Origin of the sequence: Amycolatopsis sp. cg9 (genome assembly GCF_041346945.1) — a bacterium.
Taxonomy (GTDB): domain Bacteria; phylum Actinomycetota; class Actinomycetes; order Mycobacteriales; family Pseudonocardiaceae; genus Amycolatopsis.
On sequence record NZ_CP166850.1, the window covers coordinates 6,523,601 to 6,581,271 of the forward strand.

The 57,671-nt window shown below is 73.2% G+C and carries 47 protein-coding genes (2 of these 47 running past the window's edge); 29 read left to right on the forward strand and 18 right to left on the reverse strand.

Going from position 1 to position 57,671, the window contains the following annotated elements; translation table 11 throughout:
• Positions 1 to 110, forward strand: the 3' portion of a protein-coding gene (locus AB5J73_RS30350; RefSeq protein ID WP_370973385.1) for a helix-turn-helix domain-containing protein. The gene continues 751 nt to the left of window position 1, outside the view; the window shows 110 of its 861 coding nt (coding positions 752–861); its start codon lies off the left edge, out of view; it ends in the stop codon at positions 108 to 110.
• Here the strand turns inward: AB5J73_RS30350 and AB5J73_RS30355 are convergent.
• Positions 107 to 997 carry a hypothetical protein gene (locus tag AB5J73_RS30355; RefSeq protein WP_370962087.1) on the reverse strand — a complete coding sequence of 297 codons (891 nt, stop codon included), beginning with the start codon at positions 995 to 997 and terminating at the stop codon, positions 107 to 109. The genes AB5J73_RS30350 and AB5J73_RS30355 overlap by 4 nt on opposite strands.
• Before the next feature lie 151 nt (positions 998 to 1,148).
• Here AB5J73_RS30355 and AB5J73_RS30360 point away from each other — a divergent pair, with 151 nt between their 5' ends.
• From AB5J73_RS30360 to AB5J73_RS30375, 4 genes are all read left to right on the forward strand, one after another.
• On the forward strand, positions 1,149 to 1,619 hold the full coding sequence (locus AB5J73_RS30360) for a (2Fe-2S)-binding protein (protein ID WP_370962088.1): 471 nt from the start codon (positions 1,149 to 1,151) through the stop codon (positions 1,617 to 1,619).
• Positions 1,619 to 2,617, forward strand: a complete 999-nt coding sequence (locus AB5J73_RS30365) for a xanthine dehydrogenase family protein subunit M (protein WP_370962089.1) — start codon at positions 1,619 to 1,621, stop codon at positions 2,615 to 2,617. Before AB5J73_RS30360 ends, AB5J73_RS30365 begins: the two co-directional genes overlap by 1 nt.
• Positions 2,614 to 4,785, forward strand: coding sequence for a xanthine dehydrogenase family protein molybdopterin-binding subunit (locus AB5J73_RS30370; protein WP_370962090.1), 2,172 nt, complete (start codon positions 2,614 to 2,616; stop codon positions 4,783 to 4,785). The genes AB5J73_RS30365 and AB5J73_RS30370 overlap by 4 nt, the downstream gene beginning before the upstream one ends.
• A gap of 68 nt (positions 4,786 to 4,853) precedes the next feature.
• Complete coding sequence (locus AB5J73_RS30375) at positions 4,854 to 5,765, forward strand: hypothetical protein (RefSeq protein ID WP_370962091.1); 912 nt, start codon at positions 4,854 to 4,856, stop codon at positions 5,763 to 5,765.
• 95 nt (positions 5,766 to 5,860) lie between these two features.
• Here the strand turns inward: AB5J73_RS30375 and AB5J73_RS30380 are convergent, their stop codons facing one another.
• The 3 genes from AB5J73_RS30380 to AB5J73_RS30390 all read right to left on the reverse strand — a co-directional run bounded on the left by AB5J73_RS30380 (position 5,861) and on the right by AB5J73_RS30390 (position 10,238).
• Positions 5,861 to 6,205 (reverse strand): hypothetical protein, encoded by a 345-nt coding sequence (locus AB5J73_RS30380; protein WP_370962092.1) that lies wholly within the window; start codon positions 6,203 to 6,205, stop codon positions 5,861 to 5,863.
• A gap of 111 nt (positions 6,206 to 6,316) precedes the next feature.
• Positions 6,317 to 9,442 carry a family 43 glycosylhydrolase gene (locus tag AB5J73_RS30385; RefSeq protein ID WP_370962093.1) on the reverse strand — a complete coding sequence of 1,042 codons (3,126 nt, stop codon included), beginning with the start codon at positions 9,440 to 9,442 and terminating at the stop codon, positions 6,317 to 6,319.
• Between the two features lie 235 nt (positions 9,443 to 9,677).
• Complete coding sequence (locus AB5J73_RS30390) at positions 9,678 to 10,238, reverse strand: TetR/AcrR family transcriptional regulator (protein WP_370962094.1); 561 nt, start codon at positions 10,236 to 10,238, stop codon at positions 9,678 to 9,680.
• A gap of 102 nt (positions 10,239 to 10,340) precedes the next feature.
• Here AB5J73_RS30390 and AB5J73_RS30395 point away from each other — a divergent pair, with 102 nt between their 5' ends.
• Positions 10,341 to 11,894, forward strand: coding sequence for a GMC oxidoreductase (locus AB5J73_RS30395; protein WP_370962095.1), 1,554 nt, complete (start codon positions 10,341 to 10,343; stop codon positions 11,892 to 11,894).
• A 30-nt stretch (positions 11,895 to 11,924) separates the two neighbouring features.
• Entirely contained in the window at positions 11,925 to 13,094 is a 1,170-nt protein-coding gene (locus AB5J73_RS30400; protein ID WP_370962096.1) for a lipase family protein, read from the forward strand.
• 10 nt (positions 13,095 to 13,104) lie between these two features.
• On the opposite strand, the gene AB5J73_RS30405 is transcribed toward AB5J73_RS30400, so the two are convergent.
• The gene (locus tag AB5J73_RS30405; RefSeq protein ID WP_370962097.1) at positions 13,105 to 13,692 is read right to left on the reverse strand and encodes a TetR/AcrR family transcriptional regulator; all 588 of its coding nucleotides are present in this window, start codon (positions 13,690 to 13,692) and stop codon (positions 13,105 to 13,107) included.
• Between the two features lie 66 nt (positions 13,693 to 13,758).
• Here AB5J73_RS30405 and AB5J73_RS30410 point away from each other — a divergent pair, with 66 nt between their 5' ends.
• Positions 13,759 to 14,760, forward strand: a complete 1,002-nt coding sequence (locus AB5J73_RS30410) for a hypothetical protein (protein ID WP_370962098.1) — start codon at positions 13,759 to 13,761, stop codon at positions 14,758 to 14,760.
• Between the two features lie 85 nt (positions 14,761 to 14,845).
• Here the strand turns inward: AB5J73_RS30410 and AB5J73_RS30415 are convergent, their stop codons facing one another.
• Positions 14,846 to 17,659, reverse strand: a complete 2,814-nt coding sequence (locus tag AB5J73_RS30415; protein WP_370962099.1) for an AbfB domain-containing protein — start codon at positions 17,657 to 17,659, stop codon at positions 14,846 to 14,848.
• A 299-nt stretch (positions 17,660 to 17,958) separates the two neighbouring features.
• On the opposite strand from AB5J73_RS30415, the gene AB5J73_RS30420 reads away from it, so the two are divergent.
• The 6 genes from AB5J73_RS30420 to AB5J73_RS30445 all read left to right on the forward strand — a co-directional run bounded on the left by AB5J73_RS30420 (position 17,959) and on the right by AB5J73_RS30445 (position 25,877).
• Positions 17,959 to 18,810 (forward strand): phosphatase PAP2 family protein, encoded by an 852-nt coding sequence (locus AB5J73_RS30420; RefSeq protein WP_370962100.1) that lies wholly within the window; start codon positions 17,959 to 17,961, stop codon positions 18,808 to 18,810.
• Positions 18,807 to 19,817, forward strand: a complete 1,011-nt coding sequence (locus tag AB5J73_RS30425; protein WP_370962101.1) for a YdcF family protein — start codon at positions 18,807 to 18,809, stop codon at positions 19,815 to 19,817. Before AB5J73_RS30420 ends, AB5J73_RS30425 begins: the two co-directional genes overlap by 4 nt.
• A gap of 30 nt (positions 19,818 to 19,847) precedes the next feature.
• A complete protein-coding gene (locus AB5J73_RS30430; RefSeq protein ID WP_370962102.1) occupies positions 19,848 to 20,507 on the forward strand; it encodes an SAVMC3_10250 family protein in 660 nt (219 codons plus the stop codon).
• On the forward strand, positions 20,508 to 23,729 hold the full coding sequence (locus AB5J73_RS30435; RefSeq protein WP_370962103.1) for a protein kinase: 3,222 nt from the start codon (positions 20,508 to 20,510) through the stop codon (positions 23,727 to 23,729).
• Positions 23,730 to 23,822: 93 nt separating this feature from the next.
• On the forward strand, positions 23,823 to 24,596 hold the full coding sequence (locus tag AB5J73_RS30440; protein WP_370962104.1) for a hypothetical protein: 774 nt from the start codon (positions 23,823 to 23,825) through the stop codon (positions 24,594 to 24,596).
• A 39-nt stretch (positions 24,597 to 24,635) separates the two neighbouring features.
• Positions 24,636 to 25,877, forward strand: coding sequence for an alpha/beta hydrolase fold domain-containing protein (locus tag AB5J73_RS30445; RefSeq protein WP_370962105.1), 1,242 nt, complete (start codon positions 24,636 to 24,638; stop codon positions 25,875 to 25,877).
• A 141-nt stretch (positions 25,878 to 26,018) separates the two neighbouring features.
• Here the strand turns inward: AB5J73_RS30445 and AB5J73_RS30450 are convergent, their stop codons facing one another.
• Entirely contained in the window at positions 26,019 to 26,732 is a 714-nt protein-coding gene (locus AB5J73_RS30450) for a GntR family transcriptional regulator (RefSeq protein ID WP_370962106.1), read from the reverse strand.
• Between the two features lie 56 nt (positions 26,733 to 26,788).
• Between AB5J73_RS30450 and manD the strand changes: the two genes are divergently transcribed.
• From manD to AB5J73_RS30495, 9 genes are all read left to right on the forward strand, one after another.
• On the forward strand, positions 26,789 to 27,997 hold the full coding sequence (manD, locus tag AB5J73_RS30455) for a D-mannonate dehydratase ManD (RefSeq protein ID WP_370962107.1): 1,209 nt from the start codon (positions 26,789 to 26,791) through the stop codon (positions 27,995 to 27,997).
• Positions 27,998 to 28,002: 5 nt separating this feature from the next.
• The gene (locus AB5J73_RS30460) at positions 28,003 to 29,253 is read left to right on the forward strand and encodes a mannitol dehydrogenase family protein (protein WP_370962108.1); all 1,251 of its coding nucleotides are present in this window, start codon (positions 28,003 to 28,005) and stop codon (positions 29,251 to 29,253) included.
• Between the two features lie 31 nt (positions 29,254 to 29,284).
• On the forward strand, positions 29,285 to 30,571 hold the full coding sequence (locus AB5J73_RS30465; protein WP_370962109.1) for an MFS transporter: 1,287 nt from the start codon (positions 29,285 to 29,287) through the stop codon (positions 30,569 to 30,571).
• A complete protein-coding gene (locus AB5J73_RS30470) occupies positions 30,568 to 31,557 on the forward strand; it encodes an L-idonate 5-dehydrogenase (protein WP_370962110.1) in 990 nt (329 codons plus the stop codon). Before AB5J73_RS30465 ends, AB5J73_RS30470 begins: the two co-directional genes overlap by 4 nt.
• Complete coding sequence (locus AB5J73_RS30475; RefSeq protein ID WP_370962111.1) at positions 31,554 to 32,522, forward strand: sugar kinase; 969 nt, start codon at positions 31,554 to 31,556, stop codon at positions 32,520 to 32,522. Before AB5J73_RS30470 ends, AB5J73_RS30475 begins: the two co-directional genes overlap by 4 nt.
• 115 nt (positions 32,523 to 32,637) lie before the next feature.
• Complete coding sequence (locus AB5J73_RS30480; RefSeq protein ID WP_370962112.1) at positions 32,638 to 33,759, forward strand: adenosylhomocysteinase; 1,122 nt, start codon at positions 32,638 to 32,640, stop codon at positions 33,757 to 33,759.
• 67 nt (positions 33,760 to 33,826) lie between these two features.
• Entirely contained in the window at positions 33,827 to 34,702 is an 876-nt protein-coding gene (locus AB5J73_RS30485) for an LLM class F420-dependent oxidoreductase (RefSeq protein ID WP_370962113.1), read from the forward strand.
• Positions 34,703 to 34,800: 98 nt separating this feature from the next.
• Positions 34,801 to 35,919 (forward strand): hypothetical protein, encoded by a 1,119-nt coding sequence (locus AB5J73_RS30490; RefSeq protein WP_370962114.1) that lies wholly within the window; start codon positions 34,801 to 34,803, stop codon positions 35,917 to 35,919.
• Positions 35,920 to 36,093: 174 nt separating this feature from the next.
• Positions 36,094 to 36,747, forward strand: coding sequence for a GTP pyrophosphokinase family protein (locus AB5J73_RS30495; RefSeq protein WP_247024296.1), 654 nt, complete (start codon positions 36,094 to 36,096; stop codon positions 36,745 to 36,747).
• Here AB5J73_RS30495 and AB5J73_RS30500 read toward each other — a convergent pair.
• A complete protein-coding gene (locus tag AB5J73_RS30500) occupies positions 36,744 to 37,394 on the reverse strand; it encodes a TetR/AcrR family transcriptional regulator C-terminal domain-containing protein (RefSeq protein WP_370962115.1) in 651 nt (216 codons plus the stop codon). The two genes, AB5J73_RS30495 and AB5J73_RS30500, sit on opposite strands and share 4 nt — an antisense overlap.
• A complete protein-coding gene (locus AB5J73_RS30505; protein ID WP_370962116.1) occupies positions 37,391 to 38,695 on the reverse strand; it encodes a cytochrome P450 in 1,305 nt (434 codons plus the stop codon). The genes AB5J73_RS30500 and AB5J73_RS30505 overlap by 4 nt, the downstream gene beginning before the upstream one ends.
• Before the next feature lie 75 nt (positions 38,696 to 38,770).
• Here AB5J73_RS30505 and AB5J73_RS30510 point away from each other — a divergent pair, with 75 nt between their 5' ends.
• Positions 38,771 to 39,322, forward strand: a complete 552-nt coding sequence (locus AB5J73_RS30510; RefSeq protein ID WP_370962117.1) for an ester cyclase — start codon at positions 38,771 to 38,773, stop codon at positions 39,320 to 39,322.
• Here the strand turns inward: AB5J73_RS30510 and AB5J73_RS30515 are convergent.
• A complete protein-coding gene (locus tag AB5J73_RS30515) occupies positions 39,319 to 39,972 on the reverse strand; it encodes a DUF998 domain-containing protein (RefSeq protein ID WP_370962118.1) in 654 nt (217 codons plus the stop codon). The genes AB5J73_RS30510 and AB5J73_RS30515 overlap by 4 nt on opposite strands.
• Positions 39,973 to 40,173: 201 nt before the next feature.
• Between AB5J73_RS30515 and AB5J73_RS30520 the strand changes: the two genes are divergently transcribed.
• The gene (locus AB5J73_RS30520) at positions 40,174 to 42,645 is read left to right on the forward strand and encodes a M14 family zinc carboxypeptidase (RefSeq protein WP_370973387.1); all 2,472 of its coding nucleotides are present in this window, start codon (positions 40,174 to 40,176) and stop codon (positions 42,643 to 42,645) included.
• Positions 42,646 to 42,691: 46 nt separating this feature from the next.
• Here AB5J73_RS30520 and AB5J73_RS30525 read toward each other — a convergent pair whose 3' ends face one another.
• The 8 genes from AB5J73_RS30525 to AB5J73_RS30560 form a co-directional block, all read right to left on the reverse strand.
• Positions 42,692 to 43,297 carry a LysE family translocator gene (locus AB5J73_RS30525; RefSeq protein ID WP_370962119.1) on the reverse strand — a complete coding sequence of 202 codons (606 nt, stop codon included), beginning with the start codon at positions 43,295 to 43,297 and terminating at the stop codon, positions 42,692 to 42,694.
• Between the two features lie 55 nt (positions 43,298 to 43,352).
• Positions 43,353 to 44,447: a DnaJ domain-containing protein gene (locus AB5J73_RS30530; RefSeq protein WP_370962120.1), complete on the reverse strand. Its 1,095-nt coding sequence runs from the start codon at positions 44,445 to 44,447 to the stop codon at positions 43,353 to 43,355.
• A gap of 425 nt (positions 44,448 to 44,872) precedes the next feature.
• Complete coding sequence (locus AB5J73_RS30535) at positions 44,873 to 46,456, reverse strand: AMP-binding protein (RefSeq protein ID WP_370962121.1); 1,584 nt, start codon at positions 46,454 to 46,456, stop codon at positions 44,873 to 44,875.
• A gap of 123 nt (positions 46,457 to 46,579) precedes the next feature.
• Positions 46,580 to 46,720, reverse strand: a complete 141-nt coding sequence (locus tag AB5J73_RS30540; RefSeq protein WP_370962122.1) for a hypothetical protein — start codon at positions 46,718 to 46,720, stop codon at positions 46,580 to 46,582.
• Between the two features lie 278 nt (positions 46,721 to 46,998).
• A complete protein-coding gene (locus AB5J73_RS30545; RefSeq protein ID WP_370962123.1) occupies positions 46,999 to 47,703 on the reverse strand; it encodes a transporter substrate-binding domain-containing protein in 705 nt (234 codons plus the stop codon).
• A gap of 229 nt (positions 47,704 to 47,932) precedes the next feature.
• Positions 47,933 to 48,801 (reverse strand): IS5 family transposase gene (locus AB5J73_RS30550; RefSeq protein WP_370973389.1). Its coding sequence is split into 2 segments (ribosomal slippage): positions 47,933 to 48,285 and positions 48,285 to 48,801, totalling 870 coding nucleotides; the frame shifts between segments, so codons are not numbered across the junction.
• A gap of 144 nt (positions 48,802 to 48,945) precedes the next feature.
• The gene (locus tag AB5J73_RS30555) at positions 48,946 to 49,995 is read right to left on the reverse strand and encodes an aldose epimerase family protein (protein WP_370962124.1); all 1,050 of its coding nucleotides are present in this window, start codon (positions 49,993 to 49,995) and stop codon (positions 48,946 to 48,948) included.
• Between the two features lie 52 nt (positions 49,996 to 50,047).
• The gene (locus AB5J73_RS30560; RefSeq protein ID WP_370962125.1) at positions 50,048 to 51,283 is read right to left on the reverse strand and encodes a helix-turn-helix domain-containing protein; all 1,236 of its coding nucleotides are present in this window, start codon (positions 51,281 to 51,283) and stop codon (positions 50,048 to 50,050) included.
• 250 nt (positions 51,284 to 51,533) lie between these two features.
• Between AB5J73_RS30560 and AB5J73_RS30565 the strand changes: the two genes are divergently transcribed.
• The 4 genes from AB5J73_RS30565 to AB5J73_RS30580 all read left to right on the forward strand — a co-directional run.
• Positions 51,534 to 53,525, forward strand: coding sequence for an MMPL family transporter (locus AB5J73_RS30565; protein ID WP_370962126.1), 1,992 nt, complete (start codon positions 51,534 to 51,536; stop codon positions 53,523 to 53,525).
• On the forward strand, positions 53,522 to 54,910 hold the full coding sequence (locus AB5J73_RS30570) for an MFS transporter (RefSeq protein WP_370962127.1): 1,389 nt from the start codon (positions 53,522 to 53,524) through the stop codon (positions 54,908 to 54,910). Before AB5J73_RS30565 ends, AB5J73_RS30570 begins: the two co-directional genes overlap by 4 nt.
• A gap of 92 nt (positions 54,911 to 55,002) precedes the next feature.
• Complete coding sequence (locus AB5J73_RS30575) at positions 55,003 to 56,727, forward strand: fatty acyl-AMP ligase (protein ID WP_370962128.1); 1,725 nt, start codon at positions 55,003 to 55,005, stop codon at positions 56,725 to 56,727.
• Positions 56,724 to 57,671 carry the start of a beta-ketoacyl synthase N-terminal-like domain-containing protein gene (locus AB5J73_RS30580; protein WP_370962129.1) on the forward strand. It continues 5,325 nt past the right edge of the window, so only the first 948 of its 6,273 coding nucleotides appear in the window; its start codon is at positions 56,724 to 56,726; the stop codon falls past the right edge of the window. The genes AB5J73_RS30575 and AB5J73_RS30580 overlap by 4 nt, the downstream gene beginning before the upstream one ends.

The window sequence follows — 57,671 nt, forward strand, 5'->3', positions numbered from 1 at the left end:
CGGAGATCGCGCAGGCGTGCGGGTTCGCGACGCCGTCGCGGTTCGCTTCGGCGTTCCGGGCGCAGATCGGGCAGCCGCCGTCGGCGTACCGGACCGCGGTGCGGAGCTAGCAGCCGGCCGCGACCGGCTGATCGGTGCCGGTGTAGAGGTACGAGTCCGGGACGTAGCCGGTGCCGACGAAGTTCCACAGCGAGCTCGTCCCGTACGGGCCCTCGACCGCGAACCAGGTGAGGGTGCAGTCGATCCGCACCAGCGCGCCGGGCGCGAGCGTGCCGACCGGCCGGTTGCCCGCGTCGACGACCTTGACCGGCTGATCGGTGAGGACGACTCCCCACCCGGCCGTCTGCGGCCGCAAGCTCGCCACGGCGTCGGGGCAGAACGCGGTGTAGGCGAGGTAGCTCAGCACGGCCTGGTCGTCGGGGTTCCGGGGATCGAGGTCGCGCAGGACGCTGAAGTACTCGGTGGCGACCCGGAACGCCTCGCCGACGGAATCGGCGTCCGTCTGCTCCCCGTGCAGGTACAGGGCCACTTCGGCGGCGTACCACCGAGAGCCGAGCGGGGTGCCGTCGGCGAGCATGGTGCCCACTTCGTCGCAGGCGGCCCGGCGGAACGCGCTGCGGATCTCCTTCTTGGCTTCGTCCTCGAGCTCGGCGCGGAAGTCGTCGATCCAGCTCGTCCGGTTCTCGCGCTCGGCGCTCCGGTAGCTGGTGGTGGCCTTCCGGGCCGATTCCCGCGCGGCGGCGGTTCCTTCGGTCGCCGCCGCGCTGTGCGCCGACTTCGAAATCCCCTCGAGTTCGGTGACCCCGGCCTTCGCGGTGGGACCGTCGAGCGCGCTCACCGCGTTGTGCACCAGCACCTGCTTTTCGGCCGCCCGCGCTTCCCATTCCGCCGCGGTCGCCGCGGCTTTGGCGACCTTCCCGCAGCCGGTGAGCGCGCAGGCGGCGCACAGGACCACCACCAGGGCCGCGAAGGGAAACCGGGCTCGCGAATACGACATCGGGCACCTCCCGGGACGGGCAGGGCGAATCCTCGCCGAAGAGTCGCTCGCCCGGGGCGGCGCGTTACGGCACTGCCACCCGCAATAAACGGCCGCTCCGGCAGCAATCACGGGAAGGCGGCTCCGGGGGCCGCGGGGCTAGCGTCGCCGGGTGTCCACTCCAGAAATCGAAGCGAGCGTCAACGGGGAGGCCGTGCGGTTGCGGCTCGACCCGCGGGAGTCGCTGCTCGACGTCCTGCGGGAACGCCTCGGGCTGACCGGTACCAAGAAGGGCTGCGACCAGGGCCACTGCGGGGCCTGCACGGTCCACCTCGACGGGCGGCGCGTGGTGTCCTGCCTGACGCCCGCCGTGCAGGTCGACGGGCAGGAGGTGACCACCATCGAGGGGGTCGCCGGGCCGGGGGGCGGGCTGCACCCGCTGCAGCAGGCCTTCGTCGACCACGACGCCCTCCAGTGCGGCTACTGCACGCCCGGCCAGATCATGTCCGGGCTCGCCTGCATCGCCGAGGGGCACGCCGGTGACGACGAGCAGGTGCGCGAGTACCTGAGCGGCAACCTGTGCCGGTGCGGGGCCTACGCCGGGATCGTCGCCGCCGTGCGGCAAATCGCCGGGGAGGGCTGATGCGGCCCTTCGCCCACGTCGTTCCGGACAGCGTCGGCTCCGCCGTCGAGGCGCTGCGCGACGCCGTGCCCGGTACCCGGATCCTGGCCGGCGGCACCACGCTGTACGACCTGATGAAGCTCGGCATCGAGACGCCGCCCGCCGTCGTCGACGTGCACCGGCTGCCCGAGCTGACCGCCGTCGACGCCGGTGGGCGCGAACTCGTCTTCGGTGCCGGGGCGCGGATGGCCGACGTCGCCGACCACCCCGCCGTGCGCGCCGGGTACCCCGCGCTGTCGGAGTCGCTGTGGCGCGCGGCCTCCCAGCAGCTGCGGAACATGGCCACCGTCGGCGGCAACCTGTTGCAGCGCACGCGGTGCGGCTACTTCCGCGGCGGCCCCGAGTTCCCCTGCAACAAACGCGAACCCGGCAGTGGCTGCGCCGCGCGCGGAGGGCACGACCGCACCCTCGCGCTGCTCGGCACCAGCGACGCCTGCATCGCGACCTACCCCGGCGACTGGGCCGTCGCGCTGCTCGCCTTCGACGCGGTCGTCGACGTCGCCGGCCCCGGCGGCGAACGCACGGTCCCGCTGGCGGAGCTGCACGTCGAACCGGGCGACGACCCGGCCCGCGAACACGTCCTCGACGCCCGCGAGCTGATCCTGCGCATCCGCGTCCCGGTGACGCCCGCCGGCCGCGGGTCGGTCTACCTGAAGATCCGCGACCGCGAGTCCTACGCCTTCGCCCTCGCCTCGGCCGCGGTCGCGCTCACCGTGGACGACGGCGTCGTCGGCGACTGCCGGATCGCGCTCGGCGGCGTGGCCACCCGGCCGTGGCGGGCGGCGGAAGCCGAACGCGCCCTGCGCGGTGCGCCGCTGACCGCCGAGAACGCCCGGCGCGCCGGCGAGATCGCGTTCGCCGGCGCGCGGCCCGGCACCCACAACGGGTTCCGGGTCGAACTGGGCATCCGCACGGTCGCCGACGCCGTGCTGACGGCCGGGGAGCGGGCGGCCCGATGACCGACACGCGCCGCGTGGACGCCCACGAAAAAGTCACCGGCACGGCCGCCTACGGCACCGACCGCGTCCCGGACGGCGTCGTCCACGCGGCCCTCGCCCCGGCCCGGATCGGTCGCGGCCGGGTGTCCGATGTGGACACCAGTGCGGCCGAGGCCGTGCCCGGCGTGCTCCTCGTCGTGACCCGCTTCGACGCCGGCGAGCTGCGCGGCCCGGGGTTCATCATGGGCGGCGGGTTCGCGTTCCAGAGCCTGCAGCCGCTGCTGGACGACCGGATCGCCTACCGCGGCCAGCCGATCGCACTGGTCGTGGCCGAAACCCCGGTCGCCGCCACCGAAGCGGCTTCGCTCGTCACCGCCGGGTACGAACCCGAGCCGGTCGCCGTCCACCTCGGCGCCGACGGCGCGACCACCCTGGTGCAGGAAGAGGCGATCCCGCTGCCGTTCCTCGCCGACATCAAGGTCGGCGACGCCGACGCAGGCGTCGACGCCAGCCCGGTGCGGATCGACCGCACCTACGAGCACGCGGCGCAGCACGCCGTGCCGATGGAGCTGAACGGCGCCGTCGTCGAGTGGCGCGACGGCACGCTCGTCGTGCACGAGGGCACCCAGAACGCGGCCGCGGTCCGGCACGGGCTCGCCCAGCAGCTCGGCCTCGACGCGGCGCACATCGAGGTGCGGTCGCCGTACGTCGGCGGCGGGTTCGGCCAGAAGAACTCGCTCCAGCCGCACCTCGCGCCGCTCGCGCTGGTGAGCCGCCGCCTCGGCCGCCCGGTCAAGCTCGTGCTGACGCGCGCGCAGACCTTCCACAACGGCAGCTTCCGCCCGGCCACCCGCCACCGCGTCCGCCTCGGCGCCGACGCGTCCGGCAAGATCCTCGCCGCCGTGCACGAGGTCGACCAGCAGACCTCCCGCCACGACCTGTTCCCGGCCATGCACACCGAAGTCACTTCGCGGCTGTACGGCTTCGAAGCGTTCCGCGGCCGGCACCGGCTCGTGCGGACCGACGTGCAGACCCCCGGGTACGTGCGGGCGCCGTTCGAGAGCTCGGCGATGTTCGCGTTCGAGTCGGCGGTCGACGAGCTGGCCCACGCCACCGGCCAGGACCCGGTCGCGCTGCGGCTGGCCAACGACACGATGACCGACCCGGTCAGCGGGCGGCCGTTCTCCACGCGGTTCCTCGCCGAATGCCTCCGCCGCGGCGCGGACCGGTTCGGCTGGGCGGACCGCGACCCCGAACCCGGCTCGATGCGGGCCGGCGACGGCTCGCTGCTCGGCTGGGGCGTCGCCGTGGGCACCTACCCGGGTCACGTCGCGCCCGCCGTCGCGCACCTGACCGCGGGTGCCGACGGCCGCGTGGCGGTCGCCGTCGACGGCCACGAAATGGGCCAGGGCATCCGGTCGGCGATCGCGCTGCTCGTCGCGGACGACCTCGGCATCGCCGTGCGGGACGTCGAAGTCCGGGTCGGCGACACCCGCGTCGCGCCGCAGCACCTCACGGCGGGTTCGTGGGGCACGGCGACGGCCCTGCCCGCGGTGCACGCCGGGCTGCGGGAGCTGCGCAAGCACCTGAACACCGCCGACACCGGGCCCGTGGACGTCGCCGCGGCCGTCGGCCGCGCCGGGCACCCGGTCGAGGTCGAGGTGGCGACGGTCGGCGCCGGGCAGGGACCCGAGGTGGTGGACCAGTCGAAGGCGGGGCACCTGGCCATCGCCGGCCCGGTCTACCCGGAGTTCAGCACGTTCAGCTGGGTCGCCCACTTCGTCGAGGTCCGGGTGGAGCCCACGACGTGCCGGATCCGCGTGCCGCGCGTGGTCAGCGTCGTCGACTGCGGCCGGGTGGCGAGCCCGGTGACCGCGGCGAGCCAGGTGCGCGGAGGCGTGCTCTGGGGCGTCGGTGGGGCGCTGCGCGAGGAGAGCCTGGCCGACCCGCGGTTCGGCGGGTTCCTCAATGCCACGCTCGAGGAGTACCCGGTCGTGGTCAACGCCGACGCCCCGCGCGTCGACGTCGACTTCGTGGACCGGCCCGACCTGCTGTTCAACCCGGTCGGGGTGAAGGGGCTCGGCGAGGTTGCGATGGTCGGGGTCGCGGCGGCCGTGGCCAACGCCGTCCACCACGCCACCGGGCGGCGGCACCTCCGCCTGCCGATCCGCGTCGATGACGTCCTCTAGCCAGGCCGTGGACGGAGCGGCCGGCGGTCTGCCGGCCGGACGCGCTGAGCCCGGCCGCGCTCGCCGAAGTGCGCCGGGCCCAGCCCCGGCGGGGGCTGCTCGGCCTGGCCTTCGTGCTGCCGGTGACGGCACTGCTCGCCGCGGGCGCGGGCGGCCCCGCGCGGACGGCGGAGCTGCTCGGGCCGGTCGTCACGTTCGCGCTGCCGGTCGTCGCGGTGATCGCGTTCTGGTGGGTGGACTGGCCCGGCAGCCTGCTGCGCGGCGGCTGGACGGGTGTCTCCGACACCGCGCTCGTGACGGCCGGGGGAGCCGGCCTGGCGCTGCTCGCCCGTGCGGTGACCGGGGCGGCGGCCGTGCCGCTGGCGGCCGGCATCTTCACGCTCGTCCTGCAGCTGACGCTGGTCGGCGAAGGCCGGCCGCTGCGGGGCCGGGGCACGCGCTGGCCTGGCGTGGCGGCGCTCGCGCTGTGCTGGGTGGCCGGGCTGGCGCTCTACCTGGGCCTGGTCCGGACGGGCCTGGTGCGGGGTGAGGACTACGGCGCCTGGTTCGCGGTGCTGGGCGCGTGGCAGATGGTGTGCTACGTGGCGTTGCGAGGCTGGCCGTTCGCCCGGATCCGGCGGCCGGCGGTCCGCCTGGCGACCGCGCACGGCGCCGTCGTCGCCGGCACCTGGACCACCTGGGCGTGGGTGACACCCCCGGTCGCCGGCGCGGTCGTCGCGTCCGTGCTCGTGGTGGCGATGCTCTTCGAGGCCTGGCCCGCGATCCGGTTCACCCCGCTCGCGGGCCGGGCCCTCGTCCTGGCGCTGGTGGCGCTGCTGACCGCGGCCCTGTCGTGGACGTTGCCGCGGGTCGCGCGCTGGGCGGCGGTGCCGGACCACCTCGTCGGCGGCTGGGTCACGCACACGACGTTGAACGCGCTCAGCCTGGCGGTGATCCTGCACGTCGCGGTCTGGCGCCGCTGGCCCGCGTCAGCGCCGTGAGTCGGCGGCCGCCAGCTGCTCGGTGATCTGGTCGAGCAGCTCGGTCGCGGCCTGGTCCAACGCGGCCAGGTCGGCCAGGGTCGTCTCGGCGGTCGTCACGGGCACGGTTCCTCCTCCAGCGCCTCGTGGCGGGCGACGACGGCTTCGGCGAACGCGGTGTGCACGCGGACGTACTCGTCGCGGCCGACCGCCGAGTCGGCCCATTCGTGCCAGCGGATGTGCGCTTCGGCGACGTCGATCCGGGCGGCGGCCGCGACCTCGGCGGGCGAGGTGCCGGCGAGGACCGCGTGGTGCATGAGGGACGGCGAGGAGCGCCGGGCGAGCTCGGCCAGCGCGGCCAGGCGGGCCAGCTCGGCGAGCGTGTCGGACGTGACCGGACGGGGACGCGGCCGGGGGACCGGACGGGAGTTTTCGAGTCCGTCGGTCAGCACGCTGGTCATCAAACGACTCCTGGTCGGAGGCAACCTGAACGGCGGACGTTTACCCCGCCTCACCGGGGTTAAACGCGCCGCCAGGTGACCTCCATCTCACCGGTTCGCGTGACATCGGTCTCAGGTCGCGCGGACCGCACCGCAGTGCCACGGGATCCGCTGCGGCCGCACGCTTTCCAGCGTCGGTTTCACCGGCTCGATCGTGCCGTCGCGGCGGAAGGTGACCTTGTCGATCGTCGTCTCGCGGTGGGTGCCGTCGCCGCCGGGGATGCCGAAGCGGTGGTAGGCCAGGTACCAGTCGTCGGTGCCCGGGACCCGCAGCATCGAGCTGTGCCCGGTGCCGAGGACACCGAGGTGGGCGTCCTTGCTCAGGAGCAGGCCGCGGTTGGTGAACGGCCCGGCCGGGCTCGGCGCCGTCGCGTAGCCGACGCGGTAGTCCTCGCTGCGCGTGTCGTCGATCGACCAGCTCAGGTAGTACGTGCCGTTCCGCTCCGCCGTGAACAGGCCCTCGCGGAAGCCGTCCAGGCCGGTCAGGCGGGTGATCTTCGCCGGGTCGTAGGACACCATGTCGTCGTTCAGCGGGACGACGTAGGCGTTGCCGTTGCCCCAGTAGAGGTACGGCTGCCCGGTGTGGTCGACGAAGACCGCCGGGTCGATCGCCTGCCCGCCGTCGGGGTTGGCCGCGATGAGCGGCTTGCCGGAGTCGGTGAACGGGCCGGTCGGCGAGTCGCTCACCGCCACGCCGATCTTGGCTTCGGCGCAGAAGTAGAAGTAGTACTTGCCGCCGCGCTCGGCGATCGTCGGTGCCCAGGCGTTCTTGTCGGCCCAGCCCACGTCGGGGCCGAGGTCGAGGATGACGCCGTCGTCCGTCCAGTGCACCAGGTCCTTCGACGACCACGCCGAGAACTTCGTCCCGCTCCAGCCGTCGAAGCCGTCCGTGGTCGGGTACAGGTAGTACGTGTCGCCGAACGCGACGATGTTCGGGTCGGCCTGGTAGCCGGGCAGGACCGGGCTCCGCACCTCGTGCGCCTCGACGGTCCACACGCGACGGTCGCCGCCCGCGCCGACGACCGTGACCCGCTTGGGCGTGCTGAGGTCGAGCGGTTTCCCGTTGCCGGGCTTGGTGGTCGCGCCCGGCGCGAGCCCGAACGACGGGGCCAGCCCGCGCAGGTCGGTGCCCGGCCGGACGGGGAGCACGACCGTCCCGGCGCCGGAGTCGATGACCGCCGGCGTCTTGAGCGAGGCGAGTTCCACCGACCGGATGGCGGTGCTGTTCGAGGGCAGCGCGGAGACTTCGAGCCCGGACAGCGCCCGGTCGTACAGCCGCACGTCCTTCATCTTGCCGGTCAACGTCTTGTCGCTCGCGTACACCGACCGGCCGAGGTAGTTGGCCGCCGTGACGCCGCCGCCGAGGTCCGACGGCTTGATCGTGGCGTTCGCGTTGCGGGCGACCTCGACGCCGTCGAGGTAGAGCACCGCCACGCCGTCGCCGACCGTCAGCGTCACGTTCTTCCACACCCCGCGCGGCAGCCCGCCGCCGGAAGCCACTTGCTGTTCGGTGGTCCAGTTCCCGGTGGCGATGGCGCCGCGCAGCCCGCCGCTCGCGGTGCCGCCGGTGGTGAACAGGTAGCCGTTGCCGGTCCCGTCCCTGGCCGTGTTGCCCAGGCCCCACAGGAAGTACGGCGTCTGCTGGGCCGGGTCGACCAGGACGTCGGCCGAGACGGTGGCCGCGGCGGCGCCGGTGAGCAGGTTGTTCGGCAGCTGGACGTGCCCGTTCTTGCCGCCGAACGAGAGCGCGCCGTCGCTCCAGGCGACGTCACCGGCGAGGGCGCCGTCGTAGCCGTGCCCGGTGGTGTCGGTCGCGACCGTGCCGGACTTCGCGTCGAGCGGCCAGTGCGCGACGAGCCCGTTCGCGTCGGCCTTCACCGGCGCCGGGGGAGCGCTCAGCCGGTTCATCTCCGTCTGCGTGACGGGCAGGACGGTGCCGTGACGCGGCGACGACGGCAGGTGCGCGCCCGCGGACATCGTCCACTTGCCGGAGGCGAGGTCGGTGGTCTCGAACGGGACGTAGCCGCGGCCGCCGAACTCGTCGATGAACAGGTACCACTTGTTCTCGGTGTTGGACTTGAAGCCGGTGGGCCCTTCGCCCGCGGAGAGCCCGGGGCTGGTCGCGGTCGCCTTGCCGATGCAGTCGGCGACGAAGCCGTAGTGCGGGTCGAGCAGGTCGGTGGACTTCTCTTCGGTGATGAACTTGCTGCACGGCGTCGAGGACGTGGTGTTGCGCTCGTCCTTGGTGAAGCGGTAGTAGGTGTCCTGGTCCTTGATGACCGTCGAGTCGATCACCGAGTAGCCCGGGTCGATCCACACCTGCGGCGCGCTGAAGCTGACGAAGTCGCGGGTGGTCGCGTACATCATGCGGTTGTAGCTGTCGCCGGTGTGGTCCGGGTCGTTCTCGGCGTAGAGCTTGGACGCCCAGTAGACGACGTACGTGCCGCGTTTGGCGTCCCAGAAGGCTTCCGGCGCCCAGGTGTTCCCGGCGGTGGGCGGGGAGACCTGCACGCTGCGCTGGCGCGACCAGTGCGCGAGGTCGGTCGACTCCCACACCATGATCGACCGGCTCCCGGTCCGCTGGGCGGCGTCCCAGCCCCGGCCGGCGTAGATCCGCAGGTCGGTGGCGAGCAGGTAGAACTTGTCGCCGTCGGGGGAGCGCAGGATGAACGGGTCGCGCACACCGAGCTCGCCGAGGCTCGACTTGAGGACCGGCCGTCCGTTGTTGAGCTCGGTGAAGTTCAGCGGGTCGTTGCCGCGGCTGAGCGCGGAGTAGATCTGCTCGCCGTCGGACGTGCCTTCGCCGGTGAAGTAGAAGAAGCTGTACCCGGCCAAGGGTTCCTGGACCGGCTTGGGGACGACGGTGGCGGTGAACCGCCGGGTGGCGCTTTCCCCTCCCGCGGTCACTTTCGCGGTGAGGCCGACGCGCACGGGCGCGCTCCCCGCCGGCGGCCGGGTCACTTCCCCGGTCGGGGTGATGACGGCGGGCGCGCTGGACGTCCAGCTGACACTCGTGCCGCCCGGCCCGGCGGCCGGGAGCGTGAGGTTGCCGCGGACGTCGTCGATGCCGGGCACGGAAAGGCTTTCGGCGGCGGCCCTCACGGCGGGCGAAGGCGCCGCGCTCGCACCGGGGACGGGGACGAGCGCGGCCGCGACGGCCAGGACGACGCCGAAATGGCGCGGGGAGAACAACTTCATCGTTGTACCCTTCGGGCGCGGCGGGATGTTAGCGTTAACATCAAGCGGGGCACGCTGACCTTATGTCCGCTTCGGGTGGTGGTCAAGAGCCGAACGGAGCGGCGGGACGCCGTCGCACCGGTGTGCCCCGGGCGGTCTCAGCGGCGCGGGCGATGTCATGAACGACTCTTTCCTGTCGTCCGGCGAGGTGAACGGGTCGTTCACGGCATCGCGGGCCGGTGCCGGGCGAAGAGCGTCAGTGGCCGGCGCCGGCGAGGCCGTCCAGGAACACGCGCACCAGCCGCTCGGCCGGTTCCGTCCGCTCCCGCGGGGCCGGCCCGGCGACCAGCGCCGCCTCGTGCATTTCGAACAGCAGGGCCAGGTCCGCCGGCTCCAGGTCGGCGCGCACGCCGCCTTCGCGCTGGGCTCGCTCGAAAGCCGGGCGCAGCAAGGCGATCAGCGCGTGCGTGTACTGCCGCTGGCTGCGTTCCGGCAGCTCCCGGAACACCCGGACGAGCGGCCGCCGCCGGGCCTGCATCGCCAGTACGCGCCGCAGCAGCTCGAGGAACGGTTCGTCGCGCACCAGGCCCTTGAGCGCGGCGAGGTGGTGCGCCGCGACGGCGAACGCCAGTGCCGTGCGGTCGGGGAAGTGCCGGTAGACCGTCGCGCGGCCGAGACCGGCCCGGCGCGCCACTTCGTCCAGGGCGACGTCGGCCTCTCCGCTGAACACCTCGTCGGCGGCGCGCAGGATCGCTTCGCGGTTGCGGCGCGCGTCGACGCGCCGGGGTACGGCCGAAGACGGTCGCCCTGCGCGCATGGGCCATCACGTTACTCGCGAGTAGTGAGACCGGCAATCCGTTCCATCTCTCGGTTCGGGTTCCTACCGTCACCCCAGGTCACGACTACGCCGGAGGAGCCCATGCCCGTCCTGAACCGCCGCACCGTCCTGAAGGGTGCCGCCGCCGTCGCCGGGGCCGCCGCCCTCGGCGCCGCCCGGGTCACCCGGGAGGATCACCGGGTCGTCGTCATCGGGTCCGGGTTCGGCGGCGGGGTGACGGCGCTGCGGCTGGCCCAGGCCGGGGTGCCGGTGCTGGTGCTCGAACGCGGGCGGCGCTGGCCGACCGGGCCCGACGCCGAGACGTTCCCGCACCCGACGTCGCCGGACAAGCGGATCTTCTGGCTCGGCTCGGCGCCTTCGCTGCCGGGACTGCCGTCGCTGCCGCCGTTCGAGCGCTACACCGGGCTGCTGGAACAGGTCGGCGGCCAGGGCATGAGCATGATGTGCGCCGCGGGCGTCGGCGGCGGCTCGCTCGTCTACCAGGGCATGACGCTGCAGCCGACGGCCGAGCTGTTCCACGCCTGCTTCCCCGAGCAGCTCGACTACGCCCGGATGGCGGCCGAGCACTACCCCCGCGTCGCCGCGATGCTGGGCGTGGAGACCGCGCCGGACGCCCTCGTCGAGAGCAAGACGTACCGGGCCGCCCGGGTCTTCGCCCGCAACGCCCGCGCCGCCGGGTACGCCGTCGAGAAGATCCCGATGCCGATCGACTGGGACTTCGCGCTGCGCGAGCTCGACGGCGAGGTGAAACCGTCCTACACCAACGGGGACTGCGCGCTCGGGGTCAACAACGGCGGCAAGCACTCGGTCGACGTCACCTACCTCGCGGCCGCCGAAGCGACCGGCCGCTGCACCGTGGCGGCCCTCCACAACGTCACCGACGTCGCGCTCGCCCCGGACGGCCGCTGGGAGATCCGCGTCGACCGCATCGACACCGCCGGGACCGTGCTCGAAAAGAAGGTCCTGACCGCGAACGCGCTCGTCATGGCGGCCGGCACGGCGAACACGACCCGGCTGCTGATGCGCGCGGGCGCGAAGGGCGACATCCCCGACCTGCCCGACGAGCTGGGCGCCGGCTGGGGCACCAACGGCGACCGCATCTACACCTGGACGAACCTCGCCGACGACTTCGGCGCGCCGCAGGGCGGGCCGGTCGTCTACGGCAGCAAGGAATGGGACGACCCGGCGACGGCCAACACCGTCATCCAGGCGTCCCTGCCACCGCTGCCGGACCTGCGCACCACGATGCTCGTCGGCTACGGCATCAGCGCCGGGCGCGGCCGGTTCGTCTATGACGCCGCGAAGGACGACGCCGTCCTGCACTGGCCGTCCGGCGCCGACGCGAAGCTGAGCGCGCGCATCCACGAGCGGATTTCCCGCATCGCCGGGCCGCTCGGCGTGCTGCTCGACACCACCGCCGTCGTGCCCAGCACGTGGCACCCGCTCGGCGGCGCCGCGATGGGCGCGGTCTGCGACCTCGAAGGCCGCGTGCTCGGGCACCGGGGCCTGTACGTCCTCGACGGCGCCCTGATGCCGGGGACGACGGCGGCCTGCAACCCCTCGATGACCATCGCCGCCGTCGCCGAACGCGCGCTGGACCACCTGATCGCCGAAGACGTCGACCGCGTCTTCTAGCCGCCCTCCCGGACTCGACGAGGAGTTCCCATGCGTCGCTTGTGGACGGTCCTGCTGACCGTCGTCCTGCTGATCACCACCGCCGGGCCGGTGGACGCGGCCACGGATCCGCCGCGCGGCCCGGACGGCGACGCGTTCTACACGCCGCCGAGCCCGCTGCCGGCCGGCGCGGACGGCGACGTCGTGTGGTGGCGGCCGCTGCCGGACCGGTCCGGGGCGAAGGGCTACCTGGTGCTCTACCGGTCGAGGTCCGCGACGGACACCCCGATCGCGGTGTCCGGCCGGGTCCTGGTCCCGTCGGCCCCGTGGACCGGCGCCGGGCCGCGGCCGATCGTCTCGGTGGCCAGCGGCACGCGCGGCATCGGAGACCGCTGCGCGCCGTCGAAGTTCCAGCCGGACTACGAGAAACCGCTGTTCGTCGACGCGATGCTGAGCCGCGGCTGGGCGGTGGCGATCACCGACTACGAGGGCCTCGGCACCCCCGGCCGGCACACCTACGTCGTCGGCCGGTCCGAGGGCCACACGGTGATCGACGCGGCCCGCGCGGCCACCCGGCTGCCGGCCGCGGGCCTGGCGCCGGGCGGCCCGGTCGCGTTCTCCGGCTACTCGCAGGGCGGCGGGGGCGCGGCCTGGGCGGGCGAGCTGGCGCCGTCGTACGCGCCCGAGCTGACCGTCGCGGGCATCACCGCCGGCGGCACACCCGCGGACCTGGACGCGGTGGCGAAGAGCCTCGACGGCGGCATTGGGTTCGGCTTCCTGCTGCTCTCGGCGCTCGGCCTGGACGCGGCCTACCCCGAGCTGGACCTGCCCGCCTACCTCAACGACCGCGGCCGCACGCTGTACGCGACCCAGCAGGACGCCTGCGTCGACGCGGTGTTCGGCTACGCCTTCGGGCACATCGCCGACTACACGACGGCGAACCCGCTGACCACGGCGAAGTGGCAGGCGCGGCTGGCCGAGAACGAGCTCGGCGCCCGGCCGCCGAAGGCCCCGGTCTTCCTGTTCCACGGCTCCGCCGACGAGATCATCCCCTTGGCACAGGCGCAAACCCTGCGCCGCGGGTACTGCGCGGCGGGCGTCCCGGTCACGTGGGGCACCTACCTCGGCGAGCACGTGACGACGCTGGCGTTCTCGGCCGGCGACGTCGTGGGCTACCTGGCCGACCGGTTCGCGGGCAAGCCGCCGCGTTCCGACTGCTGAGCCCGGTCGGTCAGGCCCGGCGGCGGACCAGCGGCAGGAAGACCTCGTCGACGATCTCGGCGAGCACGGCGTCGTCCACTGTGGTCAGCCCGCGGGTGAGGTATTCGTTGCGGAGCAGCACGAGCGCGACGGTGGCGACCCGCGGGTGCCGCGCTTCGGGGGGTGCTTCGCCGCGGGCGACGGCCTGGTCGAGGACCGTCAGCCAGGTGCTCGCGGCGCCTTCGGTGGCCTGCTCGTTCAGCCGTGCCAGTAGTTCCGGCTCGTCGCCGACGCCGGCCAGGAGGCCGCGGAGGATCCGGGCGGCGGGGGAGGACTGGCCGCAGTTGATCGCGCGCAGCAGCGTCAAGACGTCTTCGCGCAGGTCGCCTGTGTCGGGCGGGCTCAACCGGTCGCCGGCGAGGTGCCGGTAGGCGGCGACGCCGAGCGCGGCGCGGTTCGGCCAGCGGCGGTAGATCGCGTTCTTGTTGGTCCCCGCCCGCTGCGCCACGCGTTCCATGGTCAGCCCGGCGTAGCCCGCCTCGGCGAGCTCGTCCGCCGCGGCGCGCAGGATCGCGTCTTCGAGCTCCGTGCCGCGGCGCCGGGTCTTCACTTCGGCCATGGGTACCGACCGTACCGCAGCTATAAGGTACGGTACGTACCGTACCCAAACTGGAGGACCCGCGACATGCGAGCCAAGGGCATCGGCTACGACACCGGCTTCGAGCGCGGCGGGCGGTTCAACCGCCCCTTCGACCCGGACCTGGTCCGCCGCGAGCTGGCGGTCATCCGCCACGACCTGCACTGCACGGCCGTCCGGCTGATCGGCACCGACCTCGACCGGATCGACTTCGCCGCCCGTGAGGCGGCCGCGCTGGGGCTGGAGGTGTGGTTCTCGCCGTTCCCCTGGGACCGCCGGCCGGAGGAGATCCTCGACCAGTTCGCCGACGGCGCGGCCCGGGCCGAACGGCTGCGCGAAGGGGGTGCCGAGGTCGTGTTCGTCACCGGCGCCGAACTGAGCCTGTTCAACCACGGCTTCCTCCCCGGCGACGGCATCGAGGAACGCCTGGCGAACCTCCTCGCCGACCGGGCGCTCATCGCGGACCTCCCGGCGCGCGTCAACGACTTCCTCGCCCGCGCGGCCGAGGTGGTCCGCGCCCGCTTCGGCGGTCGGATCACGTACGCGTCGGTGCCCTTGGAGCGGGTGGACTGGACGCCGTTCGACATCGTCTCGGTCGACGCGCACCGCTCGAAGGAGGTGGCGCACCAGTACCGCGACGGCATCCGCACGCTGGTGGCCTCGGGCAAACCGGTGGCGATCACGGAGTTCGGCGTGACCCCGTACCGCGGCGCGGCCGACCTGGGCGCCCGCTGCGGCGAGATCGTCGAGTACGAGGGGGAGGTCCCGGTCCGGCTGAAGGGCGCGTACGTCCGCGACGAGGAGGAGCAGGCCAGGTACTTCCGCGAGCTGCTGGCGGTGTTCAGCGCGGAAGGCGTCGACGCGGCTTTCGCGTGCACGTTCGCCTGCTACGGCCTGGTGCACCGCCCGGACCCGGCCGAGGACCTGGACATGGCGAGCTGGGGCGTGGTGAAGGTGCTGGAGAACGGAACCGGCGAAACGTACCCGGACGTGCCGTGGGAACCGAAAGCGGCGTTCGGCGCGCTGGCGGAGTGCTACGCCGGGCCCTGAGCGCCCCAATGTGGCGTTGGGTGCGTCTGACGCACCGAACGCCACATTGGGTGCGTCCAACGCACCGAACGCCACATTGGGGTGCTTATGGAGCCCAGGGCGCCGCGACGGTCCAGCTGCTGTCCGCCGTCAGCGTCTGCGGGCGGTCCGAGCCCGTGCCGCCGCCCGAGGCGATGTAGACCGCCGAGTCGAAGTGGCGCAGGAACGCGCCCGGGATGTTCAGCGACTCGAACGTCACGCCGGTGCCGCTCAGGCCCGGCCGGCTGCAGAACGTCGCGTCCGCGCGCATCAGCGCCGAGCCGTCGTCCGGGGAGTTCCGGACGCGGCCGTCCTGGTGGCGCAGGAACTGGCCCGGGTAGTTCACCGACTCGAACGAGTAGCACGACGACTCGCCCAGCCCGCGCCGCACCGTGTACGTCGCGTCCTGCTTCAGCAGCGCGCTGCTGCCGCTGGTCACCACCGCCGTGTAGGCGAGGCCGCCCGAATGGCGCAGGTAGCGGTCGGTGTAGCCCCACGTCGTCACCCGCAGCGACTGGCGCGCGTTCACCGCCAGGGCTACCGAGCTGCGCCACAACGCCGGCGCCGAGACGTCCCACGTCGCGTCGGCCGCGAAGCTCGTCGCGGTGTCCCACGGGTTCGGTCCCCCGCTGAGGGCCAGGTACACGGTTTCGTTGTAGTGCCGCAAGAACCGGCCGGGGAGGTTCAGCGACTCGAACGACGTGCCGCCGGCGGCGAGACCCGGCCGGGAGCACCAGGTGGCGTCCGCGCCGAACGAGCCGCCCGTGTCGCTGTCGATGCGGACGCGGTTGTCCGCGTGGCGCAGGAACTTCCCGGGGAAGTTGACCGACTCGAACGAGAAGCAGCGCGAGTCCGCCAGCCCCGCGACCGTGCGGAACGCGGCGTCCTGGCGGGCCCCGTCCGCGCTGCCGGTGGTCAGGACGTCCGTGCGGGCGAACGAATCCGCGTGCCGCAGGTACCGGTCGGTGTACCCGGGGGTGGTCACCCGGAACGACCGGACGTGCCCGAGCGTCAGCGGCGCGGCCGCGTTCAGGTTCCTGGACGCGGCGATCAGGTCGGTGTGCGCCGCGCGGACGCGGGCGGTGTCGACCTTCTGCACCCGCCGGTCGTACGTCAGCAGCCCGTTGTACTCGCCTTCGACGTCGGTGATCTCCGTGTACACGAACGCCGACAGGCCCTTGGTGGTCATCAGCTGCCGCGCGTCCCGGACCATGCCCGTGTAGCGGTCGTTCAGCTGCGCCGCGCTCGACATCTGCTCGTAGGCGAAGAAGTTGCCGGTGGGGCTGTACTCGTGGCCGGGGTTGCGCAGGCCGAGGCCGCCGAACTCGCCGAGCACCGACACGCGGGTGCCGGACGGCCGCGGGGCGTCCGGTCCGGTGTAGACGTGCCAGTCGATGATGTCGCCGGTGCCCGGGTCACCCTTCGACGCGCAGCAGTTGAACCCGCTGTGCGCGTTCACCAGCCGGGTCGGGTCGTAGTTCTTGATGCTGGTCGTGACGCGCTTGGTCTCGTCGAGGTTCCACTCGCCCCAGCCTTCGTTGAACGGCACGTACGTGACGACGGCGGGGGAGAAGCGGTGCTCGTCGACGATCTCGCGCGCTTCGGTCTCGAACTCGGCGATCTGCGCGGGTGTCCGGCTGCTGTCCGCCGTCGGTGTCGACGGGATGTCCTGCCACACCAGCAGTCCCAGCCGGTCGGCCCAGTAGTACCAGCGCGCCGGCTCGACCTTGATGTGCTTGCGTACCATGGTGAAGCCGAGTTCCTTGTGCTTCTGCAGGTCCGAAGCCAGCGCCGCGTCGGTCGGCGCGGTGTACAGGCCGTCCGGCCAGAACCCCTGGTCCAGCGTGCCGGCCTGGAACACGAACTCGCCGTTGAGCGTCGGCCGCAGCACGCCGTTCACGTTCTTCGTGCCCACCTCGCGCATGCCGAAGTAGCTGACCACCTGGTCGACCGTCGTGCCCGAGGCGTTGCGCAGCGAGACCCGCAGGTCGTAGAGGAACGGGTCGTCGGGCGACCACCGCCGCGCGTTCGGCACCGGCACCGAGAACTCCGTGAAGCCGCCGGTCGCGCTGCCGACGACGGCGCCGCCGGTCATCGACTCGGCGAGCACGGAGTAGCCGCTGACGTTCCCGCGGCCGAACACCCGCACGCGGGCGGTGTTGTTCGCGAGGTTCGGGTAGATGTCGACCGAAAAGATCGACGACGGCGCCGTCGGCTCGAGCCAGACGGTCTGCCAGATCCCCGAAGTGGGCGTGTAGAAGATGTTCGACGGCGTGGTGGCCTGCTTGCCGACCGGCTGCTTCTCGCCGCGGCCGTCGGTCGGGTCGTAGACGCGCACGACGATTTCGTTGGTGCCGCCGGTGAGCCGCGCGGTGATGTCGGCTTCGAACCGGTCGTAGCCGCCCTTGTGCGAAGCGACCTGGACCCCGTTGACCCAGACGGTCGCTTCGTAGTCGACGGCGCCGAAGTGCAGCTGCACGTTCCGGCCGGCCCAGGCCGCCGGCACGGTGAAGGTGCGGCGGTAGAACATCAGGTCGCGGTTGTCGTTGCGCATGATGCCCGACAGGGCCGACTCGACGGGGTAGGGCACCAGGATGCGTTCGGGCAGCGTCTGCCCGAGCGGGGGCGCGGCGTAGCGGTCGACGCTGCCGCCCGCGCCGGTGGCGGGGTTGAGGAACTCCCATTCGCCGTTGAGGGACTGCCAGTCGGGCCGCTGCATCTGCGGCCGCGGGTATTCGGGCAGCGGGTTCGTGGTGCTGACCTCGGACGTCCACGGCGTGGACAGCGGCGGGGGTTTGGGGGTGACGGCGGCGTTCGCGGCGGGTGGCGCCACGACGAACGGGGACAGCAGCGCGAGGACCAGGGCGGCGAAGCGGCGCATCGAACTCCTCCGGGGACGCGCACGGAACCGCGCACCGGCCTGGCGGGGACGGCGGAGCACTCCGGGCGGGGCGGGCACGTCGAGCCCGGAGCACTACCGCGGGCTCGGCGAATCGAACGTAACACGGAACACGGACAAACGGAATGACGCAGAAAACACCAGACAATCAACACCAGACCACGCGAACACCAGGTCCACGCGCGAGCCGCCCACGCGGTTGCACCTCACCCTCGGTGTGCGTCCGATAGCAGCAGGCAACTACGCTGTTCGGAGCATTCGCGCACCGGAGGAGGTCCGGGGTGGTTCCCGCCCGTCGCTGGCTGGTCGTCGCGGCCGTGTGCGCCGTCGTCCTGGCCGCGGTCTACTTCCTCGCCGTCTGGACGGGGCCCGGCCAGGAGCTGGAGAACGCCGCCCTGCGCGGAGCCGACGAAGCCGCCGCGCGGGACCAGGCGGTCGCCGACGCGAGCCTGAGCCGGATCACCCTGGTTTCGCTGGCCGCCGCGGTGGTCGTGGTCGCGCTGGTCGGCCTGCTGCGCCGCCGCCGGGACCTCGCCTTCGCGGCGGTCGGCGTGATCGTCGCCGGTCAGCTCGTGACGCAGGTGCTCAAGCGGTTCGTGCTGCCCCGGCCGGGCCTCGTCGAGGTGACCGGGCACTACGCCGGCAACAGCCTGCCGAGCGGGCACACGACGATCGCCATGACCGTGCTGTTCGCCGCCCTGCTCGTGGTGCCCTACCGCTGGCGCGGAGTGACGCTCTTCTTCCTGCTCTCCTGGGCGGTCGGCATCGGCGCGTACACGGTGACGGCGAAGTGGCACCGGCTCTCCGACACGCTCGCCGCGGACGCGATCGCCCTCGCGCTCGCCTGCCTGGCGTCGTGGTGGCTCGCCCGGCGCGGGGCCGTGCGCCGCCACGACGGGCCGCGCCGGCTCCCGCGGGTGCTCGTCGTGACCGTCGCCGCCCTCGGGGCCGTGGTGTTCCTGGGCCTCGGCACCGTCCTCATCGGAGCGTCGCTGGCGGGCGGCGGGTACGCGGAAACGGTGCGGGACAACGCCTGGGTCGTCTACCTGGCCGCGAATTCGTTCGCCTCCTTCGGATCCGTCGCCGCGGCACTGGTGTTCCTGGCGACCTGGCGACGGCTGGAGATCGCGTGAACCCGGCCCTGCTCCCGCTCGCCGCGGCCGTCTTCTGCTTCGCCGTCTTCCTGGTCAGCTTCCTGCTCGACCGCCGCAAGCTGCGCAACGGCTTCTACCTGTTCTTCGCGCTGGCGTTCTTCGGTCTCACCCTGCTCGCGCTGCTGGCGTCGATCTCGCCGGAGGCCGCGGCCTTCGTCGCGCTCGGGCTGGTCGCCTTGATCCCGCTCACCATCGTCGTGCTGGCGGTGTTCCTGATCGGCAACGGCGTCACGATGCTGCGCCGCGAAGGCCGCCGCCCGGCCAACCTGCTGTCGCTGGCCGCCGGCGTCGGCATCGTGGCGCTCATCGTCTTCGACTTCGTGGTCGGGCAGCTGGGCTGGCCGCCGCTGGAAGCGGTCCGCGACAGCGTCGACGGCATCGTCGCCTACCTGTCGTTCCTCTTCGCCTGCTTCCTGCTGTACTCGCTGGTGTACGGGCGGATCCGCACCCGCCGCCCGCTGGACTTCGTGGTGGTGCTCGGATCCGGCCTGCTCGGCGGCAGGAACGTCCCGCCCCTGCTGGCCGCCCGCCTCGACCGCGGGCGCCGGGTGCTGGCCGCCGAAGACCGCAAGGGCCGCGAGCCGCTGCTGGTCACCTCCGGCGGGCAAGGGCCGGGCGAAGACCTGCCGGAGTCGCACGCGATGGCGGACTACCTCGCCGGCCGTGGCGTACCGCGCGAGCGGATCGTGCTCGAAGACCGTTCGCGGACGACGCGGGAGAACCTGGCGTTCAGCGCCGGCCTCATGCGGGACCGGCGGCCGGACTACCGCTGCGTCGTCGTCACCAACAACTTCCACGTCCTGCGCGCGGCCCTGCTCGCCCGCAAGACCAAGGTGAACGGCCAGGTCATCGGCGCGCCGACGGCGTGGTACTTCTGGCCGAGCGCGACGCTGCGCGAGTTCGCGGCCATCATCGTGGACCACAAGGTCCTCAACGGCGTCGTCTGCGCGGTGATCGTCCTGGCGAGCGTGCTGAAAGCGGTGTAGCCGCTATGATCCGACCAGCGTCGTCGGGGGATGGGGAGCACGTTGTCGTTCCAGTACTACCTGTACGTCAGTGACAGCAAGGTGGACATGCTGCTCGCGCAGATGGCCCCGGGCTTCACGCGCAAGCGCACCACCGAGGTGAGCGTGAACCTGAAGCTCTTCGGGGGCAAGCAGTCCTCGGAGGCGCCGGCGGGCGGTGAGCGCACGGCGAAGCTGCAGCGGGTGGTCCGCTACCTGGAGGAGCACGGCGACCTCGGCACGGTCGACGAGCCCGGCCAGTTCTTCTGGGGACTGCTGCCGATGAGCTGGGGACCGTTCCCCGCCGAGCCGACGCTCGCGTACTTCGGCGGGAGCACCGGGCGGACCGTCGTCGGGCTCGGCGGCTCCGGGCACCACATCCTCGGCGGCGGCCCCGCGCCCGCCGGCGTGCCCCGGTCGGTGCTGCCGTCGATGCTCGCCGGGCTGCGCAGCGACCCGGAGATCGGCGCCCTGACCGAAGCGATCAAGCACGAGGAGGACGGCGCGCACAAGGGTGCGCTGGCCGCGGTGCAGCGCGCCAACGAGGCCATGCCGGGGCCGGACCAGAACCTCGAGTTCGTCGCCAAGCGGCTGCTGACCGGGCCCAGTCCCACCGACGGCGGCGTGACCGTCGTGCTCGGCACCCCGCTGTACGTGGCGCAGGTGGACTAGATGTGGTCCCCGGGGGACGTCGTGCTCGGGGTGTACGAAGTCCGTGACGTCGTCACGACCGGCGGCATGGGCCTGGTGTACCGGGTGTGGCACCGCCAGTGGGGGATGGAGCTGGCGGTCAAGACCCCGCGCCAGGAGCTGGTCGCGTCCCCCGCCGACGCCGAGCGGTTCGAGGCCGAGGCGGAGACCTGGGTCGGGCTCGGCGCGCACCCGCACGTGGTGAGCTGCGCCTACGTCCGCCGCGTCGACGGCACGCCCCGGGTGTTCGCCGAATGGGCCGGCGGCGGCAGCCTCGCCGAGGCGGTCCGCGATCGCGCGCTCTACGACGGCGGCCACCGCCCGGCGGTGCGCCGGATCCTCGACCTGGCGATCCAGACCGCCTGGGGGCTCGGGCACGCGCACGCGCGCGGGGTGGTCCACCAGGACGTCAAGCCCGCCAACATCATGCTCGACACCGGCGGCGCGGCGAAGGTCACCGACTTCGGCCTGGCCAACGTCACCGGCGGCGGAGGCATGACCCCCGAGTACTGCTCGCCCGAGCAGGCCAGGGGCGAGCACCTCGGCCCGGCGACCGACGTCTGGTCGTGGGCGGTGAGCGTGCTCGAGATGTTCGCGGGCGGGCCGCCGGCGATGTTCGGGCACGCGGCGGCGGGCGTCTTCGCGCGGTTCGTCGAGGCCGGGCCCGCCGACCCGGTGCTCCCGCCGGTGCCGCCGGGCGTCGCGGACCTGCTGCGGCGGTGCTTCGCCGAGGACCCCGCGGCCCGTCCCGCCGGCTTCGGCGAACTCGCCGGCGAGCTCGCGGAGCTCTACCGCGCCACGGTCTTCGAGCCGTACCCGCGGCAGCGGCCGGACGAAGCCCCGCTGCTCGCCGACGCGTTGTCCAACCGCGCGCTGTCCCTGCTGGACCTCGGGCACGCCGAGCAGGCGGACGAGCTGTGGGACGAAGCGTTGCGGGCCGACCCGCACCACCCGCACGCGACCTACAACCGCGGCCTGCGCCGGTGGCGGGCCGGCGCGCAGACCGACCGGCAGCTGCTCGCCGAGCTCGACGCGGTGCGGCTGAGCCACGAAGGCGACCGGACCGCCGATCACCTGCTCGCCGCCGTCCACGTCGAGCGCGGGGACAAGGAATCGGCACTGCGCCTGCTGGCGGACCTGCCCGACGGCCCGGACACCGCCGCCGCCCGCGCCCTGCCGGACCGGAAGGTCACCGAGCGGCCCAGCCCGGTCTTCGTCAACCGGGCGCACCCGATCGCGCTGAGCGCCGACGGCCGGCTGGCCGCGGTGACGTTCCAGCAGCGGGAGGCCGAACTCTGGTCGCTCGCGGAAGGACGGGTGCGGTACAGCCTGACGGGCCACGAAGCCCGCCTCCGGTCGATGTCCCTGAGCGCCGACGGCCGGGTCCTGGCTTCCGCCGACGAGAGCGGGCAGGTGCGGGTCTGGGACACGACGACGGGGGAGTGCACCCGGGTCGTGGCGGTCCCGGGCGGGGTCGAGGCGGTCGCGGTCAGCCCCGGCGGGACCGTGGTGACCACCGTCGGCGGCGACGGGTCGGTGCGGGTGCTGGGCGACGCCGTGGAACTGATCCGCGCCGGGGCCGCGGAATCCGGGTACGGCCGGGGCTGGGCGATCGCGGTCACCGGGGACGACGAGCGCGTGGTCGTGTTCGACGGCTTCGATTGGACGCTGCGGGTACTGACCCGCACCGGCGAGGAGCTGTGGCGGCTCGGCGGGCTGCGGCACAACTGCGCGCTCAGCCCCACCGCCCGCTACGCGCTTTCGGCCACGCACGACGACCACGTGGTGCTGGTGGACCTGACGACCGCCGAGGTCACGGTCATCGGCAGCGCCCTGCTGTGGAACCAGGGTTTCAGCTGGCTGGCGGTCAGCGACGACGGCCGCACCGCGGTGAACAGCTTCGACCTCCTGCTCCAGCACTGGCGGCTCGACGAGGGCCGGTGCACGTTCACCACGACCGTCGAAGCCCGCGACCCGATGACCGTCGCCGCGGACGCCGGCGGGCGCACGGTGCTGGTCCTGCTCGGCAGCCGCACCCCGCAGACCGTCCACACCACCGCCGTCGTCCACCTGCCCGAGCCGGGGCCCGCCGCGCCGTGGAGCTACGCCCGCCCGCAGCCGACCGACCGGATGGCCGGGGACGCGCTCATCGCGGCGGAAAACCTCGGCCTGGCGGCGGAGTTCCTCGACACCGGCCGGCTCGCCGACGCCCGGCGGCAGCTGGACATCCTGCGCGCGATGCCCGCCTACCGGCGCCACCCGGAGCTGCGGACCCTGTGGCGGCGGGTGGGGGCGGTCAGCGAGCGGATCGCCCTCGCCGGGGTGTGGCCGTCCCGCCGGTTCGACGCCGTCCTGCACGGCCACACGGCGCTCACCCGGAACGTGCACTACGCCTTCACCGACCGCTTCAACCGGGCCGCGGCCGAGGTCGTCGACCTGCGCACCGGTGCCGTGGTGGCCGCGCCGGACCGGCACGACCTCGACTTCGAGCGCGTGACGGCCTGCGCGGACGACCGCCACGTGCTCGCGGTGGACTCGGACGGCGCCGGAGTGCTGTGGGACCTCAGGACGGCCCGCCGCGTGGGTGTCGTCGTCCGGGACCACGTCGGGAACCCCGTGCTGCAGGACGAGAACCCGGCGTTCGAGTTCGTGCGCCACGACCTCAGCATCCTGCGCAACCGGCTGACGGGCCGGCCGCTGCACGGCTGGTCGGCGCGCGCGGACGAGCGGGTGGTGGTGTCGGGCGCGGTCGCCGTCCTGGTCAAGGACGACGGCAGCGCCCGGGTGCTGGACGTCGACCAGTTCACGGTCCTGCGCGAGGCGCGCGTTTTCGCGGGCGAGACCTCGGTCGTCGCGAGCGCCGACGGCCGGGTCGTCGTCGCGACCCCGTCCGCCTTCGACAACACCGGCGAGATCGTGCTGTCCGTCGCGGGAGCGCGCGAAGCCGTGGTGCGGGTGTCCGACGACCGGGTGGTGTCCCTGGCGCTGTCCGCGGACGGCGATCTCCTGCTCACGGCGTCGCGCCGGTTGCTGCGCCTGTGGCACCTGCCCACTGACGGCCTGGTCACCGAGATCGAGTGCGAGCAGGACGTCATCGACGTCGAGCTGTCGGCCGACGGGTGCGCCGCGGTGGCCGTCCTGGGCTACCACCACCTGCAGTGCTGGGAACTGGACTGGGACTACCGGCCGCGCTTACCCTCGTAGCGCCAGACATCGGATGACCAGCCCGGACCGCGGGCCAGTCCGCCGGCCGATGTGCACCCCTGCCGATCTGTCGTCAGGAAGGACACACCGACGATGCCGAAATCCGTTCTGCACTCCCTCGCCGTGGCCGCGCTCGCCGTGTTCGGCGCGGCCGCCCCCGCCCAGGCGGCTCCGCTCTGGCACCCGGACCCCGCCACCGACGGCCTCAGGGCCTTCGAGGGCATCGAGGCCGACCGCGGCCACCACCACCCCGACCGCGAGTACGTGGCCGTCGAGGGCGACCACTACCGCTTCAGCATCTGGAAGGACGACCGCGACACCACCGGCGGCGGCGACCGCCAGCGCACCGAGTCGAAGGGCATGGTGCAGAACGGCATCGCGCTCGAGATGCACGACGGCGAGGCCTGGTCGCTCTCCTACGAGATGTTCATGCCGGCCACGCTGCACGGCACCAGCAAGTTCACGCACATCTTCCAGACGAAGACCCCGTCGACCAACGGCGGCCCGTGGGTGACGCTGGACCTGACCCGCAGCGGCGGCAAGGAAGTGCTCAGCGCCCGTGCGTACGCCAATTCGGGCTCGCCGAGCATCGCGGCCACGGACCTCGCGCCGCTGCGGGACAAGTGGATCACGATCGAATGGACGTTCACGCCGGGCTCGAAGGGCAAGGCGGCGTGCGTCGTCCGCGCCGGCACGGGGCCGGGCGCGCCGGTCGCCGCGCAGGGCAGCATGGCCGGCGTGAACATCCCCGGCCAAGGCGACTACGTCCGCCCGAAGTGGGGGATCTACCGCTCGGTCGAGAGCGCGTCGTCGGACATCCTCGACACCTACCTGCTGTTCCGGAACTACACGGCGGCCCGCAAGTAGCCGTGGCGGGCGGCGGGCGTCCGGGGTGACACTGGCGGCATGAAGGTCGTCGACGGGCAGCGGAGCGCGTACCGCCCGCCGTCGACCGTCCCGCCGCCGCTGCGGCGAGGTCCGGTGCTGGTCACGGCCGCTTTCGCGGGTCTCGGCGGCGCGCTGATCCCGGCCGCCGCGGTGCCCGCGCTCTGGCGGATCTGGCAGCTGTACGCGATGGTGTTCGGCGCGGTCGCCGCGGTCGAGGTGGTCGCCGTCGTCGCGGTGCTCGGGTGGCCGACGCGCAGGACCGCGCACTTCGGCGCGCTCTCGGCGTTCGCCGCCCTCGCCCTGTGGGTGCTCAGCCGTCCGCTGGGGCTGCTGGTCCGGCTCGATCCCTGGCAGCCGGCGGACACGGTGGTGGGCTTCACCGACTACGTGGCCGCCGGCCTGCAGCTCGTCGCGCTGCTCGGCTTCCTGGTGGTGGCCCGGCGCCGGGCGCACCCGCGGCCGTCCGCGCTGCGGCGGGTGTCGGCGTGGATCGTGCTGTTCCCGGTCCTGCTGCTGGTCGTCGCGACCGGCGCGGCGGGCGCGGTGGCGGCCGGCGACGGCATCCGCGGCACCGGCGCCTCGGCCCTGCTCGACGGCGCCACGGTCGAGTACTGCCACCCGGACGGCGTCCCGCTGGCCATGGACCTCCGCCGGCCGCCCGGCCCCGGCCCGGCGCCGGTCGTGCTGTCCCTGCACGGCGGCGGCCTGCTGCTGGGCAACCGCAAGCCGGCCGGACCGGGCGCGCTGCTGGCCGGGACGCGGCCGGACGAGCTGACCGCCCGCGGGTTCGCCGTCGCGTCGATCGACTACCGCCTGGCGCCGGCCGCCCGCTGGCCGGCCCCGCTCGAAGACGCCCGCTGCGCGGTCCGCTTCCTCGCGGCGAACGCGGCCGCGCTGGCGATCGACCCGGCCCGGATCGCGGTGTGGGGCACCGGCGCGGGCGGGACACTGGCGTCGCTCGTCGCGCTCACGCCGGGCACCCCCGTCCGCGCGGCGGCGGCGCTGTCGGCCCCGGCCGACTTCACGGACTTCCGCGGCCTGGACACCCTGACGCGGGCGTCGGTACTGCTGGCACTGGGCCGGTCCCCGGCGACCCTCCGGGCGGCGAGCCCGCTGACGTACCCGGCGGCGGGCGCACCCCCGTTCCTCGTCGCGGGCGGCCGGAAGTCGGCGGAGTTCGCCGACCACCTGCGCCAGGCGGGTGTCACGGTCACGTCGTCCCCGGACGTGGCGGCGTTCTTCACGGCGGCGCTGCGCTGAGCGGCGTCACCGAGCGGACCGCCGGTTTTCCGGGCTGAAGGGGACTTTCGTCGCATCTGATGAGCTGAAGGGGACTTTCCTGTCGCCACATGCCAGGAAAGTCCCCTTCAGCCCGCCGCGGCGCTGCGCTGAGCCGGCCGCTCACTCCCACACGACGACGTTGCGCCGCGTCGGGACCGACGTCGGGTCCGCGCTGAACAGCTCGGGGGACCGGGCGCGGATCCGTTCCACGTCCTCGAAGACCGCCCGCAGGTGCCGGCGCATCGCCGTGCGCGCCACCGCGATGTCGCCCGCGCGGACCGCGTCGAGGATCTCCACGTGCTGCGTCGCGAACTCCGCCGGGGACTGCGCGTCGTAGAGGCCGAGGCGGCGGGCGCGGTCGAGGTGGCCCTTGGCCGAGGCCACCGTCGTCCACGCGTTCTTGTGCCCGCTGAGCGTCAGCAGGCCCTGGTGGAACGCCTCGTCGAGGGCGAAGAACTCCTCGAGGCCGATGTCCGGGTGCCGCTGCCGCTCCAGGTTGGCCAGCAGGTCCGTGACCACAGCGTCGTCCAGCGCCGCCGGCAGGTCGTCGAGCGCCGCCAGCTCCACGGCCTCGCGCAGGAACTGCGCGTCGGCGACGCGCTGCGGGTCGACCCGCGAGACGAACGAGCCGATCTGCGGGAACACCTGGACCAGGCCCTCGTCCGACAGCAGGATCAGGCCTTCGCGGACCGGGGTCCGGCTGACGCCGAGGCTCGCCGCCAGCTCGTTCTCCGACAGCGCGGCGCCGGGCGGCAGCTCGAGCGTCAGCACTTTGCGCCGCAGCGTTTCGTACACCGCGCGGCGGTTGGTCCCGCGCTTGTTCCGTTCGGTCACCTTGACATCCTAGCCGACAGGAGCTTGTATACAAGCACTGATGAACAGGAGGCGCAGTGAGCACGATCGAACGCGCGGAGGTGCTCGTCACCTCGCCCGGCCGCAACTACGTGACGCTGCGGATCACCACGTCCGACGGCGTGACCGGCCTGGGCGACGCGACCCTCAACGGCCGCGAGCTGGCCGTCGCGAGCTACCTGCGCGACCACCTCGTCCCGCTGCTGATCGGCCGCGACCCGGCGCGCATCGAGGACACCTGGCAGTACCTCTACCGCGGCGCGTACTGGCGCCGCGGGCCGGTGACGATGACCGCGATCGCCGCCGTCGACACCGCGCTGTGGGACATCAAGGGCAAGGTCGCCGGCCTGCCCGTCTACCAGCTGCTCGGCGGCCGCGCCCGCGACGGCGTGCTCGTCTACTCCCACGCCAGCGGCGAAGACGTCCCGGCGCTGCTGGACGACGTCGCCCGCTTCCGCGACCTCGGCTACCGCGCGATCCGCGCCCAGGCCGCTGTCCCCGGCATCGCGGGCAGCTACGGCGTCCGGCACGGCAAGGTGTACGAGCCGGCCGCGACCGCGCTGCCCGACGAACAGCCGTGGAGCACCGAGGCCTACCTGGACTTCGCCCCGACCTACCTGCGCGAAGTCCGCGAGCGCTTCGGCTTCGGCTTCCACCTGCTGCACGACGTCCACCACCGGCTCAGCCCGATCGAGGCCGCCCGGTTCGGCAAGAGCGTCGAGGACTGCCGCCTGTTCTGGATGGAAGACCCGACACCGGCGGAAAACCAGGAGGCCTTCCGGCTGATCCGCGGCCACACGACGACGCCGATCGCCGTCGGCGAGGCGCTCAGCTCCATCTGGGACGTCCAGCACCTCATCACCGAGCAGCTCATCGACTACGTGCGCACGACCGTCGTGCACGCCGGCGGCATCAGCCACCTGCGCCGCATCTTCGACCTCGCCGCGCTCTACCAGGTGCGCACCGGCTCGCACGGCGCCACCGACCTCTCCCCGGTGACACTCGCCGCGGCCGTGCACGTCGACATCTCCGTGCCGAACTTCGGCATCCAGGAGTACATGGGCTACGCCGACGAGACCGCGGAGGTCTTCCGCGGCGGACCCTCCTACGCCGACGGGATGCTGCTGCCGTCCGAAGAACCCGGCCTGGGCGTCGACTACGACGACGAAGCCGCGGAGAAGTTCCCGTACGACCCGCGCTACCTCCCGGTGGCGCGCCGCCTCGACGGCTCCGTTCACGACTGGTGACGGCGATGAAGCGACTCAGATCGTCCACTGTGGACCTCCCGCGGGCGGTACGGCCCAAGATCGTCCACTTCGGACTCGGCGCGTTCCACCGCGCCCACCAGGCCGTGTACACCGAGGCGCCGTGGGGCATCGCCGCGGTGGCCCCGCGTTCCACCGACGTCGTCACCGCGCTGCGCGCCCAGGACTGCCTCTACACCGTGACCGACACGACCACCCGCGTCATCGGCTCGATCGTCGAGGCATTGCACCTCGGCTCGGACGCCCCGCGCGTCGGCGAGCTGCTCGCGTCGCCCGGCACCACGGTCGTGACGCTCACGATCACGGAGAAGGGGTACCGCGGCGGCCCGGTCATCGGCGCCCTCGCCGCCGGGCTCGCCGGGCGGTTCCGGCGCGGCGGCGCGCCGATCACCGTGATCTCGTGCGACAACATGACCGGCAACGGCCGCGTGCTGGAGCGCGCCGTTCGAGAATCCGTGACCGGGCCCGAGCGCGACGAAATGCTGGCCTGGCTGGCGGAATCGGTCGCGTTCCCGTCCACTGTGGTCGACCGGATCGTCCCGGCCACGACCCCGGAACACCGCGCGAAGGCCACCGAGGCGCTGGGTCTCGACGACGCCGTGCCGGTGTTCGCCGAGCCGTACCGCCAGTGGGTCCTCGAAGACGCGTTCGCCGCCGAGGTCCCGCCGTGGGACGGCGCCCGGTTCGTACCCGACGTGACGCCGTTCGAGCAGCAGAAACTGCGGCTGCTCAACGGAACGCATTCGGCTTTGGCCTACCTCGGGGCCGCGGCCGGGCACGAGACGATCGCCGATGTCCTCGCCTCGGACTGGGGCGAGAGGTTCGTCCGCGGCTTCGGCGCCGAAGCCGCGGCGGTGCTGCCCGGCGACCACGGGCCGTACGTCGACCAGCTCGTCGAGCGGTTCCGGAACCCGGGAATCCGGCACCGGCTGAGCCAGATCGGCTCGGACGGTTCGCTGAAGCTGCCCGAACGCTGGTTCGGCACCCTTCGCCACGCCGGAAGCCACCCCTTGCTGGAACTCGCGTTGGCTGCCTGGGCACGTGCCACCGAACCGGACGCGCGCACCGGCATGACCGACCCACTCGCGGGCGAACTGGCCGCCTGCTGGAGCGCCCCGGACGACGTCGATGCCGTCCGGCGGCTGCTGCGGCTGGTCGGTGCCCCCGGCCTCGACCCCCTCCCGAAGGCCGTCGCCGCGCACCTGCCCGCGCTGCGAGCCGGGCGTGTCGACCTCTGACCCCACCGATCACGAGCAACGGAGCACAGTGATGACCGAAACCCCGCCGGCGGTGGCCGGGCAGCAGAACCGCACCACCCGCGACCTCGTCCGGGCCGCGATGTCCGGCTGGCTGGGCACGGCCATGGAGTTCATGGACTTCCAGCTGTACTCCCTCGCCGCGGCCATCGTGTTCAACAAGATCTTCTTCCCGGACGTCAGCCCCGCCATCGGGCTGATCGCCGCGATGGCCACCTACGGCGTCGGGTACGTGGCCCGCCTCGCCGGCGCCGTCTACTTCGGCCGGATGGGCGATCGCTTGGGGCGCAAGAAGGTCCTCTTCATCACCATCTCGCTGATGGGCGTGTCGACGACGCTGATCGGCGCGCTGCCGACGTACCAGGCCGTCGGCATCCTGGCGCCGATCCTGCTCGTCGCGCTGCGCCGCCGCGGCCTGATCGCCTCCCTGGTTTCCCTGGGCACCAACTCCGGCACGCTCGCCGCGTCCGCGTTGTGGGCGCTGCTCATCGGCGTGCTTTCCGACCAGCAGCTGCTGTCCTGGGGCTGGCGGCTGCCGTTCCTGCTCAGCTTCGTGCTGATGGTCTTCGCGGTGTGGCTGCGCCGGAACCTCAAGGAGAGCCCGGTGTTCGAGGAGCGCCCGGACGTCGTGGACGGCGTGGCGCTGTCCCGGGCCGAGCTCGAGAACCACGGTGTCCTGGAAGCCGGTCTGCGCCAGCGCAAGGGCAAAGCCTTCTTCCTGGCGCTGGGCCTGCGGTTCGGACAGGCGGGCAACTCCGGCGTCGTGCAGACGTTCCTCGTCGGCTTCGTCGCGACGACCCTCGCGGTGAGCAAGTCCGTGCCCACCACCGCGATCGTCTACGGCTCCCTGCTCGGGTTCCTGACCGTGCCGCTGGTCGGCATGCTCGGCGACCGCTTCGGGCGGCGTCCCGTGTACATCGCGCTGACGCTGCTGACCGCCGTGCTCGCGTTCCCGCTGATGTTCCTGATCACCAGCGGCACCACTCTCGCGCTCGAGGTCGGCATGATCATCGCGCTCAACGTCGGCGTGCTCGGCCTGTTCTCGCTGGAAAGCGTGGCCATGGCGGAACTGTTCGGCGCCCGCACCCGGTTCACGCAGCTCGCGCTGGCCAAGGAGATCGGCGGCATCCTCGCCACCGCCATCGGGCCGGTGGTCGCCGCGACGCTCACCGCGGCGACCGGGCACTGGTGGCCGGTCGCGGCGATGCTCGTCGGGTACTCGCTGATCACGCTCGTGGCGACGCTCCTGTCGCCGGAGATGCGCGGCCGCGACCTGGTCCGGCTGGAGGACGCGGCGTGAAGGCGGTGGTCGCGCACGGCGCCGGCGACGTCCGCGTCGACGAAGTCCCGGACCCGGTGCCGGGCGAGGGGGAGGTCCTGCTCGCCGTCGAGTGGGGCGGGATCTGCGGCTCCGACCTGGCGTACTGGCGCCACGGCGCGTCCGGCACCGCGGTGCTCAAGCACCCCTTGGTGCTGGGGCACGAAGTGGCCGGGCGCGTCGACGGCCGGCCGGTCACGGTCCACCCCGCGCGGGTCGTGGGGGACGACCCGCTGCCGGCGCGGCTCGCCGGGCGCACCAACCTGCACCGGCAGGTCCGCTACTTCGGCTCGGCGGCCTTCGACCCGCACACCGACGGCGGGTTCTGCGAGTTCAAGGTGGTCCCCGCCGCGCAGGTCCGGCCGCTGCCCGACGGCGTCGGCACGCGGGAAGGCGCGCTGACCGAGCCCCTCGCGGTGGCGCTGCACGCCGTCGGCCGCGCCGGTGCGGTGCGCGGCCGGGACGTGCTGGTCAACGGCGCCGGCCCGATCGGCGCGCTGGTCGTGGCGGCCGCGAAGCACCGGGGCGCCCGCACGGTCGTCGCGGCGGACATCTCCGCCGGCGCGCTGGCCATCGCGCGGGCGATGGGCGCCGACGAGGTGCGTGACCTCGGCGCCGGCGACCGGCTCCCGGACGACGTCGAGGTCGTCTTCGAGGCCTCCGGCGCCCCGGCCGCGCTCGGCGGCGTGCTGCGGGCGACCGCGCGCGGCGGCACGCTCGTGCAGGTCGGCAACCTGCCCGGCCGCCCCGCGCCGGCCGAGCTCGGCGACCTGGTCACCCGCGAGATCACCTGGACCGGCTCCTACCGGTTCGCCGGCGAGCTCGACGACGCCCTGACCGCGCTGGGCGCCGGTCTCGACGTCGGCCCCCTGATCACCCGCACCTTCGCCATCGACCGCGCCGGGGAAGCCCTCGAAGCCGCGGCCGGGTCGAGCGGGAAGGTGCTGCTCCGGATCGGAGAACCATGACCGGCTCGGTCGTCACCCTCGGCGAAACCATGGCGCTGCTGACCACGCCCCCGGCCGGCCGGATCACCGGCGGCACGGGACTGGCCGTCGGCATCGGCGGGGCGGAGTCCAACGTCGCCATCGCGCTGGCCCGGCTCGACGTGCCGTGCACGTGGATCAGCCGCGTCGGCGACGACGCGCTCGGCGCCCTGGTGGTGAAGGAGATCCGCGGCGAAGGCGTCGACGTCGTCGTGCGGCGCGACGAGGCCGCGCCGACCGGGATGATGCTCAAGGAGTTGCGCGGCGGCCGGCCGTGGCGGGTGCGCTACTACCGCCGCGACAGCGCGGCCTCGCGGCTCTCGCCCGACGACGTCGACGAGGCGCTGATCGCGTCGGCGGCGGTGCTGCACCTGACCGGCATCACCCCGGCGCTCGGCCCCGGACCGCTGGCGGCGGTCGAGCGCGCGATCGCCGTCGCCCGCGCGCACGGCACGCTGGTGTCCTTCGACGTCAACCACCGGCGATCGCTGTGGCCCGACGACGTGGCGGCCTCCGTGCTCGCGCGGCTGGCGGCGGCCGCCGACCTCGTGTTCGCGGGACCGGCGGAAGCCACCCTGGTGCTCGAGGGCCGCTGGCCGTCTTCCGACGAGGCGACGGTCGTCGAGGGGTCCGCCTTGGCCACCCGGCTGGCCTCGCACGGACCCGCCACCGCCGTCGTCAAGCTGGGCGCGCTCGGCGCGGTGGCGCGGGACGGGGGCGAGACGATCCACGTGGGCGCGCGGGCGGTCGAGGTGGTCGACACGGTCGGCGCGGGGGACGCCTTCGTCGGCGGCTACCTGGCCGAGCTGGCTTCCGGCCGGTCCGTCCGCGAGTGCCTGGCCACCGCGACCGCCCTCGGGACGGCGGTGTGCACGGTGCCGGGCGACTGGGAGGGCATCCCGACCCGGGCCGAGCTGGCCGCTTCGGACCTCGCCGTCGTGCGGTAGCTTGGACGGCGTGGACGGACGGGCGATCTTCGGCGATCACTCGTACCGCTGTGACTTCTACGGTTGACGGTTCCCCGCCCTCGGGACCCTTTTGTCGTCAACCGTAAGGAAAACCATGTCTTCATCCGTGCGCTGGGCGCTCAAGCACATGCCGCTGACCGCCACCGCCGTCGAGGAAGCCGCGCCCCTGCTCGCCGGGCGGCGCCTGGCGATGTGCCTGCACGTCGAGCCCAAGACGGCCGCGCTGGTCACGCTGCTCGCCCGCGCCGGCGTCGAGATCACCCTGACCGGCTCGCCCGGCACCACCCACGACGACGTCGCTCTCGCGCTCCGGGAACTCGGGGTGGCCGTGCACACCCGCCGGGCCGACGACGAGGCCGACCACGCCCGCAACGTCGCCCGGGTGCTCGCGTGCGAACCCGACCTCACGCTCGACAACGGCGCCGACCTGACGCTTTCGCTGCTGCGGTCCGGCCCGCCGTCGGGCTGGCTCGGCGGCACCGAGGAGACGACGACCGGCGGCGTCCGGCTGCGGGAGGAACGCGTCGGGCACCCGGTCGTCGTGATCAACGATTCGCGGCTGAAACTGCTGGTGGAGAACGAATTCGGCGTCGGGCAGAGCGTCGTCCAGGGTTTCCTCAACGCCACCAACCTGATGGTGCCGGGGATGCGTGCGGCGGTGCTCGGCTACGGGCCGTGCGGGAAGGGCGTCGCGGACACGCTGTCCCGCCTCGGCGCGCGCGTCGCGGTGTGCGAACCGGATCCGATGCGCGCGCTGGAGGCCATTTTGGACGGTCACCGGGTCGGTCCTTCCGGTGAAGTCCTGGCTGACGCCCAAGCGGTTTTCACGGTGACGGGCGCTCCCGGCGTCGTCGGCGCGGAGGAACTCGCGGTCCTGCCCGACGGCGCGCTGATCGCGGGCGTCGGGCACTTCGCGTGGGAGATCGACGCGGCGGCGCTGCGGGCGGCCACGGTCCGCACGGTCGAGTACGGCGCGCCGGGCCGCCGCACGGGGCACGTGCTGACCGGCGGCCGCGAGATCGTCGTCCTCGACCAGGGCCGGATGCTCAACCTGACCGCGGCCACCGGCAACTCGATCCAGGCGATGGACCTGGGCCTGACCCTGCAGGTCCGGAGCCTGGCGGCGGTGGCGGGCGGACTGGCACCGGGTGTCCAGCCGGTCCCGGCCGCGGTGGAACACCGCATCGCGACGGACCTGGTGGCGCGGCTGAGCTAGCTTGACCTGGAGCGCGCTCCAGGACCTAACGTGGGGTCACTTCGACCGCACGTCAGGAGAACACCCCATGGAACTCGGCTTCCACCTGCCCATCTTCGACATCGACGGCGGGCCCGCCGCCATCGCCGGCGAGCTCGCCCGGGTGGGCGCCGCGGCGGAGGAGGCCGGTGCGACCTGGTTGTCCTTCATGGACCACTACTTCCAGATCGAACCCACCGGTCTCCCCGCCGAGTCGCACATGCTGGAGGGCTACACGACGCTCGGCTACCTGGCCGCGCACACGTCCCGCATCGAGCTCGGCCTGCTGGTCACGGGCGTGACCTACCGCCACCCGGGCCTGCTCGCGAAGATCGTCACGACCCTCGACGTCCTCTCCGGCGGCCGCGCGGCCCTCGGCATCGGCGCGGCCTGGTTCGAGCGCGAGCACCAGGGGATGGGCGTGCCGTTCCCGCCGGTCGCCGAGCGCTTCGAACGGCTGGAGGAAACGCTGCGCATCTGCGGGCAGATGTGGGACCCCGCGGCCAACGGCCCGTTCGAGGGCAAGCACTACCAGCTGGCGGAGACCCTTTGTTCGCCGCAGCCGCTCCACCGCCCGAACATCCTGATCGGCGGCTCGGGCGAGCGCAAGACGCTGCGCCTGGTCGCCCAGTACGGCGACGCGTGCAACCTGTTCGGCACCTCGCCGGAGGACGTGGCCCACAAGCTCGACGTGCTGCGCCGCCACTGCGACGACGCCGGCCGCGACTATGCCGCGATCCGCAAGACGATCCTGGCCAACAACCCGCGCCCCACCCCGGAAACCCGCGACGACTTCGTCCGCTCGATGGCGGCCTACGCGAAACTGGGCGTGCAGACGGCGATCATCACCCCGACGACGGGCGCACCGGCGGCGTGGATCGAGGCCATGGCCCCGGTGGTGCCGCAGCTGGCCTCGCTGGATTAGTCCACAAAGGACTCTCGGGTCGTTTTTCGATCGCCGTGAACCACTCGGCCGGTTCCGCCGTGTGACTGGGTGAGGTGGCGACCCGAGAGGAGGGGCTGATGCCCCACACGCGCAGTACCGGACGACACCGCAAACCGGCGACGATCGGGCTGGTAGCGCTACTGGGAGTCGCGGGGGCGACCGCGACGGCGATCGCCCTGAGCAGCCCGGCGAGCAACGCGGCGACCGAGAACTGCAGTGGTCTGGACACGGCGCTGCAGAACAACCTGACGTTCATCGCCGGCCAGCAAGCCGCCCCGGACGCCCAATCGGCGGCCCGCATCGCCAACCGCCAGGCAGTCGTCCAGCAGATCGAGCAGCGGCGCGAGGCCGCGGGATGCGAAGGCAAGGTAGCGGCCAACGCGGCCGCGGCCGAGTGCGCGGCGGTGACCGGAGCAGCGGACCAGGCCGAGGCGGCCGAGCAGAAGGGCATGGGCGGGAAGAAGGCCAAGGCCGACGAGAACGGCATGGCCGCCGACGAGAACGGCATGGCTGAGCAGCAGGGCATGGCCGGTCAGAACGGCAAGGCCAAGCAGAAGGGCAAGGCCGCCGAGAAGGGCATGGCGGCCGAGAAGGGCATGGCGGCCGACGAGCAGAACGCCGCCGACCAGAACGCCGCCGACCAGAACGCCGCCGACCAGAACGCTGCGGCCGTCCAGGCCTGCGAAGTGGTCGAGAAGTGCGTAGCCCAAGCCGCCGGTGCCGCCGGCATGGCCGAGCAGGACATGGCCGAGGAGAACGGCGCGGCCAAGCAGAACGGCATGGCCGAGCAGCAGGGCATGGCGAACGAGAATGGCATGGCCGCCCAGGACGGCATGGCTGACCAGCAGGGCATGGCGAACGAGAACGGCATGGCCAACGAGCAGGGCATGGCCAACGAGAACGGCGCGGCCCAGCAGGACGCGGCGGCCCAGAACGAGGTCTCCGACCAGGACTGCGCGGCGATCCTCGACTGCGTCGCCCAAGCCACAGCCGACCAGACCGCCGCCGCGGCCGACCAGCAGGGCATGGCCGCCGAGCAGAAGGGCAAGGCCCACCAGAAGGCCGACGCCCAGGCCGCCGAGCAGACCGCCGCGGCCGCCGAAAAGTGCGTCGCGGCCCAAGCCGCCAAGGCCGAAGCCACGGAAACCGCCACCGCCGAGGCCACGGACACAGCCACCGCGACCGCCGGCAAGTAGCAGACCCGGAGGGTGAGCACCGGTGGCGGGCCGGTGCTCACCCTCCGCCACCCGGAGCCCGCCAGGTCGCCCGAACCGGTGACCGGCGGGAACTCCGGCCCGTCGCCGATCGTTCACCAGACAGAGCGCAGTACCCTGGCGTTCGCAAGCGACCGACGACAGCACGAGGCTTCAGTGACCACCGACCCGGCGGCCGAGGACGCTTCCCTGCGTGAGGCAGCCGACGAGCTCGCCGTCGCCGGGCAGCTCCCGCGGTTCCTCCTGATGTACAAGTTCGCCATCGAAGAGCTGATGACGAAGCTGCGGATCCTCAGCGAGGAGTTCGACTTCGTCCACCAGCACGACCCGATCGAGCACATCACCAGCCGGGTCAAGCGGCCCGAAGCCATCAAGGAAAAGGTGCACCGCCGCGGCCTCGGCACCGACTGGGTGTCCGCCGCCGGCGCGCTCGACGACATCGCCGGGATCCGCGTCGTGTGCCCGTTCGTGTCCGACGTCTACGAAGTCGCCCGGATGCTCACCGCGCAGGACGACGTCGAACTGCTGCGCACCAAGGACTACATCGCCCAACCCAAGGCGAACGGCTACCGCAGCCTGCACCTCATCGTCCGCATCCCGGTGTTCCTGTCGGACCGCGTCGAGAAGGTCAAGGTCGAGGTGCAGCTGCGCACCATCGCGATGGACTTCTGGGCGGCCGTCGAGCACAAGCTGTCGTACAAGTACCGCGACAGCGTCCCGCCGGACTTCGCGGGCGAGCTGTCGGCGGCGGCCAGGACGGCGGCCGACCTCGACGCGCGGATGGCCGCGCTGCACGAACGGATCCGCTAGAGCTCGCTCAGGGCGTCGAGCAGGATCCGCAGCCCGAACTCGAACTCCGCTTCGTGGTCGCACACCGCGAGGTACGGTGCCGCCGCGGAAACGGCGGGCAGCCCGGAACCCCGCAGGTCCGCGAGCCGGCGGCGGGCGCCGTCGGGATCGGCGCCGCTGAACGTCGGCGCGGCCTCGACCTCCCGCATCAGCGTGCCGATCAGGAACGCCAGCACCGCCCGCAGCCCGTGCACCGCGCGCTCCGGCGGGAACCCCGCCGCGAGCAGCGGTCCGAGCACGGCCTCGACCGGCGCCAGCGCCGTCATCGACGCGAGCTGGCGGGTGAGCACGAGCGGCGCCGCGCGCGGGTGGTCGAGCATCGCGGCCCGGAAACCGTGCGCCAGCGCGGACATCGTCTCCCGCAGGTCCCCGGACGGGGGTGCCGGGATCGCGGCCAGCAGCACCTCGGCGACGCCGTCGAGCAGCGCGTCCTTGCCGTCGACGTGGTTGTACAGGCTCATCGGGTCGACGCCGAGCCGGCGCGCGAGCTTGCGCATGCTGACGGCGTCCAGGCCCTCTTCGTCGACCAGGGCGAGTGCCTCGTGCAGGATCCGGTCCCGGGACAGTCCACCGAGGTCCTTGGGCGGACGCCCGCGCCGGGTCGTCACGCGGCGAGCACCGCGGGCAGGTTTTCGTAGCCGCGCAGGATCCGCGTCGACCGGCGGCGGCCGCCGGGCAGCACGCGCAGGCCGGGGAACCGCTCGAAGATCGTGCGCAACCCGATCTCGCCCTCCATGCGCGCCAGCGAGGCGCCGAGGCAGTGGTGGCGGCCGGCGCCGAACGCCACGTGGTCGCGCGCCCGCTCCCGGGTGACGTCGAAGACCGCCGGGTCGGCGAACACGCCGGGGTCGCGGTTCGCGCCGGCCAGCACGGTGGTCACCAGCGCGCCGCGCGGCAGCGGAACGCCGGCGACCTCGGTCGCGCGAGTCGCGAGGCGCCCGGTCAGCAGTACCGGCGGGTCGTAGCGGAGCACTTCTTCGACGGCGTTGCCCCACAGCTCGGGACGTTCGCGCAGCACGGCGAGCTGCGCGGGGTCGCCGGCGAGCAGTGCGATGCCGCTGCCGAGCAGGTTGACCGTCGTCTCGAACCCGGCCGCCAGCACCAGGCCCGCGGTCGACTTCAGCTCCGTCTCGGTGAGGCCGACTCCGTCGTCCCGGGCCGCGACGAGCTTGCTGAACAGGTCCTTGCCGGGGTGCCGGCGCAGGTGGTCGAGGTGCTCGCCGAGCCAGGTGTCGAACTCGCCCAGCGCGGTCTCGACGTGGCGGAAGGTCCGCCAGCCCAGGCCGAGGTCGAGGCTGGGCGCGGCCGCCGAGCCCAGGGCCAGCACCTTCCCGAGGTCGGACGGCGGCACGCCGAGGATCTCGCTGATGACGGTCACCGGCAGCAGCCCGCAGTAGGACTCGACGAGGTCGAGCGGGCGGCCGGGGTCGAGCTCGTCGAGCAGGCCGTCGGCGATCTCCTGCACGCGCCCGCGCAGCTGCTCGACGGCGCGCGCGGTGAACACGCCGGTGACGAGCTTGCGGTAGCGGGTGTGCTCGGGCGGGTTGACGGCGAGCAGCGACGGCGGCCGCACCGGGTGCAGGTGCTCGCCCGCCGACCACTCGACCAGCCGGCCGAGCGGCGAGCCGTCGGCGCCGATGACGCCGACGCGGAAGTCGTCGCTGGAGAGCACTTCCCGGACCGCGGCGTGCGTGGTGGTCATCCAGCCGAACCGGGTGCGCGCCAGCGGGCCGGCGGCGCGGATCTCCTCGAACAGCCCGGTCAGGTCCCGCCCGTCGGCGGCCGCGACGACCATCCGCCCTTGCAGGTCCCCGCGCCTGGCCTCGCGGCGCAGCACGGTCCGGGGCAGCGCGTGCCCGAGGCTCCACCGGACGACGGGTTTCGCGCGGGCCAGAGCTCCTTCGAGCACGGCTTCCCCCTTCTTTCGGCGTGCCTACAGTGTAGGTTATCGTCGAATACCTACGCCGTAGATACAGGAGTCGTCATGCCGCCGCGGATCCCCGCCCCCGAGGTCCTCGCGGCCCGGCAGAAGCTGGTGCTCGACCACTTCCGCGACGAGGTCGCCCAGGACTGGGACGCGACGCTGTCGACGTTCCCGCACCCGCACTACGAGGTCATCGCGACGATGACGGTCCACGACGGCGACGACGCGGTCCGCGGCTACTACCACGACACGCGCACGGCGTTCCCCGACCAGCACCACGAGCTGATCGCGCTGCGCCACAGCGCGGACGCGGTCGTCGTGGAGTTCTGGCTGCTGGGTACGCACCTCGGTCCGCTGGGCCCGGTCCCGGCGACGGGTTCGCGGTTCCGGGTGCGGATGACGGCTTACTTCGTGTTCGACGCGGAGGAAAAGCTGGTCTGCGAGCGGATCTACTTCGACACGCTGTCGATGCTCAAGCAGCTGGTCGGCGGGGTGGACAAGAAGAAGCCGAAGAACTGGCTGCTGCTGGCGCGGGTCGCGCGGGGGTTCCTGAAGATGTCGGGCGGGGAGCCGGATCCGCGGCTGGTGAACACCGTGGAGCCGCAGTTCTAACCGGGTTGTCCGGACCTGACCGGCGCCAGCAGCACGCCCAGCGCGAGCAGCTCCGTCAGCGCCATCCCGCGTTCCACCAGCCCGAGCGGGATCAGCGTCCACCACCGGCCGCCCTCGGTCGCGGCCACCACCACCGCGCCCAGGATCACCGCGAACCAGCCCAGGGACAGGATCGCCAGCACGCGCGCCAGCCGGCGCCGTCCCGGTGACGCGGGGAACGCCGCCCGCGCCGCCACCAGCACCGCCAGTGGCAACGCCACGAACGCCACCACGCTCGCGATCCGGTGCAGCGTCCCGCCGAAGTCGGCGCGGGAGACCGTGGCCCAGTCCGGCTTCGGGAACGCCACGATGACCAGCAACCCGACCGTCCACAATGTACCCAAGATCGCCGCGGGTGCGGGGAGCCGGCGCTGCCTGCCCAGCACCGCCAGGCCCGCGGCCGAGCCGAGGGCGACCAGGACCACCGCGAGGTCGAACACCCACTTGTGGTCCGACAAGCCGTACTCGCTGATCGTGCGGCGGGTCGGGCTGATCGCGTCGGTCGGCGGGATGACCTGCAGCAACAGCACCAGGCCGGCGCCGATCGCCAGCGCGGCCAGACCGCTGAGCGAGATCGCGACCGACACCCGTCGCGCAGGGACCGTGACCATGGACCGACAGTAGCCGACCACCGGTTGAACTCCCGGTGAAAAGGTCCTTCCGGGCAGCCGGACGGGCTGAACGCTGTACGACTTACGGCGGTTACCGCAGCCGGATTTCCTCCATTATGGTCACTCGCTACCGGTACGTCCGCCGTGCCGTGCCCTCGCTCAAGGAGGTCTTTTCCTGTGGGGAATTCACCAAGACGGCTGGTGCTGCTGGCTTCGGCCGTCGCGCTGGCCGGAACGTTCGTCGCGCTACCCGCCGGTACCGCCGGCGCGGCGCAGAACATCCTGCGCGCCGACAAGTCCGTACCCCGCTCGTGCTTCGCGAAAGTGCTGCCCAAGGGTACCGCGGGCACCGATCGCCGCGAGCTGACGTCCACCGTGGACGGTCTCGTCCAGGCCCGCCTCAAGGCCACCCCGGGCACCGAAGGCGACTGGGACGTCGCCGTTTTCGACAAGGCCACCGGCGCCGTGGTCGCCGCTTCGACGGCGTTGCGCACCCACGAACTCGCCGAGAGCTTCGTGAAGAAAGGCCAGCAGCTCGTCGTGCAGGGCTGCCGCTACGGCGGCTCGGCCGGGCAGGCCCAGCTCGGCGTCGACTTCCTCGCGCTGACCCCGCAGGGCACGCCGACCGGGACCGCGACCGCGTCCCAGCGCGCGGAGCTCGTCCGCGTCGAAACGCCGACGCGCGCCGACAAGAACAAGCTCACCGGCCTCGGCCTCGACGTCACCGAGAAGGGCGACGCGACCGGCGTCGAGGTGGTGCTGGCGAACGACGCCGACCGCAAGACGCTCAAGGACAGCGGCTTCAAGTCGAAGGTGCTCGAGGCGGACCTGTCGGCCAAGTCGGTCCAGGACGCCAAGACCGACCGCGAGTACGCCGCCAAGACCGCCGCTTCCGCGCTGCCGTCCGGGCGGACCAGCTACCGGCACCTCTACGAGTACAACTACGAGCTCAAGGAGCTCGCCCGCAAGAACCCGAACCTGGTCTCGGCGTTCACCATGCCGGAATCGACGTGGGAAGGCCGCGACGTCGTCGGCGTCGAAATCGCCACCGACGTCAAGAACGTGACCGACGGCAAGCCCGTCAACTTCACCATGGGCGTGCACCACGCCCGGGAGTGGCCGGCCGCCGAGCACGTCATCGAGTGGGCGTACGAGCTGGTCAACGGCTACTCGCGCGACGCCGCCATCCGCGGGCTGGTGAGCAAGACGCGCAACATCATCGTGCCGATCGTCAACCCGGACGGCTTCGAGATCTCCCGCGAGGCCGAGCCGAAGGGTGACTTCACCCGGTTCGACTACGAGATGAAGCGCAAGAACTGCAACGTCAACGACTCGCCGCCGCAGTTCGCGACCGGCGTGTGCAAGGCGAACCCGGGCGGGCGCGTCCGCGGCACCGACCCGAACCGCAACTACGGCGGCTTCTGGGGCGGCAACGGCGCCGAGCTGTCCTGGAGCGGCGACACCTTCCGCGGGTCCGCGCCGTTCAGCGAGCCCGAGGTGCGCAACGTGCGCTCGATCGTGTCGTCGCGCCAGGTCACGAACCTGATCACGATGCACACCGTCGCCGCGCTGGTGCTGCGCCCGCCGGGCGTGGCGGACGTCCGCCCGCCGCTGGAGGAACCGCAGTACAAGGCCCTCGGCGACAAGCTGGCCTCGCGCAACGGTTACACCAGCGAGCCGAGCTGGGCGCTCTACGACACCACCGGCACCACCGAGGACTGGTCGTACTGGGCCACCGGCGGCTGGGGCTTCACCATCGAGGTCGGCGGCAACGGCTTCCACGGGCCCTACGCCGACAGCGTCGTGGCGGAGTACCAGGGCCTGGCCCCCGCGGCCGGTGCCGGCAAGGGCGGCAACCGGCAGGCGTTCCTGGACATGCTGGGCAACGCGGCCGACCCGCAGCAGCACTCCACGCTGATCGGATCGGCGCCGAAGGGCTACCAGCTCAAGCTGCACAAGACGTTCCAGACGCCGACGTCGCCGGTGATCCAGCCCGACGGCTCCACCAAGCCGCCGATCTACTACACCGACGACCTGAACTCGAAGTTCACCGCGTCCGGCGGGCGCTTCGCCTGGTCGGTCAACCCGTCGACGCGGCCCTACGTGGCCGGCCGCTACGGGCGCGACCCGCAGGGCCCGGCGCAGCAGGGCTTCGCGGTCGCCAACCCGGCCGGGGTGCCGCCGATCAACCAGAACTACCCGGCCGACCCGGCGGGTGACTCGTTCACCTTCCACGTCGACGGCCTGCCGAAGGTCGACAACGGGAAGTTCAGCGTCAACATCAACTGGGCGAACACCGCGACCGACTGGGACCTGTTCATCTACGACTCGGCGGGCAACCTGGTCAGCTCGTCGGCGAACGGCGGCACGACGTCCGAGCACGCCGTGCTGTTCGACCCGCCGGCCGGCGACTACAAGGCCGTGGTGGTCAACTACGACCAGGCCGACCCGAACGCCGTCGACGACTGGACCGGGGACGTGTCGTTCTCGTCGCCGATCCCGCCGACGTACGGGACGAAGGAGGCCTACCAGCTGACGTGCTCGTCGCCGAACGGCAAGCTCGTCGGCGTGGCGGACGTCTTCGCCGACCGCGGCCAGACGGTCGACGTCGGTGAGGTCTGCACCCGGTCCGCGCACGCGCAGAAGCAGCGCGCTTCGGGCGGGGTCCGGTAGTTCCCGCTTGTTCGTGAAGGCCTCCTCGCACGTCGCGGGGAGGCCTTCACGGCGTTGCGGCGAGGGTGACGCCCAGGACGACGAGGATCGTGCCCACGACGCGGTTGAGGGCCGGTTTCGCGCGGGCGTACCAGCGCTGGGTGGCGGGGGAGGAGAACAGCAGGGCGACGCCCAGGTGCCAAGCGGCCGACGCGGCGACGATCAGCGCGACGGCGGCGGCCTTGACGGCGGTGGGCTCGGTGGGCGGCAGGGCCGCGGTGAGGACGCTGCCGAAGAACGCCGCGGCTTTCGGGTTGGTGAGGTTGCTGACGACGCCGCGGCGGAACGCGTTGCCGCGGGCTTCGGGTGGGGCGGATTCCGGGGCCTTGGCGGTCAGCCACAGGCGGATACCGAGCCAAGCCAGGTAGGCGCCGCAGCCGATGCGGAGGGCGGTGGCCAGCCAGGGGTGGTGGGCGAGGACGGTGCCCAGCCCGAAGACGGCGACGGCGGCCAGGAGCCCGCCCGCGGCGACGACCCCGAGCGCGACGGCGAGTGCGGCTCTGCGGGTTCCGGCGGCCGCGGTGTGGGCGATGAGGACGAAGTTGGGGCCGGGGGAGATCGCGGCCGGCAGGTAGGCGAGCAGGACGGTGCCGAGCGTGGCGGCGGGGCTCACGATGCCGGTTCGCCGGGGCCGGCCGCGGAGGTCTTGAATGAGTCATTCAAGACGTTCACGCCGCGCGGCCGCCTCCGCCGACGACCTGGTCGCGGACCGCCCGCAGCGCTTGGTGGTCCACAGTGGACGGATCGGCCGCCAGCCATTCGCCGATCTCGTGGAGGAACTCCTCGGGGGTCATCGGCGCCGCCGCCCAGTCGCCGGGGTCGGCCGTGGTCAGGTCGCCGCTGCGGCTCGGGTACACGATCATCGCGCCGCGCAGGGCCACCCCCGGCAGCAGGTCGCGGTAGGCCGCGAGGCTCTCGGCGAGCCGGCTCCCGCCGCCGCGGAACGGCCTCCCGTTGCGCAGCAGGCGCCCGTCTTCGGCGGTTTCGTAGTGGCCCGGCAGCCAGAGCTTGGACTCGATGAGCACCAGGCGCTTGCCGCACAGCACCGCGTGGTCGACGTCGGCGAACACCGAGCCCGGCCAGGCGAGGCCGTGGAAGATGCGGGCGCCGGGGAGGCGGGTCAGGTAGGCCTCGAGCAGCTCGGCCGTCAGGCGCTCGGCCAGCTCGTCGCGCTCGGTGCCCGGCGCGCCGAAGACGGTGCGGCCGCCGAACTCCTCGGCGTAGGCCTCGCGGGCCCGCCTGGCGCGCAGGTAGCCGCGTGCCAGCCGCTGGACGAGCAGTGCCGTGCCCGCGGTCAGCAGCAGCCACACGACGAGCACCGGCGGCGAGAACCCGACCCCGGTGACCAGCGGCAGCAGCACGAGCACCATCCCGGCCACCGCGGCGACGACCGGCGTGTGCCCCGGCCCGCGGCGGCGGCCGTGCCGCATCCGGGTGTCCTCGCCGGCGAAGTGCCACCAGCTCAGGTCTTCGGCGTCCAGGTCGGGCAGGTCGGGGACGAACCCGGGCTCGTCGCCGAAGCGGCGCCGGGGCCGCGGGCGGACCGGGACGGGCACCACGGTGGCGCCGCCGGAGTCGTAGCGGGCGCGGCTGACGGGGTCGCTCAGGACGTCGTAGGCCTCGCGCAGCAGCCGGAACGTGCCGACGGTGCCGCCGCCGTCCGGGTGCATGGTCTTGGCCAGCCTGCGGTAGGCCGTTTTGACGTCGGACGCCGTCGCGTCCCGGCGGACGCCGAGCACCTCGTAGTAGTCGACCTCGGGCACGCTGGCGTTCACCTCCGGATGGCTGCGCGAAGACTTTATGGGGTCGGGTTCCGGCCCCGGCCACCGCCTCCGCGGCACGCCAGGGTGATGGTCCTGCGGGCCAGGTCAGGGCCGTGTCCGGAGTTTTACCGCTGTTGGCCGGACGCGGTCCGCAGCGGGGGTCCGGGCGCGTGACGGGCCGCCGTCCGGTCCCGGGAGCGCGTTTGTGGTGCTCTGTAACTGTCCATTGAGGACTGAATGTCGCCCGGAAGTGTTGTAACGGGCGGGAAAGCCGGGGTTCTGGTGACTTTTCGTGGTCGGAATTCACCTGAACAGACGCGAACACGTGTTCGATTGATCGGCTAAGATCGTGTCATGTCCTCGACACCCCACAGACGTGACGGGCCCACCGCCACCCCACCTCGGCAGCGGGCCCGTCACCCCCGTCAGCGCTCGCGCAGCAGGAACCGCTGGAGCTTCCCGCTGGCGTTGCGCGGCAGCGCGTCGACGAACCGCACCCGGCGCGGGTACTTGTACGGCGCCGCAACGGCTTTGGCGTGCTCCTGCAGCGCGTGCACCATGTCCGCGCCCGGCGTGGTGCCGGGCCGCAGTACGACGAAGGCCGTCACGACCGAGCCCCGGTCCGGGTCGGGTGTGCCGACGACCGCGCACTCCTCGACGTCGGGGTGCGTCAGCAGCACTTCTTCGACCTCGGGAGCCGCGATGTTGTAACCGGAGGAGACGATCATGTCGTCGCTGCGCGCCACGAACCGGAAGTAGCCGTCGGGCTCGCGGACGTAGGTGTCGCCCGTGATGTTCCAGCCGTCGCGGACGTAGTCGGCCTGCCGCGGGTCTTCGAGGTAGCGGCAGCCGGTGGGGCCCTGGACCGCGAGCCGGCCGGGGGTCCCGTCGGGCACGGGCGCGCCGTCGAGGTCGAGGACGACGGCGCGGAACCCGGGCACGACCTTGCCGGTCCGGCCGGGGCGGACGTCGTCGTCGGCCGCGGAGATGAACACGTGGAGCAGTTCCGTGCTGCCGATGCCGTCGATCAGCGGACGGCCGGTGACCTCGCGGTACTGCTCGGCCACGGCGGCGGGCAATGCTTCCCCGGCGGAGACGGCGCGGCGGACGCCGGCCAGCAGCGGGCCGTCGCCGGCGCCGAGGATCGCGCGGTAGGCGGTCGGCGCGGTGAACAGCACGGTCACGGCGTGCTCGGCGACGGCCGCGGCCAGCTCCTTGGGTGTCGCGCGTTCCAGCAGGAGTACGGACGCGCCGGCGCGCAGCGGGAACACCAGCAGGCCGCCCAGGCCGAAGGTGAACGCCAGCGGCGGCGTCCCGCAGAACACGTCGTCCGCGGTGGGGCGCACGACGTGCCGGGAGAACGTGTCGGCGATGGCGAGCAGGTCGCGGTGGAAGTGCATGGTCGCCTTCGGGGTCCCGGTGGTGCCGGAGGTGAAGGCGAGCAGGGCGACGTCGTCGGCGGCCGTTTGCACGTCGGCGAAGGTCGCCGGGTGGCGCGCGCAGCGGCCGGCCAGCTCGGTGCCGTAGGCGACCGTGGGCAGCTCCGGTGGCAGCTCGCCGAGCAGGCGCTCGTCGCAGAGGGCGACGCTCGGGCGGGCCCGGTCGACGATCTTGCCGAGCTCGTGGCGGCGCAGCATCGGCATGGTCGTGACGGCGACGGCCCCGGCCTTGAGGACGCCGAGCCAGCAGGCGGCGAGCCACGGCGTGTTGGTGCCGCGCAGCAGCACGCGGTTGCCGGGCACGACGCCGAGCTCGGCGGTGAGCACGTGCGCGATCCGGTTGGCGCGCGCCAGCACGTCGGCGTAGGTCCACGTCTCGTGCGGCGAACGCAGGCAGGGCCGGTCCGCGCCGAGGCGGGCGGCGGTGTCGTCGAGCAGCGCCGTCGCGGCGTTGAGGCGGTCCGGGTAGCTCAGCTCCGGCAGGTCGAACACCAGCCGCGGCCACTGCTCGCCGGGCGGCAGCCGGTCGCGGCAGAACGAGTCGGTGTGAGCGCTGGGAGTAAGCCTCATCGCAGCCCCTCGGGTCTCGACCTGCACCACGAGGAACGTAGCACTCGTTGCGACCGTCGAGAAGACGCAATAGCGCATCGATGACGGCGGCAACGAATGATCGATGTCGGCCGCGGGGCCGCGTTACGGGCGCCGGCCGGCGGGTTCGTCGCCCGGCGTCACGAAGGCGGTCGTCACGGTCACCTCCGTCAGGACCTCGCGGATCCGCACCGGCTTCCCCGGGCCGGCCGGCTCCACCGAAAGGCGGGTGAGCTGCCGGTGCACCGAGATCCGGTGTGCGGCGACGCCCCGGTCAGCGTGCTCGGCCGCGGCGGCGAAAGGCGGCGCCGCCCGGGCCGCAGGCGATTTCGGCGCAGACGAGCAAGGTCATCGCGAGTGCGGGCAGGCGCGTCATGGTGTTCGTCCCCTCGTGGTCGAGCCCTGGAGTCCTCCGCCGCTGGTGGGCAGATGATCTTCAAGGTGTAACGCACGGCGGTTGTCCGGCGCCGGGACGCGGGGACCGGACAACAAGGTCCGGACAACGACATCCGGACAGCGGCGGCTCAGCCGGCGACGGTCGCGTCCGGCTGGTTCGCGCGGCGCAGGGCGTCGGCGACGAACCCGTTCGCCTTCAGCTCTTCGACCAGGTCGCGCAGGAATTCGATGGTCTCGGGACGGCGGTCCGGCGTGGTCGCGACGGCCTGCTGGATCTGCATGAACCGCTCGCCGACGACCCGCGTCCCGGGATGCGCGGCCGCATAGGCGGTCATCGGCTGCCGAATCCCGGCGGCCACCTCCAGGCCCTGCTCTTCGAAGGCGGCGACGCCGTCCTCGCCGCGGACGATCGTCGCGTGCGAGAGAGTCCGGGTGAGGTACAGGTCGTACGCCGACCCCTGCTTGACCCCGACCCGGACCCCCGGCCGGTCGACGTCGCCGGGCGAGCGGACCGGCGAGTCCTCCGGCACGACGTACACGCCTTCGATGACGACGTAGGGCGCGGTGAAGGCCACCTCGGCGGCCCGCGCCGGTTCGATCGCCAGGAAGCAGAGATCGGCCGCCCCCGAGGTCAGCGCCTCGAACGACTTCCGCGCGGCATCGAAGCACCGAAGCTCGACCTCGACCCCCAGCCGCGCGCCCACCTCCCGCGCCAGCTCGACGGTGACCCCGCCAGGCTCGGCCGGCGTCCCGTGCGCGAGCACCGGATTGCCGAGGTTGATCGCAGCACGCAGCACACCGGTGGGCGCGAGGTCGGCGGAAAGATCTCCCATGACCGGCGAGGGTAACCCCGAGGCCGGCCACCCGTCGGCGAAGTGTTGTTCACGCCACCGGCCCGGTCGCCGCTGCGGGCTCGGCCCGGCTACCGCCACCGGTCACCGGCCTGGCCCGGCCCGACCCGGCCCGGCCGCTAACCCGGCCCGGCCCGGTCGCCAGTCGTCGGCGACCGGTCACCGGCCCGGCCACTGCCGCTGCCGCGACCGCCGCGGCCGAGAGCCTGTTTCAATGTCGTAGCCACTCGTTGATTGCCGCGATCTGCACCGTCGCCTCGTAGCGAACCGCGAGTTTGTCGAACCGTGTGGCGACGCCTCGGTTGCGTTTGAGCCGGTTGATGCCGCACTCGACCGCGTGCCGCTGCTTGTAGATCTCCGGGTCGAATGCCGGTGGCCGCCCACCGGCCCGGCCGCGGTTGCGGCGATGCCGGACCTGATCAGCAGGCTGGGGAATCGTGCACGCGATCCCGCGCCGCCGCAGATAGGCCCGGTTGGCGCGGGAACTGTAGGCCTTGTCCGCCAGGACACGATCCGGCCTGCTCCGGGCTCGCCCACCACCGATCCGGGCGACCCGGACCCGGCCAGCACCGCCTCGAACTGCGGCGAATCACCACGCTGACCCGCGGTCACCAGCAACGACAATGGTTTCTGGCCTTGCTCGGCGGCCAGGTGCAGCTTGGTCGTCCAGCCTCCCCGCGACCGGCCCAGCGCGTGGTCGGCCGGTTCGGGCTCGCCGACACCGCCCGGCGGTTCTTTCTGCAGATCGCCCTCGATGCGGGCGCCTGCGGCATGCTGGTGCGCCCGGTTGATCGTGGAATCCACGCTCACCTCCCAGGTGATCAGCCCGGCGGCGTCGGCCCGGGTCTGCAACCCGGCCAGGATCAAGGCCCATACACCGGCGCGCTGCCAGCGCCGGAACAAGCCATAGACGGTTTGCCAGCAGCCATACACAGGCGGGACGTCACGCCAGGGCGAACCGACACGAACCCGCCAGCGGATGCCGTCCAGGAGCTGGCGTTTACTGCACAGTGGCGGGCGGCCGGGTTTCTTGCCGACGGGCAGCAGCGGTTCCAGGATCGCCCACTGCGCGTCGGTCAGATCGGCTCGCCCCGTCGCCGCTGGGCTCGTCTATTTGACCCAAGACACGCCGCACCCCGCAACGCCGGCCAGAAGCCCGCTGGTCAGCACATCGGAACAGGCTCGAGCCGCCGCCGATGTGCGGGCCCGCCCGGTGCGGCCGGCTCACTCCACCGGCAGCCCCGCCGCCGTCGTCAGCTCGTACTCCGTCTCCTGCTGGTACACCTCGCCCGGGCGCAGGACCGTGCTCGGGAAGTCCGGGCGGTTCGGCGAATCCGGAAAGTGCTGGGCCTCCAACGCGAACCCCGCCCCGCGCGACGGCAGGTGGTTGCCCGAATAGAACTGCAGGCCCGGCTCCGTCGTCCGCATCGTGAGGAGGCGGCCGGACGCCGGGTCCCATGCACGGGCGGCGAATGGTGCGGCCGGGTCCAGGATCCAGTTGTGGTCGTAGCCGTCGGCGAGTTTCAGCTGGGGGTCGGCCTCGCCGATGCGGGCGCCGATCCGGGACGGGCGGCGGAAGTCGAACGGTGTGCCCGCCACCGGGCGGGGGTCGCCCGCCGGGATCAGGCCGGCGTCGGTGGGGCAGAAGCGGGTCGCGGCGAGCTGCAGCCGGTGGTCGTGGACTTCACCCGCGGCCGCCAGGTTCCAGTACGTGTGGTTGGTCAGGTTGACGACCGTGGGCGCGTCGGTCGTCGCGCGGTAGGTGATGCGCAGGCCGGACGCGGTCAAGCGGTACGTCACCTCGGCCGTCAGACGCCCGGGGTAGCCCTGGTCGCCGTCCGGGCTGGTCAGGGTCAGGCGGACGCCGTCCGGGAGCGGGACCGCGGACCAGACTCGGGTGTCTAAGCCGGCCGGGCCGCCGTGGAGGCTGTTCTTGCCGTCGTTCAGCGGCACCCGGTGCGTGACACCGTCGAGGGTGAACGTGCCGCCCGCGATGCGGTTGGCGTAGCGGCCGATCGTCGCGCCCAGGAAGACGCGCGCGGCGTCCGGACGGTTGTTCGCGACGTAGCCGTCGAGGCCGGGGTAGCCGAGGACGACGTTGGCGTACCCGCCATCGCGGTCCGGTGCCTCGATCGACTGGATCACCGCGCCGTAGTCGAGGATCCGGACGGTGAGGCCGCCGGGGCGGGTCAGCGTGTAGCGGTGGACGTCCGTGTCGCCGGCGCGGCCGAAGAACTCGGGAACGGGTGCGGTCATCGGGACGCCCTCCAGCACGCTGTTAACGCTAACACCGTGCCGGAACTCTAGGAGCGCGCGCGGCGCGCGGTCAAGAGCCCGCGGCGCGCGTACCCAGCAGCTGATGGGCGCGCAAGGCCATCTGGATCTCCAGCCGCCGCGCGGGATCCGCCAGCCGGTCGCCGAACAGGTCGGTCAGCTGGCTCACCCGGTAGCGGACCGTCTGGGGGTGGATCCTCAGCGCCTGCGCGATCTCCGGGGTGCTTCCGTTGTGCTCGAGCCAGCACAGCAGCGTCTCGGCCAGCCGGGTCTGCTGCTTCGCCGTCAGGTCCGCGAAGGGGGCGAGGACCTTCGCCGACAGCTCGTCCAGCAGGAACCGGTCGAGCAGCAGCCAGTGCGTCGCGAGGTGGTCGGCCGTGTGCGTCACCGGGCCGTCGCCGGCCAGGCCGCGGCGGGCCAGGTCCAGCGTGCGGCGGGCCCAGCGCGACGACGTCGCCGCGTCGGCCGGGCGGACGCGGGGGCCGACCGCCGCGCGCCGGCCGGGCAGGCGGCCTTCGAGGCCCAGCAGGTCGCGGTCCGGGTACGGGGTCAGCACGCAGGGCTCGGCGCCGTCGAGGTCCACCAGCACGTCGTCGGCGAACCGCGGCGACGGCGGCGGGTGCGGCCCGGTCCACGGCTCGAGCGCGATGACCGCGACCTGCTCCGGCATCGGCCAGCGCGCGGCCTCGGCCATCGTGGCGAGCGTCGACGGCGACGACGGCGGGGTGGCGAGCAGCAGTTCGAGCAACCGGCGGCGGCGGCGTTCGAGCGTGCCCGTCGCCATCGCCTGCGCCAGCGTGTACCCCTCGACCGAATACCCCGAAATCTCGTCCACGTAGGCGAAGATCGCTTCCGCGCCGATGCACAGCACCGCGGCCGGGAAGCGGTGCGCCTGCCCGAGTTCCGAGATGTACCGCCACGCCGCTTGCCCGCCCGCGCGGTAGGCCGCCTGCAGGGAGTTGACGCTGCCGCCGTCGTGGTGGACGCGCTTGCCGACCTCCACGAACAAGGTCGCCCAATCGTCCTGTGTAGACGGCAGATCTTCGATGCTGTCGATGCAGCTGAGCACCGCTTGCTCGATCGCCAGCACGATCACCTTGCCGAACTCGCCTTCGAGCGGCTTGGCGTACTCCGGCACGGCCCGCTGGACCTCCTCGAGGATTCGCCGGGCGAGCGGGTCGGCGTGCGCGCGGAACCGCCGCGCGAGCTCCGTCGGCAGCGAGCACCACAGCTGGCGGGCGCGGCCGGTGCCCCGGGGGAACGGGATCACCTGAGTGGTCGTCGTCATGCCACAACCCCTTTCCGGCACCGGTGCGCGGAGGCCATGTACTCACACGGGATCGGAGTTGGCAACCGCCGATCCTGCCGTGCGACGGGGTTCTGTCACGCGGGGACCAATGGCGGCGGCCAGTATTGTCACCTGTCCGACAAACGGCAGAACACTCACGGGCACAAGGGTTTCCGGTCCGCGATTTGTGGTCCGGGACGGTATCTTCGCGCCCTTCCTCGTTGTTAGCGTGATCAACCGAGGAGGCCGGATGACGACGCTCGTATCGTGGTGCGCCCGCCGCGCCGGCGTGGTCGTCGTGCTGTGGCTGGTGGCGCTGGGCGGTTTCGGTTGCGCCGCGCTGCACACCGGCGCGGCCTTCCGCGACACGGTCGACCTGCCCGCCGCGGACAGCACGGCGGCGGCGAACCTGCTGCGCGGCAGCGGGGCCGGCGGCGCCGAGGAACGGGTCGTCGCCCGCACGCCGGACAGCCCGGTCGACACCGGCACGGGCCGGGCCCGCCTCGACGACTTCGCCGCCCGGCTGGCGGCGCTCCCGCACGTCGTCGCGGTCAACCCCGCCGGGGTGTCCGGCGATCGGCGGACCGCGGTGCTCACCGTGCGGTTCGACGCGCCGGCCGCGGACCTCGGCCAGCCGGTGGCGGACGCGCTGGCCGCCGTCGTCCGCGACGCCCGCGGGCTGACCGCCGGGGCGGCCGGCGAGCTCGCCGCGATGACGGCGGCCGCGCCGGACCTGGGCAACGCCGGGATCGGCCTGCTCGCCGCGGCTCTGGTGCTGCTGGTGACGTTCGGCTCGGTGACCTGCGTGCTGCTGCCGGTGCTCACCGCGGCCGTGCCGGTGGGCTGCGCGCTGGCCGCCGTCACGCTGCTCTCGCACGTCATGACCGTCCCGAAGATCAGCACCGAGATCGCCGCGCTGCTGGGGCTCGGCGTCGGCGTCGACTACGCGCTGTTCGTGCTGACCCGCTACCGGCAGGGCCGCGGGGACGGCGCGCCACCGGCGGTCGCGCTGGCCGCCGCCGCGGCGACTTCCGGCCGCAGCGTGGTCTTCGCCGGCGTCACCGTGTGCGTTTCGCTGGCCGGGATGCTCACCGTGGGCCTGCCGTTCCTCGACGGGATCGCGGTGGCCGCCGCGGTTTCGGTGCTGCTGACCGCGTTCGCCGCGCTGACCCTGCTGCCCGCGTTGCTGCGGCCCGCCGCCCGGATGCGCGTCAAGCCGGTGGGGAACGGCGGCCGCTGGGCCCGGCTCGCGCGCTCGGTGACCGCCCGCCCCGGGCCGTACACGCTGGCGGCGGTGCTGGTCGTGGCCGTGCTCGCGCTGCCGATGACCGGGCTGCGGCTCGGCGTGCCGGACGCCGCGCAGGACCCGCCCGGCAGCATCACCCGGACCGGCGCCGAGCTGCTGGCCGAGGGGTTCGGCCCCGGCGCCGGCACCCCGCTGCTGGTGGTGGGCACGGGCGACGCCTCGCTGGGCACGCTGCGGGAAGCGGTGCTGGCCCGCGCCGACGCCGGCCCGCCCACCGCGCTGCCCGGCGGCGGCTGGCTGCTCACCGTGGTCCCGCGGACCGCACCCGGCGACCCGGCCACCACCGAGCTGCTGACCTGGACGCGGACCATGGCGGCAACCGTCGGCGGGCCGGACGCGCACGTCGGCGGGATCGTCGCGACCCAGGCCGACTTCTCGGCGGCGATCACGGCCCGGCTGCCGGTGTTCCTGGTCAGCGTCGTCGGGATCTCGGTCCTGCTGCTCGCCTGGGTGTTCCGCAGCGTGCTGATCCCGCTGACGGCGGCGGTGATGAACCTGCTGACCGCGGCCGCGACGACGGGCGCGGTCGTGCACGTCTTCGGCGCCCCGATCGAGCCGTACCTGCCGGTGTTCCTGTTCGCGGGACTGTTCGGGCTCTCGATGGACTACGAGGTCTTCCTCATCGCGCGCATCCAGGAAGCCTGGCGCCGCCACGGCGACACCCGGGCCGCGGTCGTCGACGGCGTCGCCGCGACCGGCCGGACCATCACCGCGGCCGCGCTGATCATGGCGCTGGTGTTCGTGTCGTTCGCCTTCGTCGACGCCCGCGTCGTGCGGGAAGCGGGCGTCGGGCTGACCGTCGCCGTGCTGCTGGACGCGATCGTCGTCCGGTGCGTGCTCGTGCCCGCGGTGATGGCCCGGTTCGGCGCCGCGAACTGGTGGTTCCCCCGACGGCGGCCCGTCGTGACCCGGGTGCCGGCGAGGAGCGCGCGATGACGCGGCGGACCCTCGTGCTGCTCGCGCTCGGCGCGTTCGTCACCACGCTCGACAACACCATCGTCGCCGCCGGGGCGCCGTCGATCGGCCGCGACCTCGCGCTCGGCCTCGGTGCGCTGCAGTGGATCGCGCTCGGCTACATGCTCCCGTTCGCCGGGGTGCTGCCGGCCGGGGGCGCGCTGGTGGACCGCTGGGGACCACGCCGGACCCTGACGGCCGCGCTGCTCGCGTTCGGCGCCGGCGCGGCGGCCGGCGGGCTGGCCGGGTCGCTGTGGCTGCTGGTCGCCGCCCGGGTGCTGCAGGGCCTGGCGGCCGCGTTCCTGGTGCCGGGCCTGCTGAGCCTCCTGCGCTCGAACCTCGACGCGCGGGGGCGGACGCTCGGCGCGGCGGTCTGGACCGCGTGCCTCGCGGCGGCGCTGGCGCTCGGCCCCGCGCTCGGCGGGATCTTGAGCGCTGCCCTGGGCTGGGCCTGGATCTTCTTCGTCAACCTCCCGTTCGTGGCGGCGATGCTCGTGCTGCTGCCGGCGACGACGCCGCCCGGCCGGGCCGGCGGGGAGACCCGCGCGCCGCCGTTCACGGCGATGGTCCTGGTGACGGCGAGCCTGGTGCTGCTCACCACCGCGCTGGCCGAACCCCGGTTCGCGCTCCCGCTGCTCGCCGCGGGCGCCGTGCCCGGTGTGGTGTTCGCCGTCCGGGAACGGCGGGCGCGCGACCGGCTGGTGCCGGCGGCGCTGACCGGGAACCGAGTTTTCACCGGCTCGCTCGGCCTCCAGCTGTTGTGGGGACTGGGGATTTCCGGTGTCTTCTTCTTCACGCCGTTGCTGCACCAGGAGTTCCTCGGGCTCGGTCCGGTCGGCGCCGGACTGCCCCTGGTCCTGGTGGCGGTGGCGGTCGTCGCGGCGACACCGCTGGTGGCGCCGGTGGTCGCCCGTCACGGTCCACTTAGGACGGTGGCGGCGGGGCTCGCCGCGGTCGGCGCGGGGCTGCTGGCCCTCGCCGCGGTGAACCGGCTGCCGGAGCTCTGGCCGCGCGTGCCGGGCCTGGTCGTGATCGGGGCGGGGTCGGCCTTCACCGTCCCGATGACGTCGCACGCGCTGGACGTCGTGGCGGAGCGGCATTCCGGCACGGCGTCGGGGTTGCTCACCGCGGCCCGCGAGTTGTCGAGCGCGCTCGGCGTCGCGCTGATCGGCGCGGTGCTGACGGCGGTGCGCGCGGCGCGGCTCGAAGCGGGTGCCGCGCCCCCGGTGGCGCTGGCCGGTGGCTACACCGCCGGGCTGCTCGCCGCGGCCGGGCTGACGTTCGCCGGTGCGCTGCTGGCCGTGCGCGTGTCGGGGACCCGGTCGGCCGAGACCTCGTCGCCGCGTGACAAACGCGCGGTCCCGTAACCCGTTTCCCGGTGAGCATCCGGGATCCGCCGATTGACAACCGCACGGGCGCGGCTATTCACTGCGCCGGTAAACGCTCTCTGCGAGGGACCATGGAAACCATTTCCCAGCTGATTCCCGGTACACCGGAAAAGCTCGGCGACGGCGAATCGTTCGCGACCCTGCTGCGCCGGTGGGCGCGGGTGCTCGGCGACGAAACCGCCGTCACGCACCTGGACCACCGCGCGGCCGCGGCCGGTCGCGCGGTCACGCTCACCTGGCGGGCCCTCGACGAGCGGGTCGACGCGGTCGCGGCCCGGCTCGCGGAAATCGCGGCACCGGGGGAGCGGGCGGCGGTCCTGGCCGGGCAGTCGACCGGCTACGTCGTGGCTTTCCTCGGCGCGCTGCGGGCCGGGCTGGTCGCCGTGCCGCTGTTCGCCCCTGGGCTCCCCGGCCACGAAGGCCGCCTCGCCGGCGTGCTCGCCGACTGCGCCCCGCGGGTGGTGCTCACCACCGCGGCGGACTTCGACGCGGTGCGGGAGTTCGTCGCCGGACCGGAGGTCGTCGCCGTCGACGCGCTGCCGGACGCCGAGGCGCGCGAGTGGCCCCGGCCGGATCCCGATGCCCCGGCCTACCTGCAGTACACCTCGGGGTCGACGCGGTCGCCGGCCGGGGTCGTGCTGACCCACCGCAACGTGCTCGCCAACGCCCGCCAGGCCTGTGCGGCCTACGGCGCCGAGAGCCGGACGACGTCGACGGTCAGCTGGCTGCCGCTGTTCCATGACATGGGCCTGATCCTCGGCATCGGCGCGCCGATGGCCGGCGGGATGGCGTCGGTGCTGATGGACCCGCTGGCGTTCCTGGAACGTCCCGCGCGGTGGCTGCAAGCGCTTTCGGCGAGCCCGGGGGCGATCAGCGCGGCCCCCAACTTCGCCTACGCCTACAGCGCTTCCCGCGTGACCGAGGCCGAGAAGGACTTCCTGGAGCTGAGCCGGGTCGTTTCGCTGATCAACGGCAGTGAGCCGGTCCTGCCGGCCACGATCGCGAAGTTCCAGGACGCCTTCGCCGGGTGCGGGCTGCGGCCGGAGGTCCACCGCTCGTCCTACGGCCTGGCGGAGGCCACCGTGCTCGTTTCCGTGACGCACAGCGGGAAGGAGGCCCGGCAGGTCACGTTCGACCGGGACCGCCTGGCCGCCGGGTTCGCCGTGCCGGCCTCGTCCGGCACGACGCTCGTCTCGTGCGGCCGCCCGGCCGGCCAGCGGGTGCGGATCGCCGACCCGGTGACCGGGGCGGCCGCCGAGCCGGGGGAAGTCGGCGAAATCCGGGTCAGCGGCCCGAACGTCGGCCGCGGCTACTGGGGGCGGCCCGCGGCGTCGGCGGAGACGTTCGGCCTGCCCCCGCTCGACCCGGACACCGGCGAAGGCTGGCTGGCGACCGGTGACCTCGGCGTGGTCTTCGACGGCGAGCTGTTCGTCACCGGCCGGCTCAAGGACCTGGTCGTCGTCGACGGCCGCAACCACTACCCGCAGGACATCGAGCAGACGGTGGAGGAGCACCCGGCCGTGCGGCCCCACTCGGCGGCGGCCTTCGCGATCGAGGGCCCGGACGGGGAAACGGCGGTGGTCGTCCTCGAACGCGCCAAAGACGTCGATGCCGAAGTCGACGGCGCCGCCGCGGACCTTCGGGCCGCGGTGGCGGCCGGGCACGGGCTGCACCTGCACGACGTCGTCTTCCTGGCGCCCGGCGAGGTGCCCCGGACCTCGAGCGGGAAGATCAGCCGGGCCCGCTGCCGCGCGTCCTATTCGGACGGTTCGCTGGCCGCGCGGCGGCTCGCGTGAACGCCGCCGGGATCCGCGCCTGGCTGCTCGCCCGGCTCGGCGACGTCGACCCCGACCGTCCGCTCCAGGAGCTGGGTCTGTCCTCACGGGACGCGACGGCGCTCGCCGCCGACCTGGGCCGGTTCGTCGGCCGCCCGCTGGCCCCGATGCTCGTCTGGCAGTACCCGACGATCGCCGCGCTCGCCGCTCATCTGTCCACAGTGGAGCAGGCGTCGGTTCCCGAGCCGACGCGGGAAGCCGGGGAGCCGATCGCGATCGTCGGTCTCGGCTGCCGGCTGCCGGGCGGGATCGAGTCCCCGGCGGCGTTCTGGCGGTTCCTCGACGACGGCGGCGACGCGATCGGCGACGTCCCGGAGGGTCGCTGGGAGACGTTCGCCCCCGCCGAAGACCTGGCCGGGCTGCCGGCGCGGGGCGGGTTCCTCGACGACGTCGCCGGGTTCGACGCGGCGTTCTTCGGGATCACCCCGCGCGAAGCCGAGGCGATGGACCCGCAGCAGCGGATCCTGCTGGAGGTCGCGTGGGCGGCGCTGGAGCACGCCGGGATCCCGCCGGCCGGCCTGCGCGGCAGCCGGACCGGCGTGTTCGTCGGGCTGTCGGCCACCGAGTACGGCTCGCTGACGATGACCGACGTCGCGGGGGTCGACGTCTGGTCGGGGACCGGGTCGGCGGCGAGCATCGCCGCGAACCGGCTGTCGTACCTGCTCGACCTGCGCGGGCCGAGCCTCACGCTGGACACGGCGTGCTCGTCGTCACTGGTCGCGGTGCACCAGGCGGTGCAGAGCCTGCGGCGCGGCGAAAGCGAACTGGCGCTCGCGGCGGGTGTCAACGTGCTGCTGTCGCCGGGCATCACGGCCGGGTTCCACCGGGCGGGGGTGCTCGCCGCCGACGGCCGCTGCAAGCCGTTCGACGCGGCCGCCGACGGCATCGTCCGCGGCGAGGGCTGC

Excerpts from the sequence above, each read along its gene's own strand:
- AB5J73_RS30460 (WP_370962108.1), top strand. The coding sequence starts at position 28,003 with ATGAAGCGACTCAGATCGTCCACTGTGGACCTCCCGCGGGCGGTACGG.
- AB5J73_RS30405 (WP_370962097.1), bottom strand. The coding sequence starts at position 13,692 with ATGGCCGAAGTGAAGACCCGGCGCCGCGGCACGGAGCTCGAAGACGCG.
- AB5J73_RS30365 (WP_370962089.1), top strand. The coding sequence starts at position 1,619 with ATGCGGCCCTTCGCCCACGTCGTTCCGGACAGCGTCGGCTCCGCCGTC.
- AB5J73_RS30465 (WP_370962109.1), top strand. The coding sequence starts at position 29,285 with ATGACCGAAACCCCGCCGGCGGTGGCCGGGCAGCAGAACCGCACCACC.
- AB5J73_RS30490 (WP_370962114.1), top strand. The coding sequence starts at position 34,801 with ATGCCCCACACGCGCAGTACCGGACGACACCGCAAACCGGCGACGATC.
- AB5J73_RS30390 (WP_370962094.1), bottom strand. The coding sequence starts at position 10,238 with ATGCGCGCAGGGCGACCGTCTTCGGCCGTACCCCGGCGCGTCGACGCG.
- AB5J73_RS30480 (WP_370962112.1), top strand. The coding sequence starts at position 32,638 with ATGTCTTCATCCGTGCGCTGGGCGCTCAAGCACATGCCGCTGACCGCC.
- AB5J73_RS30545 (WP_370962123.1), bottom strand. The coding sequence starts at position 47,703 with ATGGGAGATCTTTCCGCCGACCTCGCGCCCACCGGTGTGCTGCGTGCT.
- AB5J73_RS30510 (WP_370962117.1), top strand. The coding sequence starts at position 38,771 with ATGCCGCCGCGGATCCCCGCCCCCGAGGTCCTCGCGGCCCGGCAGAAG.
- AB5J73_RS30570 (WP_370962127.1), top strand. The coding sequence starts at position 53,522 with ATGACGCGGCGGACCCTCGTGCTGCTCGCGCTCGGCGCGTTCGTCACC.
- AB5J73_RS30385 (WP_370962093.1), bottom strand. The coding sequence starts at position 9,442 with ATGAAGTTGTTCTCCCCGCGCCATTTCGGCGTCGTCCTGGCCGTCGCG.
- AB5J73_RS30575 (WP_370962128.1), top strand. The coding sequence starts at position 55,003 with ATGGAAACCATTTCCCAGCTGATTCCCGGTACACCGGAAAAGCTCGGC.
- AB5J73_RS30370 (WP_370962090.1), top strand. The coding sequence starts at position 2,614 with ATGACCGACACGCGCCGCGTGGACGCCCACGAAAAAGTCACCGGCACG.
- AB5J73_RS30430 (WP_370962102.1), top strand. The coding sequence starts at position 19,848 with ATGGGGAGCACGTTGTCGTTCCAGTACTACCTGTACGTCAGTGACAGC.
- AB5J73_RS30565 (WP_370962126.1), top strand. The coding sequence starts at position 51,534 with ATGACGACGCTCGTATCGTGGTGCGCCCGCCGCGCCGGCGTGGTCGTC.
- AB5J73_RS30355 (WP_370962087.1), bottom strand. The coding sequence starts at position 997 with ATGTCGTATTCGCGAGCCCGGTTTCCCTTCGCGGCCCTGGTGGTGGTC.
- AB5J73_RS30445 (WP_370962105.1), top strand. The coding sequence starts at position 24,636 with ATGAAGGTCGTCGACGGGCAGCGGAGCGCGTACCGCCCGCCGTCGACC.
- AB5J73_RS30435 (WP_370962103.1), top strand. The coding sequence starts at position 20,508 with ATGTGGTCCCCGGGGGACGTCGTGCTCGGGGTGTACGAAGTCCGTGAC.
- AB5J73_RS30410 (WP_370962098.1), top strand. The coding sequence starts at position 13,759 with ATGCGAGCCAAGGGCATCGGCTACGACACCGGCTTCGAGCGCGGCGGG.
- AB5J73_RS30395 (WP_370962095.1), top strand. The coding sequence starts at position 10,341 with ATGCCCGTCCTGAACCGCCGCACCGTCCTGAAGGGTGCCGCCGCCGTC.
- AB5J73_RS30415 (WP_370962099.1), bottom strand. The coding sequence starts at position 17,659 with ATGCGCCGCTTCGCCGCCCTGGTCCTCGCGCTGCTGTCCCCGTTCGTC.
- AB5J73_RS30515 (WP_370962118.1), bottom strand. The coding sequence starts at position 39,972 with ATGGTCACGGTCCCTGCGCGACGGGTGTCGGTCGCGATCTCGCTCAGC.
- AB5J73_RS30440 (WP_370962104.1), top strand. The coding sequence starts at position 23,823 with ATGCCGAAATCCGTTCTGCACTCCCTCGCCGTGGCCGCGCTCGCCGTG.
- AB5J73_RS30560 (WP_370962125.1), bottom strand. The coding sequence starts at position 51,283 with ATGACGACGACCACTCAGGTGATCCCGTTCCCCCGGGGCACCGGCCGC.
- AB5J73_RS30475 (WP_370962111.1), top strand. The coding sequence starts at position 31,554 with ATGACCGGCTCGGTCGTCACCCTCGGCGAAACCATGGCGCTGCTGACC.
- AB5J73_RS30400 (WP_370962096.1), top strand. The coding sequence starts at position 11,925 with ATGCGTCGCTTGTGGACGGTCCTGCTGACCGTCGTCCTGCTGATCACC.
- AB5J73_RS30380 (WP_370962092.1), bottom strand. The coding sequence starts at position 6,205 with ATGACCAGCGTGCTGACCGACGGACTCGAAAACTCCCGTCCGGTCCCC.
- AB5J73_RS30535 (WP_370962121.1), bottom strand. The coding sequence starts at position 46,456 with ATGAGGCTTACTCCCAGCGCTCACACCGACTCGTTCTGCCGCGACCGG.
- AB5J73_RS30485 (WP_370962113.1), top strand. The coding sequence starts at position 33,827 with ATGGAACTCGGCTTCCACCTGCCCATCTTCGACATCGACGGCGGGCCC.